Source organism: Streptomyces sp. NPDC004134 (assembly GCF_042874195.1).
Taxonomy (GTDB): Bacteria; Actinomycetota; Actinomycetes; order Streptomycetales; family Streptomycetaceae; genus Streptomyces.
On sequence record NZ_JBIAMS010000002.1, the window covers coordinates 115,344 to 171,287 of the forward strand.

At 74.3% G+C, this 55,944-nt stretch carries 51 protein-coding genes (2 of these 51 running past the window's edge); 23 read left to right on the forward strand and 28 right to left on the reverse strand.

Annotated features, from left to right (window positions below):
- Positions 1–1,500 carry the 5' end (the start) of a hydantoinase B/oxoprolinase family protein gene (locus ACFYVJ_RS03745; protein WP_388886306.1) on the reverse strand. It extends 2,145 nt beyond the left edge of the window, so 1,500 of the gene's 3,645 nt are visible here — the first part of the coding sequence; its start codon is at positions 1,498–1,500; its stop codon lies off the left edge, out of view.
- Positions 1,501–1,549: 49 nt separating this feature from the next.
- A complete protein-coding gene (locus tag ACFYVJ_RS03750) occupies positions 1,550–2,968 on the reverse strand; it encodes a HEAT repeat domain-containing protein (RefSeq protein ID WP_388886308.1) in 1,419 nt (472 codons plus the stop codon).
- Positions 2,969–3,256: 288 nt separating this feature from the next.
- Between ACFYVJ_RS03750 and ACFYVJ_RS03755 the strand changes: the two genes are divergently transcribed.
- Positions 3,257–4,702 carry a PP2C family protein-serine/threonine phosphatase gene (locus tag ACFYVJ_RS03755; RefSeq protein WP_388886310.1) on the forward strand — a complete coding sequence of 482 codons (1,446 nt, stop codon included), beginning with the start codon at positions 3,257–3,259 and terminating at the stop codon, positions 4,700–4,702.
- Between the two features lie 79 nt (positions 4,703–4,781).
- On the opposite strand, the gene ACFYVJ_RS03760 is transcribed toward ACFYVJ_RS03755, so the two are convergent.
- Positions 4,782–6,254: a hypothetical protein gene (locus tag ACFYVJ_RS03760; protein ID WP_388886312.1), complete on the reverse strand. Its 1,473-nt coding sequence runs from the start codon at positions 6,252–6,254 to the stop codon at positions 4,782–4,784.
- A gap of 310 nt (positions 6,255–6,564) precedes the next feature.
- Between ACFYVJ_RS03760 and ACFYVJ_RS03765 the strand changes: the two genes are divergently transcribed.
- Positions 6,565–7,686 (forward strand): aminoglycoside phosphotransferase family protein, encoded by a 1,122-nt coding sequence (locus ACFYVJ_RS03765; RefSeq protein WP_388886314.1) that lies wholly within the window; start codon positions 6,565–6,567, stop codon positions 7,684–7,686.
- Positions 7,687–7,955: 269 nt separating this feature from the next.
- On the forward strand, positions 7,956–9,842 hold the full coding sequence (locus ACFYVJ_RS03770) for an N-acetylmuramoyl-L-alanine amidase (RefSeq protein WP_388886316.1): 1,887 nt from the start codon (positions 7,956–7,958) through the stop codon (positions 9,840–9,842).
- Here ACFYVJ_RS03770 and ACFYVJ_RS03775 read toward each other — a convergent pair.
- Entirely contained in the window at positions 9,827–12,109 is a 2,283-nt protein-coding gene (locus tag ACFYVJ_RS03775) for a glycoside hydrolase N-terminal domain-containing protein (protein ID WP_388886318.1), read from the reverse strand. The genes ACFYVJ_RS03770 and ACFYVJ_RS03775 overlap by 16 nt on opposite strands.
- A 174-nt stretch (positions 12,110–12,283) precedes the next feature.
- A complete protein-coding gene (locus ACFYVJ_RS03780; RefSeq protein WP_388886320.1) occupies positions 12,284–12,787 on the reverse strand; it encodes a hypothetical protein in 504 nt (167 codons plus the stop codon).
- Positions 12,788–12,927: 140 nt separating this feature from the next.
- On the opposite strand from ACFYVJ_RS03780, the gene ACFYVJ_RS03785 reads away from it, so the two are divergent.
- Together ACFYVJ_RS03785 and ACFYVJ_RS03790 are read left to right on the forward strand one after the other, a co-directional pair.
- Positions 12,928–13,689 carry a maleylpyruvate isomerase family mycothiol-dependent enzyme gene (locus ACFYVJ_RS03785; RefSeq protein WP_388886322.1) on the forward strand — a complete coding sequence of 254 codons (762 nt, stop codon included), beginning with the start codon at positions 12,928–12,930 and terminating at the stop codon, positions 13,687–13,689.
- Between the two features lie 8 nt (positions 13,690–13,697).
- Positions 13,698–14,414, forward strand: coding sequence for a leucine-rich repeat domain-containing protein (locus ACFYVJ_RS03790; RefSeq protein ID WP_388886798.1), 717 nt, complete (start codon positions 13,698–13,700; stop codon positions 14,412–14,414).
- A gap of 73 nt (positions 14,415–14,487) precedes the next feature.
- On the opposite strand, the gene ACFYVJ_RS03795 is transcribed toward ACFYVJ_RS03790, so the two are convergent.
- Together ACFYVJ_RS03795 and ACFYVJ_RS03800 are read right to left on the reverse strand one after the other, a co-directional pair.
- On the reverse strand, positions 14,488–14,727 hold the full coding sequence (locus ACFYVJ_RS03795) for a DUF397 domain-containing protein (protein WP_027757485.1): 240 nt from the start codon (positions 14,725–14,727) through the stop codon (positions 14,488–14,490).
- A 116-nt stretch (positions 14,728–14,843) separates the two neighbouring features.
- On the reverse strand, positions 14,844–15,686 hold the full coding sequence (locus ACFYVJ_RS03800) for an endonuclease/exonuclease/phosphatase family protein (RefSeq protein WP_388886324.1): 843 nt from the start codon (positions 15,684–15,686) through the stop codon (positions 14,844–14,846).
- A gap of 82 nt (positions 15,687–15,768) precedes the next feature.
- On the opposite strand from ACFYVJ_RS03800, the gene ACFYVJ_RS03805 reads away from it, so the two are divergent.
- The 3 genes from ACFYVJ_RS03805 to ACFYVJ_RS03815 all read left to right on the forward strand — a co-directional run bounded on the left by ACFYVJ_RS03805 (position 15,769) and on the right by ACFYVJ_RS03815 (position 17,816).
- Positions 15,769–15,966, forward strand: coding sequence for a hypothetical protein (locus ACFYVJ_RS03805; RefSeq protein ID WP_388886326.1), 198 nt, complete (start codon positions 15,769–15,771; stop codon positions 15,964–15,966).
- 132 nt (positions 15,967–16,098) lie between these two features.
- Complete coding sequence (locus ACFYVJ_RS03810; protein WP_388886328.1) at positions 16,099–16,644, forward strand: SigE family RNA polymerase sigma factor; 546 nt, start codon at positions 16,099–16,101, stop codon at positions 16,642–16,644.
- Positions 16,641–17,816, forward strand: coding sequence for a hypothetical protein (locus ACFYVJ_RS03815; RefSeq protein WP_388886330.1), 1,176 nt, complete (start codon positions 16,641–16,643; stop codon positions 17,814–17,816). The genes ACFYVJ_RS03810 and ACFYVJ_RS03815 overlap by 4 nt, the downstream gene beginning before the upstream one ends.
- On the opposite strand, the gene ACFYVJ_RS03820 is transcribed toward ACFYVJ_RS03815, so the two are convergent.
- Entirely contained in the window at positions 17,803–18,999 is a 1,197-nt protein-coding gene (locus ACFYVJ_RS03820; RefSeq protein ID WP_388886331.1) for an MFS transporter, read from the reverse strand. The genes ACFYVJ_RS03815 and ACFYVJ_RS03820 overlap by 14 nt on opposite strands.
- A 265-nt stretch (positions 19,000–19,264) precedes the next feature.
- Here ACFYVJ_RS03820 and ACFYVJ_RS03825 point away from each other — a divergent pair, with 265 nt between their 5' ends.
- A complete protein-coding gene (locus ACFYVJ_RS03825) occupies positions 19,265–19,918 on the forward strand; it encodes a cytidylate kinase family protein (protein WP_388886333.1) in 654 nt (217 codons plus the stop codon).
- A 9-nt stretch (positions 19,919–19,927) separates the two neighbouring features.
- Positions 19,928–20,296 (forward strand): VOC family protein, encoded by a 369-nt coding sequence (locus tag ACFYVJ_RS03830; protein WP_388886335.1) that lies wholly within the window; start codon positions 19,928–19,930, stop codon positions 20,294–20,296.
- Between the two features lie 42 nt (positions 20,297–20,338).
- On the opposite strand, the gene ACFYVJ_RS03835 is transcribed toward ACFYVJ_RS03830, so the two are convergent.
- Positions 20,339–20,536 carry a DUF397 domain-containing protein gene (locus tag ACFYVJ_RS03835; RefSeq protein WP_388886337.1) on the reverse strand — a complete coding sequence of 66 codons (198 nt, stop codon included), beginning with the start codon at positions 20,534–20,536 and terminating at the stop codon, positions 20,339–20,341.
- Complete coding sequence (locus tag ACFYVJ_RS03840; RefSeq protein ID WP_388886338.1) at positions 20,508–21,389, reverse strand: helix-turn-helix domain-containing protein; 882 nt, start codon at positions 21,387–21,389, stop codon at positions 20,508–20,510. The genes ACFYVJ_RS03835 and ACFYVJ_RS03840 overlap by 29 nt, the downstream gene beginning before the upstream one ends.
- A 169-nt stretch (positions 21,390–21,558) precedes the next feature.
- Between ACFYVJ_RS03840 and ACFYVJ_RS03845 the strand changes: the two genes are divergently transcribed.
- Entirely contained in the window at positions 21,559–23,334 is a 1,776-nt protein-coding gene (locus ACFYVJ_RS03845; protein ID WP_388886339.1) for a serine hydrolase, read from the forward strand.
- Between the two features lie 76 nt (positions 23,335–23,410).
- Here ACFYVJ_RS03845 and ACFYVJ_RS03850 read toward each other — a convergent pair whose 3' ends face one another.
- The 4 genes from ACFYVJ_RS03850 to ACFYVJ_RS03865 all read right to left on the reverse strand — a co-directional run bounded on the left by ACFYVJ_RS03850 (position 23,411) and on the right by ACFYVJ_RS03865 (position 29,900).
- Positions 23,411–24,967 carry a phytoene desaturase family protein gene (locus ACFYVJ_RS03850; protein WP_388886341.1) on the reverse strand — a complete coding sequence of 519 codons (1,557 nt, stop codon included), beginning with the start codon at positions 24,965–24,967 and terminating at the stop codon, positions 23,411–23,413.
- Between the two features lie 359 nt (positions 24,968–25,326).
- On the reverse strand, positions 25,327–28,035 hold the full coding sequence (locus ACFYVJ_RS03855) for a tetratricopeptide repeat protein (protein ID WP_388886343.1): 2,709 nt from the start codon (positions 28,033–28,035) through the stop codon (positions 25,327–25,329).
- 41 nt (positions 28,036–28,076) lie between these two features.
- Positions 28,077–28,991 (reverse strand): oxygenase MpaB family protein, encoded by a 915-nt coding sequence (locus ACFYVJ_RS03860; RefSeq protein ID WP_388886345.1) that lies wholly within the window; start codon positions 28,989–28,991, stop codon positions 28,077–28,079.
- A gap of 123 nt (positions 28,992–29,114) precedes the next feature.
- On the reverse strand, positions 29,115–29,900 hold the full coding sequence (locus tag ACFYVJ_RS03865; RefSeq protein ID WP_388886346.1) for a class I SAM-dependent methyltransferase: 786 nt from the start codon (positions 29,898–29,900) through the stop codon (positions 29,115–29,117).
- A gap of 273 nt (positions 29,901–30,173) precedes the next feature.
- Here ACFYVJ_RS03865 and dhaK point away from each other — a divergent pair, with 273 nt between their 5' ends.
- From dhaK to ACFYVJ_RS03885, 4 genes are all read left to right on the forward strand, one after another.
- On the forward strand, positions 30,174–31,166 hold the full coding sequence (gene dhaK / locus ACFYVJ_RS03870; RefSeq protein ID WP_388886348.1) for a dihydroxyacetone kinase subunit DhaK: 993 nt from the start codon (positions 30,174–30,176) through the stop codon (positions 31,164–31,166).
- 88 nt (positions 31,167–31,254) lie between these two features.
- Positions 31,255–31,866, forward strand: a complete 612-nt coding sequence (gene dhaL / locus ACFYVJ_RS03875) for a dihydroxyacetone kinase subunit DhaL (protein ID WP_388886800.1) — start codon at positions 31,255–31,257, stop codon at positions 31,864–31,866.
- Complete coding sequence (locus ACFYVJ_RS03880; protein WP_388886350.1) at positions 31,859–32,263, forward strand: PTS-dependent dihydroxyacetone kinase phosphotransferase subunit DhaM; 405 nt, start codon at positions 31,859–31,861, stop codon at positions 32,261–32,263. The genes dhaL and ACFYVJ_RS03880 overlap by 8 nt, the downstream gene beginning before the upstream one ends.
- 179 nt (positions 32,264–32,442) lie before the next feature.
- On the forward strand, positions 32,443–33,471 hold the full coding sequence (locus ACFYVJ_RS03885; protein WP_388886351.1) for a 2-dehydropantoate 2-reductase: 1,029 nt from the start codon (positions 32,443–32,445) through the stop codon (positions 33,469–33,471).
- A gap of 90 nt (positions 33,472–33,561) precedes the next feature.
- On the opposite strand, the gene ACFYVJ_RS03890 is transcribed toward ACFYVJ_RS03885, so the two are convergent.
- From ACFYVJ_RS03890 to ACFYVJ_RS03900, 3 genes are read right to left on the reverse strand one after another with little or no spacing between them, the layout of a single operon-like run.
- The gene (locus ACFYVJ_RS03890; protein WP_388886353.1) at positions 33,562–34,050 is read right to left on the reverse strand and encodes an NUDIX domain-containing protein; all 489 of its coding nucleotides are present in this window, start codon (positions 34,048–34,050) and stop codon (positions 33,562–33,564) included.
- Between the two features lie 57 nt (positions 34,051–34,107).
- Positions 34,108–34,638 carry a hypothetical protein gene (locus ACFYVJ_RS03895; RefSeq protein ID WP_388886354.1) on the reverse strand — a complete coding sequence of 177 codons (531 nt, stop codon included), beginning with the start codon at positions 34,636–34,638 and terminating at the stop codon, positions 34,108–34,110.
- Positions 34,639–34,686: 48 nt separating this feature from the next.
- Positions 34,687–35,487 carry a glutamate racemase gene (locus ACFYVJ_RS03900; RefSeq protein WP_388886356.1) on the reverse strand — a complete coding sequence of 267 codons (801 nt, stop codon included), beginning with the start codon at positions 35,485–35,487 and terminating at the stop codon, positions 34,687–34,689.
- Between the two features lie 278 nt (positions 35,488–35,765).
- Between ACFYVJ_RS03900 and ACFYVJ_RS03905 the strand changes: the two genes are divergently transcribed.
- The 3 genes from ACFYVJ_RS03905 to ACFYVJ_RS03915 all read left to right on the forward strand — a co-directional run bounded on the left by ACFYVJ_RS03905 (position 35,766) and on the right by ACFYVJ_RS03915 (position 40,217).
- Positions 35,766–36,920: a glycosyltransferase gene (locus tag ACFYVJ_RS03905; protein ID WP_388886358.1), complete on the forward strand. Its 1,155-nt coding sequence runs from the start codon at positions 35,766–35,768 to the stop codon at positions 36,918–36,920.
- A 190-nt stretch (positions 36,921–37,110) separates the two neighbouring features.
- A complete protein-coding gene (locus ACFYVJ_RS03910) occupies positions 37,111–37,665 on the forward strand; it encodes a DUF6643 family protein (RefSeq protein WP_388886360.1) in 555 nt (184 codons plus the stop codon).
- A 98-nt stretch (positions 37,666–37,763) separates the two neighbouring features.
- On the forward strand, positions 37,764–40,217 hold the full coding sequence (locus ACFYVJ_RS03915; protein ID WP_388886361.1) for a right-handed parallel beta-helix repeat-containing protein: 2,454 nt from the start codon (positions 37,764–37,766) through the stop codon (positions 40,215–40,217).
- Here ACFYVJ_RS03915 and ACFYVJ_RS03920 read toward each other — a convergent pair.
- On the reverse strand, positions 40,187–42,676 hold the full coding sequence (locus ACFYVJ_RS03920; RefSeq protein WP_388886363.1) for a hypothetical protein: 2,490 nt from the start codon (positions 42,674–42,676) through the stop codon (positions 40,187–40,189). The two genes, ACFYVJ_RS03915 and ACFYVJ_RS03920, sit on opposite strands and share 31 nt — an antisense overlap.
- A gap of 202 nt (positions 42,677–42,878) precedes the next feature.
- Between ACFYVJ_RS03920 and ACFYVJ_RS03925 the strand changes: the two genes are divergently transcribed.
- Complete coding sequence (locus ACFYVJ_RS03925; protein WP_125933648.1) at positions 42,879–43,700, forward strand: DeoR/GlpR family DNA-binding transcription regulator; 822 nt, start codon at positions 42,879–42,881, stop codon at positions 43,698–43,700.
- 22 nt (positions 43,701–43,722) lie between these two features.
- Here the strand turns inward: ACFYVJ_RS03925 and ACFYVJ_RS03930 are convergent, their stop codons facing one another.
- Positions 43,723–44,865, reverse strand: coding sequence for a PLP-dependent cysteine synthase family protein (locus ACFYVJ_RS03930; RefSeq protein ID WP_388886365.1), 1,143 nt, complete (start codon positions 44,863–44,865; stop codon positions 43,723–43,725).
- A gap of 152 nt (positions 44,866–45,017) precedes the next feature.
- Between ACFYVJ_RS03930 and ACFYVJ_RS03935 the strand changes: the two genes are divergently transcribed.
- Positions 45,018–45,347, forward strand: a complete 330-nt coding sequence (locus ACFYVJ_RS03935; protein ID WP_388886367.1) for a hypothetical protein — start codon at positions 45,018–45,020, stop codon at positions 45,345–45,347.
- A gap of 63 nt (positions 45,348–45,410) precedes the next feature.
- Here ACFYVJ_RS03935 and ACFYVJ_RS03940 read toward each other — a convergent pair whose 3' ends face one another.
- The 3 genes from ACFYVJ_RS03940 to ACFYVJ_RS03950 are packed head-to-tail and all read right to left on the reverse strand — an operon-like array spanning position 45,411 to position 49,092.
- On the reverse strand, positions 45,411–47,966 hold the full coding sequence (locus ACFYVJ_RS03940; RefSeq protein WP_388886369.1) for an ABC transporter permease: 2,556 nt from the start codon (positions 47,964–47,966) through the stop codon (positions 45,411–45,413).
- Positions 47,963–48,784, reverse strand: coding sequence for an ABC transporter ATP-binding protein (locus tag ACFYVJ_RS03945; RefSeq protein ID WP_388886372.1), 822 nt, complete (start codon positions 48,782–48,784; stop codon positions 47,963–47,965). Before ACFYVJ_RS03945 ends, ACFYVJ_RS03940 begins: the two co-directional genes overlap by 4 nt.
- Complete coding sequence (locus tag ACFYVJ_RS03950) at positions 48,781–49,092, reverse strand: SHOCT domain-containing protein (protein WP_388886374.1); 312 nt, start codon at positions 49,090–49,092, stop codon at positions 48,781–48,783. The genes ACFYVJ_RS03945 and ACFYVJ_RS03950 overlap by 4 nt, the downstream gene beginning before the upstream one ends.
- A gap of 324 nt (positions 49,093–49,416) precedes the next feature.
- On the opposite strand from ACFYVJ_RS03950, the gene ACFYVJ_RS03955 reads away from it, so the two are divergent.
- Entirely contained in the window at positions 49,417–49,674 is a 258-nt protein-coding gene (locus tag ACFYVJ_RS03955; protein WP_326794596.1) for a hypothetical protein, read from the forward strand.
- Positions 49,675–49,746: 72 nt separating this feature from the next.
- On the opposite strand, the gene ACFYVJ_RS03960 is transcribed toward ACFYVJ_RS03955, so the two are convergent.
- From ACFYVJ_RS03960 to ACFYVJ_RS03975, 4 genes are all read right to left on the reverse strand, one after another.
- Complete coding sequence (locus tag ACFYVJ_RS03960) at positions 49,747–50,280, reverse strand: NUDIX domain-containing protein (RefSeq protein WP_078627975.1); 534 nt, start codon at positions 50,278–50,280, stop codon at positions 49,747–49,749.
- Between the two features lie 44 nt (positions 50,281–50,324).
- Positions 50,325–51,659: a transcriptional regulator gene (locus tag ACFYVJ_RS03965; protein ID WP_388886377.1), complete on the reverse strand. Its 1,335-nt coding sequence runs from the start codon at positions 51,657–51,659 to the stop codon at positions 50,325–50,327.
- Between the two features lie 335 nt (positions 51,660–51,994).
- Entirely contained in the window at positions 51,995–52,537 is a 543-nt protein-coding gene (locus ACFYVJ_RS03970; RefSeq protein ID WP_388886379.1) for a dihydrofolate reductase family protein, read from the reverse strand.
- Positions 52,538–52,637: 100 nt separating this feature from the next.
- Positions 52,638–53,864 carry an ROK family protein gene (locus ACFYVJ_RS03975; RefSeq protein WP_388886381.1) on the reverse strand — a complete coding sequence of 409 codons (1,227 nt, stop codon included), beginning with the start codon at positions 53,862–53,864 and terminating at the stop codon, positions 52,638–52,640.
- A 17-nt stretch (positions 53,865–53,881) separates the two neighbouring features.
- Here ACFYVJ_RS03975 and ACFYVJ_RS03980 point away from each other — a divergent pair, with 17 nt between their 5' ends.
- A complete protein-coding gene (locus tag ACFYVJ_RS03980; RefSeq protein WP_388886383.1) occupies positions 53,882–55,165 on the forward strand; it encodes an MFS transporter in 1,284 nt (427 codons plus the stop codon).
- Between the two features lie 30 nt (positions 55,166–55,195).
- On the opposite strand, the gene ACFYVJ_RS03985 is transcribed toward ACFYVJ_RS03980, so the two are convergent.
- Positions 55,196–55,591: a MarR family winged helix-turn-helix transcriptional regulator gene (locus tag ACFYVJ_RS03985; RefSeq protein ID WP_125933658.1), complete on the reverse strand. Its 396-nt coding sequence runs from the start codon at positions 55,589–55,591 to the stop codon at positions 55,196–55,198.
- Positions 55,592–55,679: 88 nt separating this feature from the next.
- Between ACFYVJ_RS03985 and ACFYVJ_RS03990 the strand changes: the two genes are divergently transcribed.
- Positions 55,680–55,925, forward strand: coding sequence for a DUF6332 family protein (locus ACFYVJ_RS03990; protein WP_326794602.1), 246 nt, complete (start codon positions 55,680–55,682; stop codon positions 55,923–55,925).
- On the opposite strand, the gene ACFYVJ_RS03995 is transcribed toward ACFYVJ_RS03990, so the two are convergent.
- A protein-coding gene (locus tag ACFYVJ_RS03995; RefSeq protein WP_388886385.1) for a tripartite tricarboxylate transporter permease crosses the window boundary here: on the reverse strand, positions 55,879–55,944 show its 3' end. The gene runs 1,449 nt beyond the window's last position; 66 of the gene's 1,515 nt are visible here — the last part of the coding sequence; its start codon lies beyond the right edge, outside the window; the stop codon is at positions 55,879–55,881. The two genes, ACFYVJ_RS03990 and ACFYVJ_RS03995, sit on opposite strands and share 47 nt — an antisense overlap.

Consider the following 55,944-nt stretch of genomic DNA (forward strand, 5'->3'; position numbering starts at 1 on the left):
GGCCTGCTCCCGCATCGCCGTCGCCGCGGCGACCCCGATGCCGTACGCGGAGAGCACGCCCGGGTGCGGCGGGACGACGACGGTGGAGATGCCGAGCACGTCGGCGACGGCGCAGGCGTGCTGGCCGCCGGCGCCACCGAAGCTGGTGAGCGCGTAGCGGGTGACGTCGTGGCCGCGCTGCACGGAGATCTTCTTGACCGCGTTGGCCATGTTGAGCACGGCGATGTCGAGGAACCCGGCCGCGACCTCCTCCGGCGAGCGCCGGTCGCCGGTGGCCGCGGCGGACGTCTCTGCCAGCTCCGTGAACGCCCGCCGCACCGCCTCGCCGTCGAGCGGCTGGTCGCCCCCGGGGCCGAAGACGGCGGGGAAGTGCCGCGGCTGGACGCGGCCGAGCATGACGTTGGCGTCGGTGACGGTCAGCGGCCCGCCGCGGCGGTAGCAGGCGGGCCCGGGGACGGCGCCCGCGGAGTCGGGGCCGACCCGGTAGCGACGGCCGTCGAAGTGCAGGACGGAGCCGCCGCCGGCGGCGACGGTGTGGATGCTGAGCATCGGCGCGCGCATCCGTACGCCCGCCACCCGGGTGTCGAAGTCGCGCTCGAACTCGCCCGCGTAGTGCGACACGTCGGTGGACGTGCCGCCCATGTCGAATCCGATGACGCGGTCGTGGCCGGCCTCCCCCGAGGAGCGGACCATGCCGACCACCCCGCCCGCGGGCCCGGAGAGCACGGCGTCCTTGCCGCGGAAGTGCGTGGCCTCGCGCAGGCCGCCGTTGGACTGCATGAACTGCAGCCGGATGCCGGGCAGTTCGCCGGCCACCCGGTCGACGTACCGGCGCAGGATCGGCGACAGGTAGGCGTCGACGACGGTCGTGTCGCCGCGCGGCACGAGCTTCATCAGCGGGCTGACCTCGTGCCCGCAACTGATCTGCGTGAAGCCGGCCCGGCGGGCCTCCTCGGCGACGGCCCGCTCGTGGTCCGCGTACCGGTAGCCGTGCACGAGGACGACGGCCGCGCTGCGGTACCCGTCGCGGTACGCGTCAGCCAGCGCCGCCCGCGCGGCATCGAGGTCCAGCGCGCGGACGACCTCGCCGTGGGCGCCGACGCGCTCGGGGACCTCGATCACCCGCTCGTACAGCGCCTCCGGCTTGAGGATGCGGCGCTCGAAGAGCCGCGGCCGGTTCTGGTACGCGATCCGCAGCGCGTCCCGGAACCCCTCGGTGACCACGAGGACCGTCGGCTCGCCCTTCCGTTCGAGCAGCGCGTTGGTGGCGACGGTGGTGCCCATCTTGACCACCTCGACACGCTCCGCGGGCACCGGCTCGTCGGGCCCGAGCCCGAGCAGCAGCCGCACGCCCGCGACGGCGGCGTCGTCGTGGGCGCCGTAGCGCCCGGGGTCGTGCGAGAGCAGCTTGCGGGCGACGAGGGTGCCGTCCGGTCGTCTGCCCACCACGTCGGTGAACGTGCCGCCGCGGTCGATCCAGAACTGCCAGCGCGCCGTCATGCCCTCATTGTCGCAGGGCGCGACCGTACGTGAAGGACGCGTGACCGGGTCAGCCGGCGGCGCCGTCCGGGGTGATGCGGGTGCGCACGGTGCTCTGCACGTCGCCGTCCTCCGCCGGGTCGGCGGCCAGGCTGCGCAGCCGGGCGACGACGCGGGCGTCGGCGGTCTCGGCGTGCCGGGCGCCGATCTCGCGGGTGGTGTCCTCGCAGTCCCACAGGCACTCGACGGCGAAGGAGGCGGGGAACGACGGATCGGTGGCGGCCAGCGCGCGGGCGGTGCCGCCGCGAAGCTGCGAGCTGCCCGTCTCGCGGTAGATGTGCCGCAGCACGGGCGCGGCGGAGGCGATCGCCAGCCGGCCCGCGCCGGCGACGAGATCGCACAACTCCGGCGCGTCCGGACCCCCGTCGCGCACGCGGCGCAGCAGCACGGCCCGTACGGCACGGGCGTCGCGCGCGGCGCCGCGGCGGGCGAGCATCACCCCGGCGGCGGTGCCGAGCGCGTCCTCGCGGCCCGCCCAGCGGCGGGCGGTGCCGAGGGCGGCGGTGGAGCACATCCGGCCGAAGGTGGCGAGCGCGGCCTCGGCGAGGATCTCGGAAGGCCCGCAGGCGGCGGCTTCGACGAGGTCGTACGTCTCGGGGTCGCCGGTCGCCGCGAGGTGCGCGACGGCGGCGGCGCGCGCGCCGTCGCCGCCGGCGCGGGCCGCGGCGAGCAGTTCCGGCCGGTCCTCGGGCCCCGCGACGGCGGCGAGGCAGCGGGCCGCGGCGGCGTGCCGGGGCTGCGCCGGGTACTGCTCCAGGCCGTCCTGCGACCACTGGAGGATCTCGGCCACGTTCCAGCCGGGCCGCGGGCCGCGGGAGCGGAGCTGGCGCTGCCAGCGGTCGAAGCTCTCCTGCTCCTGCGCCGCGCGCACCCGGGCGCCCAGCTCGGGGTCCTCGGCCCACAGCCGCCAGGGCCGGGGCTCGAACGCGCCGCGCATCTCCGCGGCCAGCTCGCGCTCGCCCTCGGGGGTGCGCGGGAAGCGGGCCAGCACGTGCGGGGCAAGGGCACGCAGCCCGGCGTCGTCGTCACGCAGCGCGAGCTCGTCGAGCGCCCACTGCCAGCAGCCGCCGGCGGCGGCGTAGCGGCGGAGGAGCTTCAGGGCGTCGTCGCGGCCGTACGAGGCGAGGTGGCCGAGGACGGAGAGGGTGAGCCCGGTGCGCTGCTCGTCGGGGCGCAGCACGTCGTCGGGGGCGAAGAGGTGGTCGGCGAGGGCGTCCACGGGGGCGTCCAGCTCCAGGCAGAGCCGGGCGTAATAGAGCGAGCGGTTCTCCACCTGCCAGTCGTGCCTGGGGTCGTCGATCACGCACTCGTACAGCGCCTGGAGGGCTTCTGCCCTCGGCGCGGCGAGTGCGTGCAGGGTCCCGTCGCCCCGGCCTCGCTGGAGGAGGCCGAGGAGGGTGCCGCTGGGCGCTATGGCTGGCTCGAACATGACGTCAGCATCCGGGGTGGTGGGACCGCTGGCAACGGAATTTTCCGCGGAACGGACAGACCGGGCCACCGACCGGCTGCCGGCTCCATTGCCGCGGCAGCTTACTGGAGAGCGGAGGGCGGGTGATAGTGCGGTGGTGAACCGGCCGGAGGGCATATGCCAAAAGCATCTGCTCGGGTCTCGCGAAACGCCTTACGCAGCGTCGTCGCCTGTGCCACAGTCGTAACGGCGAACCGCAGGCCGGCAACGACGCCGGAGCCCGGGCCGGAAGGTATCGGAGATCACGCCATGGCCGCCGCCTCACGACTCCCCCGCGCCGCGGGCCCGCACGCACCGCAGCAGCCCGAGCGCAGCGCGGTGGCCACGCTCCTCGGCCAGATCGCCCGGCTGCGCGGCAGCCTGGAGGCGGTGCGGCGGGAGACGATCGCCGCCGCGGGGGACGCCGAGGAGGCCGAGCTGCGCTGGCAGCGCGCACTGTGCGACCTCGCCGCGCGGCAGCTCGACAGCCTGACGGTCCAGCTCGGGCAGTTACGCGCGGGTCACCCGGTCGACGCGGACCGCGAGGAGGGCGCGGGGCCGGACGGGGTGTTCCCCGCGGACCCGCTGGACCGGCCGCAGCCCCGGGTCGGCAGCGCGGAGTGGCATCTGCTTTCGGACATCGTCGACTGGTCGGACGACCTCTTCGACATCTTCGGCAGGGACCCCGGCGACGGCCCGCTGTCACTGGACGAGCTGCCGTCCTGGTTCGACTCCGCCGACCAGCCGCGGCTCACCGCGATGGTCACGGACTGCCTGGTCGACGGCAAACCGATCGACGGCGAGTTCCGCATCCGCCGCCCGGACGGGACGCCCCGCACCCTGCACGTCGTCGGCGAGCCCGTCCTGGACGCCGGGGGTGCGACCGAGTCGATGTGGACGGTCGTACGCGACGTCACCGAGCTGCGCCGCAGCCGCCAGGCGGTACGGGAGTCGGAGTCCGCGCTCCAGCGCGAGCGGCACTTCGCGGCCGCCGAGCGGCGCATCGCACAGGAGCTGCACGAGTCGGTGCTGCCGCCGTGGCGCGGCGCGGTGCACCTGCCGGCCGGCGACCCGGCCGCCTTGACCGTGGCCGGACATCACTTTCCGGCCGCCGCCGACACCCCTGTCAGCGGTGTCTGGTACGACGCGCTGCCGCTGCCCGGCGGCCACACCCTCCTCGGCGTCGGCGACGTCGCCGGCCGCGGCGTCCCGGCCGCCGCCGGGATGACGATGCTCCTCGGCGCCCTGCGCGGTATGGCCCTCGGCGGTACGGATCCCGCCGCGCTCCTCGGCCGGGCAAACGAGCTGCTGGAGGTGTCGGCGCAGCCGGTGCTCGTCGGCACGGTCTGCTGCCGCTACGACCCGGCGGCGCGCACCCTGCGCTGGGCCCGCGCGGCACACGTCTCGCCGCTGCTCTTCCGCGCCGGCGCGGGCCGCCCCCTCACCGCTCCCGAAGGCGTGCTGCTCGGCGCCACGGCCGACACGTCGTACGCGCAGGTCAGCGAGCCGTTACAGGCCGGCGACCTGCTCCTGCTGCACACCGCGGGCCTCGGCGCCCGCAACCCGGAGCCGGCCCGCGAGCGGCTGCTCGCGCTCGCCCCCAGGTTCGCCGCCGCACCCGGTGCGCCGGACTGCCTGCGCACCGTCGTCGAGGAGTTCGGCGGCGGACGCCGGGGGGACGACGCCTGCGTGCTCGTGGCCAAGGTGACGGGCTGAGCCACCGCGCCCCGGCGGCCCGGCCCGTCACTCCCCACCCGTCCCCGTACGACGGCTCCGGCAACGCCGGAGGCCGCCGTCAAATGGGGCTCGTGCGCCCCTTCGGCGCCCTGGCCAGCGTGTCCTTCATCTCCTCGCGGAGCGCCTTGACCACCGGATCGTCCGAGAACGGCGCGGTCAGCCGGTACGTCTCCCGTAACCGGTCCCAGGTGCGGTGCGAGGAGTTCTCGCCGATGCGCTCCAGCGCGAGCCGGGCGTAGTCCTCGCCCCGGTCCGGGTCGTCGGCGAGGAAGCCCGCCGCGGCCAGGGACACGTAGTCGAGGATCTGGGAGCGCTGGCGCCCGTCCGGCCGCTTGGCCAGCGCCAGTTCGCCGTGCTCGCGGGCGCGGAGCGCGGCGGACGGGTCGTGTTCGGCGAGCGTGCGGTAGGCCAGGGCCTGCATGCCGTGCAGGTCGGCCTCGTCGAAGAGCTGCATCCAGGTGGGCGCCGCCTCGTCTTCGCGGTCGGCGGTGAACAGGTCCTCCGCCTCGCCCAGCGTGCGCTGCACCGCCCCCGTGCGGCCCTTCGCCGCCTGTGCCCACGCCTCGATGGTGTGGAGCATGGAGCGCGTACGCGGGTGAGTCCCGGCCCCCGTCCCGGACTTGGCCAGTCCGATCAGCTCCAGCGCGTCGTCCGGCCGGCCCAGGTGGATCATCTGGCGGGCGGCGCGCGACAGCGCCTCCGCGGCGCGCGGCCGGTCGCCGCCCTCGCGCGCGGCGTGCGCGGCGATGACGAAGTACCGCTGGGCGGTGGGCTCCAGGCCCACGTCGTGCGACATCCAGCCGGCCAGCACGGCGAGGTTCGCGGCGACGCCCCACAGCCGGCTCTGCAGCGGCTCCGGGTGCCGGTACGCGAGCATGCCGCCGACCTCGTTGAGCTGCCCGACGACGGCCTTGCGCTGCAGGCCGCCGCCGCGCTCGGCGTCCCACGCACGGAACACCTCGACGGAACGTTCCAGCGCGTCGACTTCCTGAGCGCCGACCGGCGTCGCCTCGTATCTGCCGTAGCGTGCGGGCTGGACGGTAAGGGGGCCGCTCCCGGCGGCGGTGCCCGGGGCGGCGGGGTCGGAGTGCAGCCACTCGTGCAGGGAACTGGTCAGGGCGGAGCCGGCCGCGAGCGCCGTTCCCGCGCCCACCAGGCCGCGTCGATTGAGCATGAGGTCCATTCCCGTGAATTCGGTGAGGACCTCGGCCGTCCGCTCGGGTGCCCAGGGCAGTGCGTCATCGGACTGCCGCCTGACCCGCCCGGGCCCTCCGGCCCGCTCGAACCCGAGATCCTCGGTGGTCACGACACGGCCGAGTCGCTCGGTGAACAGGACCGCCAGCACCTTGGGCACCGGCTCGCGCGGGATCTCACCCGTCTCGATCCAGCGCCGTACCCGCGAGGTGTCGGTCGAGAGCTGGGGGTGGCCGGTGGCCGCCGCCTGCCGATTGACCAGCCTCGCCAGCTCGCCCTTCGACCAGCCGGTCATCCCGAACAGGTCGGCGAGCCTGGTGTTGGGTCCCTTGCTCACGTCAAGCCCCCAGGGTCTCGGCTCACTTGACAGTATCGACGGGCCGAAGGCCCGGCGAGCATTCGCCAGGGTTCGCCAGGGTGCGCCAGATGGTGTGCCACCCGTATAGCGGTGTGGGCTATGACTGCGCCAACCGGCCCCGGAGATCGGGGCACATGCCAGCCGCATCGCCCATCCGCATATCCCGGGCCCAGCGGCCGGGGACCGGACCCCCAGCCGGTCACCCGGACGAATGACCAGGGAGGGTACGGCAGCGGACGGTGGCCCGCGGCGCGCAACCGGCCCGTGCCTGAAGGGATCTGTCTCGCCCATGTACGCAGCATCGGCATCCGTGTCCGCACCCGTCCGTACGGTACGCCCCCCGGCCCCGCACAGGACCGCGGCCGGCGGCGCGCCGTTCCTCGACCCGGGCCGCGCACCGGCCGCCGGCGCACGCCTGCGACAGCTTCCCGCCACCGCACGCCGTCCCGTCAGCGGGCGGCTCGACCTGACCGGCCCGCACGGCGCGCTCCTGCGCGCCGCCGTCGACTCCGTGCACCGCGTCGTCCCCGACTTCCACCCCGTGCAGGTGCTGCGCCGCAGCAGCCGCACGGTGCTGCTGGTCGGCTCCACCGGACGGACCACGGCGGTGGCGAAGTGCCTGGTCGACCAGTCGGCCGCGCGGGTGGAGAAGCTGCAGCAGGAAATAGCTGCCTACCGTACGTTCGTCCGGGCCCGGCCCCCCGTGCGGGTGCCGCGGCTCATCGCCGCCGACCCGGAGAGCTGCACGCTCGTCATCGAGCGCACCCCCGGCCGCGCGGCCGCGCTACAGCGGCACCCGCTGGAGGTCCCGCCGCACGCCGACGTGCGCGCGACGCTCGCCGCGCTGGTACGGATCGGGATGTGGCGGCCGCCCGCCGGGGCGTTCGGCGCGCCGCTGGACTACGGCACCCAGCTCGGCCGGTTCCACGAGCTGGGCCTGCTGACCGACCGCGACATGGGCGACCTGCAGACGCTGCTGCACGGCATCGGCCCGGGGCACCTGCAGTTCTGCCACGGCGACGCGCTGCTCTCGAACGTGCTGCTGTCCCCCGCGGGCCCGGTCCTCGTGGACTGGGAGCAGGCCGGCTGGTACCTCCCGGGGTACGACCTGGCGACGCTCTGGGCCGTGCTGGGCGAGGGTTCGCCCGCGCGGAGGCAGATCAGCCAGCTCGCTCAGGCAGGCGGAACGGTTCACCGGGACGGGTTCCTGGTCAACCTGATGCTGGTGCTGGTGCGGGAGGTCCGTACGTACGAGGCCGCCGTGCAGCGGGCGATGAAGGACCCGGCGCCGCCGGTCGGCGTGCACAGCGGGATGAGCGCCGGGGAGGAGCACCGGCTGCTGCTGCGCCGGCTCCACGACGACGTGCAGATGGCGCGCCGCGCGGTGCGGGCGGCGGTCGGAACACGGTGAGCCCGGCGGGGTGGCGCCGCCGTGACAGCGCCACCCCGCCCTCTCGCCCCGCGCCCCGCGGTCCGCGGTTGGTGGTTCGTGGTTCGTGGTTCGTGGTTCGTGGTTGGTGGTTCGTGGTTCGTGGTTCGTGGTTCGTGGTCCTACGGTCCCGCGGACGCGGTCCCGCGCAATGGCCTGACGTGCGGCGACTCGCCATTCAAATGATTGACGGTCTGTCAGTCTGCCGATAGTGCTGGGTGATCATTCGCCCACGCACCTCGGAGGACCCCGTGCCAGGACGCCTCGCGCGCTGCGCCGCCGCCACCGCCGTCCTCCTGCCGCTGCTCGCCGCGGGCTCGCCCGCGGCGGGCAGTCCGCGTACCGGGACCGGTGCGCTCCAGGAGTCGTTCGCGGCGGCCGCGCGCCAGTACGGGGTGCCGGAGAGCGTGCTGCTGGGGGTGGCGTACCTGGAGTCGCGCTGGGACGCTCACGACGGGGCGCCGAGCGTGGCCGGCGGCTACGGGCCGATGCATCTGACGGACCTCCGCGCCGCGACGGGCGAGGGCGGCGGGCGGGGTACGCAGACGGTGCAGCGCGCGGCGCGGCTGTCGGGGATCCCGGCGGCCCGGCTGCGGAGCGACCCCGGCGCCAACGTGCGCGGCGGCGCGGCGCTGCTCGCCGGCCACGGCCGCCGGCTGGGCGCGGCGCGCACCGACGGTGCGGCCGGGTGGTATCCGGCGGTCGCGGCGTACGCGCAGGCCAGGGACGCGGCGACGGCGCGGGTGTTCGCGGACGAGGTGTACGCGGTGCTGCGCGCGGGTGTGCGCCGCACGACCGACTCCGGCGAGACCGTCACGCTCCCGGCGGACACCACGGTCCGTGCCGCCGCCCGTACCGCGGCCGCCCCCGCCGCCCACCGGGCCGCCCCCGCCGGGGCCGAGTGCCCCCGCGAGCTGGCCTGCGAATGGCTGCCCGCGCCGTACGAGGTCTACGGCGGCAAGGACGGCAAGCCCGACTACGGCAACCACGACAAGGCGCGCCGCCCCCACGACCAGCGCGTCCGCTACATCGTCGTGCACGACACCGAGGGCGGCTACGACGGTTCCGTCCAGGCCGTGCAGGACCCCGAGTTCGTCTCCTGGCACTACACCCTGCGCTCCTCCGACGGCCACGTCGCCCAGCACGTACGCACCGGGGACGTCGCCTGGCACGCGGGCAACTGGCAGGTCAACGCGCAGTCCATCGGCCTGGAGCACGAGGCGCGGCTGACCGACCCGGACGCCTGGTTCACGGAGGCGATGTACCGCTCGTCGGCGCGGCTGGTGCGTTATCTGGCGCAGGAGTACGACGTGCCGCTGAACCGGCACCACGTCATCGGCCACGACAACGTGCCCGCCCCCGACCCGGAGCACGTCCCGGACATGCACACCGACCCCGGCCCGTACTGGGACTGGGCGCACTACTTCGACCTGCTCGGCGCCCCGCTGGAGCCGGCCGCGCGGACCGACGGCGGCATCGTGACGATCCGCCCCGACTACGCCGCCCACCGCCCCGCGTACACCGCCTGCGCGAAGGACGCCGCCGCCCCGTGCCCGCCGCACGGCTCCGGCGCCGTCCGCCTCCGTACCCGCCCCGCCGCCGGCGCCCCGCCGGTCGCCGACCCCGGGCTGCACGGTGCCGCCCCCGCCTCCACGGGCGTCAACGACACCGGGGCCCGCGCCTCGACGGGTCAGCAGTTCGCGGTCGCCGGCCGCCGCGGGGACTGGACGGCGATCTGGTACCTGGGCCGCAAGGCGTGGTTCCACAACCCCGCCGCCGCCCCCACGGCCATCCCCGACGACGGCGCCACCCTCACCCCGCGCCCGGGCGCGGGCCCGGTCCGGGTGTACGGGCGCGCGCTGCCCGAGGCGTCGGCGTACCCCGAGGGCGTCGAGCCGCAGGAGCCCCGGCCGCTGCCGTACGAACTGCGCCCGGGGCAGCGCTACGTCGTCGGCGACACCATGCCCGGCGAGCACTTCCACGCCCCCGGCCTCACGGACGAGACCGGCGCCGCGAGCCGCGTGATCCGGGGCCGCACCGTGTGGCACCAGATCCAGGTGGGCCACCGGATCGGGTACGTGAAGGCGGCGGACGTGACCGTGGTGCGGCCCCGGAGCGGCGGTCAGCCGAACGTGTAGCTGCGCCCCGCGCGCGCGTTGACGACCTCCTCCCCGCCGGGGAGGAGGTCGCTGCGCAGGGTGAGCCGCTGCGTCCGGCGGGCGTGCAGCACGATGCGGGTCGCCCGGCCTTCGTCCCAGGTGATGTCGAGGGTGGCGCCGCCGCGGGCGCGCAGGCCGCGTACGGAGCCCGAGGGCCAGGCGCCCGGGAGGGCGGGGAGCACCTCGATGGGGCCGTGCTGGCTTTGCAGCAGCATTTCGGCGATGCCCGAGGTGGCGCCGAAGTTGCCGTCGATCTGGAACGGCGGGTGGGTGTCCCAGAGGTTCGGCAGCGTCGAGGACTTGAGTTGTTCGCTCAGCATCTTGTGCGCGTGGTCGCCGTCCGTGAGCCGGGCCCAGAAGTTGATCTTCCAGGCTTTGCTCCAGCCCGTACCGCCGTCACCGCGCGCGGTGAGCGACACCTTCGCCGCCTCCGCCCACTGACTGCCCACCTCGATCTGCCGCCCGGGATGCAGGGCGAAGAGGTGGGAGACGTGCCGGTGGTCGTTGTTCTGGTCGTCCAGATCCGCCTTCCACTCCTGCAACTGCCCCCAGGACCCGATCCGCAGCCCCGGGTCCAGGTCCCGCAGCGCCTGCTCCAGCCGGCCGCGGAACGCCCGGTCGTCGCCCAGGGTGCGGGCGGCTTCGAGCGTGGAGGTGAGGAGGTCGTACACGATCTGCTGCGACATCGACGCCCCGGCCGTGAAGTCGCCCTGCTCGGGCGAGTAGCTGGGGGTGACGACCAGTTTGCCGTCGCGCGGGTCGGTGCGCAGGTTCGCCAGCCAGAACTCTGCCGCTTCCTTCATCACCGGGTACGCGGTCTTGCGCAGGTAGTCCGTCGAGCCGTCGAAGCGGTAGTGCTCGTACATCTGCTGCGTCAGCCAGGCCGCGGCCTCCGGGAACCAGAACGAGGTGGCCCAGTCGTGCACGCCCGTGAAGCCGTACGGGTTGGTCTCGTTGTGCACCACCCACCCGTCGCTGCCGAACAGTTCCTGCGCGCTGACCCGGCCGGGGGCGCGCAGGGCCTCGACGAACTCGTCGTACGGAATGGTGGTCTCGGCGAGGTTGGTGCTCTCGGCGGGCCAGTAGTTCATCTGCAGGTTGATGTTGACGTGGTAGTCGGCGCTCCACGGCGGGTTGGTGACGTTGTTCCACACGCCCTGCAGATTCGCCGGCGTCGACCCGGGCCGCGACGAGGCGATGAGCAGGTAGCGCCCGTACTGGAAGAACAGCGCCTCCAGCGCCCGGTCGGCCGCCGAGCCGCTGCCGTACCCCGCCAGCAGCGCGTTCGTCGGCACGTCCGGCACCTGCCCGCCGACGTCGAGCGCGACCCGGTCGAACAGCCCGCCGTGGTCGGCGACATGGCGCCGCACCAGCTTGGCGTACGGGGAGCGGGCCGCCCGGTCGACGGCGCGCGTGACCCGCTCGTGCGGGTCGGCGGCGCGGTAGTCGGGGAAGGTGTCGGCGTAGTCGGTCCCGGCGGCCAGCACGAACCAGGCCGCGTCGGCGCCGGTCACGGTCAGCGTGCCGTCCCCGGCCGTGACCTCGCCGCCCTCGGTGACCAGGCGGATCTGTGTCTCGAAGACCAGCCCGTTGTCCTTCAGCGCGCCGCGGATCGTCAGCCGGTCGCCGCTCGCGGTGGCGGTGTAGTCGTTGCGCGGCGAGGTGTAGCGCAGGGTGAACCCCACCCGCCCCGGGCGGTCCGCGCTCAGCCGGCCCACGGCCACCCCGTCCGGGTACGAGACGAAGAACTCCCGCAGGTGGCGGGCCCCCTCGTGCTCGTACGCGACGGTGGCCACCGCCCGCCGCAGGTCGAGCCCGCGGCGGTAGGAGGCGTCCGGGGCGCCGGGGGCGGCGGCCAGGTCGAGCCTGAGGTGGCCGAGCACCTGGTACGCGCCGAAGCCGTGCTTGGGCTGGCCCAGCTCCGCGGCGATGGTCTCGGGGCTGAGCCGCCCCTCGGCGTCGATCCGGTCCTGCACCGCCTCCAGCGCACCCGGCCGCGGCTGCGTCCAGTTGCCGAAGTCGTAGCCGGGCGAGCCGGGGCCGCCGGTCCACAGGGTCTTCTCGTTGAGGGTGAGTTGCTCGGAGCCGAGCGTGCCGAACACGCCGACGCCCAGGGCCCCGTTGCCCAACGGCAGCGATTCGCGCTCCCAGTCGGCGGCGGGCTTGTCGTACCAGAGGCTCAATTCATCGGAGGAATCAATGGACTCGGAAGCGAACGCCTCTCCAGAGAAGACGGCCGGTCCCATGGCTATTGCGCCTGCGGCGCCGATAGCGGACTTGACAGTGGTTCTTCGTGAGATCCCCTCAGTCATGACGCGTCACGCTAGAGGTCCGATGACTGCATGACAAGACATCGCGCAGTGCCGGACGTTGCCGGTGGGAGTGGTGAGGCGGGGAGGGAGCGGGGCCGGGGGCGGATTTCAGCCCTGCTGGAACAGCTCCGCGGGCAGCGGCTTGAGCAGCGCGTACAGGTCCTCGGAGATCGGCCGGTCCCACGCGGCGATGGTGACGAGCACGTGGTCACTGCGGTCGAACTGCACGCACGAGACTCGGCCCTCGGAGAGCTTCAGCCGGCGCACGATCAGCAGATTGTCGCCCTGCATCACGGGCGCGTCCTCGACCTCCGTGACGGTCACCGGCTCCTCGTGCTCCAGCGCCAGCAGCAGTTGCGCCACCTCGAAGGGCGGCTGGCCCTCGGGCACGTCGCGCGCGGGCGAGCCCTCGGGCAGGTTCCCGATGATCATCGCGGGGCCGCGGCCGCCGAACAGGTCGTACCGCAGGAAGACGCCCTGGCAGCTCCCGTCGGGCCCGGGCAGCAGGCCGGCACCGAGGTCGCCGGGCCAGTCGCCCGGGTCCATGGCCAGGACGTCGAAGTCCGGGCCCGCGGGCTTGGCGGCGCTGCTGCGGCGGCGGAGAAATGCCATGCACCAATCGTACGGGTCCCGCGGCACCGCCGGCCGCCGGGGCGGCCTCCGCCGCGTGGCCGATCCGGCATTGCCGGAAGAGGCGTACGCCCGCTGCTACGCGAGTAGTGTCTCCCCGTCGACGACAGAGGAGGGGTCGGATGGCGGAAGCCGGGGGCTTGCTGCGGGGACCGGAGGTGTGGGCGTACGTGCTGGACGGGCACGAACGGCTGCGCATCGCGCTGGCAGAGCTCACCGAAGGAAAAGAGCGCGGAACGTCCAGACTGCCGGGCTGGACACGCGCACACGTGCTGTCGCACATCGAAGGCATCTGCCGGGCGCTCACGCGCCAGGCGCGGTACGCCGTGAAAGGCGAGCTGATCGAGGTGTACGACGGCGGCCGGCCGGCCCGCGACGCGGGCATCGAGGCCGGTGCGGTACGAAGCGCCGCGGAGTTGACCGCGGCGGTCACGGCCGCCCTGGCGGAGGCGGAGGCCGTCTGGGGGTCGGTGGGAGACGCGGACTGGGACCGCCCGGTGCGCTATCGCGACGGCGACCTGCTGGGCGCCCTGCACTGCTGGTGGCGGGAGCTGGAGGTGCACACCGCGGACGCGAAACTGGAGACCTGCTCGGCGGCCTGGCCGCGCGAGCTGTGCCTGCACCTCTTCGACTTCCTCGCGCCGCGCGTGCCCGCGGGGCTGACACTGGTCGAATCGGACGGTCCTGTGCGGCACACGTTCGGCGCCGCGGCCGCCGTTGGTCCCCATGGTTCCGGCGGCGCGGCCGGTTCCTTCGGTGACGACTCGGCCGGTCGCGCCCCGGTGGTCAGGGGCCGGCTCACGGACCTCGCCTCGTGGCTCGCGGGCCGCCAGCCGCACCAGCGGCTCGACGGCCGGCTGCCCGAACTGGGGCCCTGGCCGTGACCCGTGTCGTGAACCTGTGGCGGGCCGGCCTCAGCGCCGTACCGCCACAGGTGTGGCAGGAGACGGACGCCGAAGTGCTCGTCCTGGCCGAGAACGCGCTGACGCGCGTGCCGGACGACATCGCCGCCCTGACCCGGCTGCACACCCTGGACCTCGGGCACAACGCACTCGTGTCCGTGCCCGAGGCCATCGGGTACCTGCCGGCCCTCACCGGCTGCCTGTACCTCCACCACAACCACCTGACCGTGCTCCCCGCCGCGCTCGGCAACCTGCACGCGCTGAGTTACCTGAACGTCGGCTCGAACCCGCTGCGCGCCCTGCCCGACGAGGTGGGCGACATGGCCGGCCTGGTGGAGCTGCGCGCGCAGGAGTGCGGGACGAGCGGGCTGGCCCTCCTGCCGGAGTCGATCGGCCGGCTGTCCGCCCTGCGCGAGCTGTGGCTGCGCGGCAACGCGCTCAGTTGGCTGCCCGACTCCATGGCGGGTCTCGGCGAGCTGAGCGAGCTGGAGTTGCGCGAGAACGCGCTGCCCGAGGTGCCCGACGTGCTGGCGGAGCTGCCGATGCTGCGCCGCCTGGATCTGCGGGCCAACAAGATCCGCGACCTCCCGCCGTGGGTGGCGCACATGCCCGCGCTGGAAAAGCTGGATCTGCGCTGGAACGACGTCGAAGGCACCGAAGCCCCGCTCGTCGCGCTGCGCGAGCGGGGCTGCGTCGTGCTGGTGTGACGGACGGGACCGCCGGCGTGACGGACGGGTCGGGCCACGCCGGCGGTCCCGGATCCGGCATCCGGGGCGGGCGTCAGGTCAGGTCGAACTCGCCGTCACGGGCGCCGAGGACGAAGGCACGCCACTCCCCCGGGGTGAAGATCAGCGCGGGACCTTCCGGATTCCGCCCGTCGCGCATGGCGATGTACCCCTCCACGAACGCGATCTCGACGTCCCCTACCCCCTGGCTGCTCGACTGCCACGTGGCGCCTGTCAGATCGAGCTGCGGTTTCCCGCTGCCCGCCGCCGGCTGCTGAGTGGTGCTGTTGGCCACGTCCTGCTCCTCCCAGTGAGCGTCGTCCGCAGTCAGGGTATCCACGTCGGCGGGCGAGGGAACAGGCCACGATAGAGGGACCGGGAAAGGTGGTAGAGGCCGCCGGATCGCGGGGTTCAGCCGAGGGGTCCGTCGGCCTCGGTGGCCAGGTCCGCGACGACCGCGAAGTGGTCCGACGGCCACACCCCGTCGACGGGCCCGTCCCCCGCCCGCCGCACGTTCCGCACGTGCCCCTCCCCCACCGGACCGAGCCGGCCCACCAGCACGTAGTCGATCCGCGTGTGCCACTCCAGGGTCCGCGCCGCGTACGGGTTGACGAGGTCCCAGGTCGCGCCGACCGCGGTCGGATGGGCGTAGCGCCAGGCGTCGAGGAGGACCTGCCCACGGACGGCGGGCGCGGTCTTCGTGCCGCAGAGCAGCCGCATCTCGTCGGAGTCGGGCTCGGCGTTGAAGTCGCCGGTCACCACCGGCGGGAAGTCGCCGTCCCCGCGCCGCTCGTGCACGAACCGGGCCAGCGCCGACACCTGCGCGCAGCGGGTGGCGGAGGCGTACGGATAGGAGATCAGGTGGGTGGTGAAGAACGGCACCGTCACGCCCGCGGGCGCGGCGATGCGCGCGTACAGCGCCTGCTGCCCGTCCGGTTCCTCCTCGCCCGCGGGCAGCACGGCGGTCTCCTGCCCGGTGATCGGCCAGCGGGACAGGACGGCGTTGCCGACGTCGACCGTGGGGTCGTCGATGCGCCGCTGCCAGCGGCCGGGTTCGGGTGACGGCGCCCAGGCCCAGTGCATGCCCAGCTCGCCGGCGAGCCACCCGGCGAGGTTGTCGCCGTCCCGGTCCCAGACCTCCTGCAGCCCGACGATGTCGGGGCGTTCGTCGCGGAGGATCTCCAGGATGGCCTTGCTCCGCTCCTGCCACGGCCCGAAGCGCCACCAGAGATTCCAGGTCATGACGCGGATCATGCGTTCGTATCCCAACCACGGGCCGACTTTGCGATCAGAGGCTATCTCTACGAGCCCGGAATGATGTGCGAGGGTCGCGGGGATGGAGCTGATCGGGCGGGGACGGGACGCGGACGTGTACGCGCTGGTCGGCGGCCGGGTGCTCAGGCGCTACCGCGCGGGCGGGCCGGAGAAGGCGGCCGAACGTGATCTCACCGCGGGCGGTCCGTACGTCGTCGACTGGTGCAACGCGTCCGCGGGCGAGCCGGCGTGCGCGGACGCACGGCGGCGGAGGAGCTGAACGGCGCGGCGTCGCGGAAGAACCGCCCTGGTGCGAACTTTTTCGACGGGCCCGGCATAGCGGGGCGGTCCAGCACGCGTCCAAGGAGGTGACAGGCGACCACGGGCCGAGGACGACCGAACACGGGGAACCATGAATGATGAGGAAGAGCGCCGCTTCCGCGAGTTCGTCGCGGCGCGCTCGCCCGCGCTAATGCGTACGGCGACCCTCCTGACCGGCGGCGACGTCCACGCCGCCGAGGATCTGCTGCAGACCGCGCTGGCGAAGGCGGCGGCTCGGTGGGGCAGGTTGGAGAGTCCCGAGGCGTATCTGCGGCAGGTGCTCTACCGGCAGCAGGTGAGCCTGTGGCGGCTGTTACGCACGCGCCGCGAGACCACGGTGGCCGAACTCCCCGATGCCGTGCGCGAGGACCCTTCCGACGCCGCGGAACTGAGGATCCAGATACGCCGGGCGCTGGCCCGGCTCACCCCACACCAGCGCGCCATGCTGGTCCTCCGCTACTTCGAGGACTCCCCCGAGAAAGAGGTGGCCGAGCTGCTCGGCTGCTCGGTGGGCACGGTCCGCAGCACGACGCACCGGGCACTGGCCAAACTGCGCAAGCTGGTGCCCGAGCTGGACCCCGGCGCCGGCTCCCGCGGCCCCGAATTCGGCAACTCACCCTCGGAGGTGTGGAAATGAACGCTGACCGGCTGCTGCAGGACACCCTGCGCGAGTGGGCCGAGGAGACACCTCCCCCGCCCGGCCCGGACCTGGCGCACCGGGCCCTGCTGCGGCGCCGCCGGCGCCGGGTGACCGCGGTGACCGTGACGGCCGCCACCTTCGTGCTGCTGGTGGGCGGAGTCACGGTGCCGGTGCTGGCGGAGCTCGACCGGTCGGGCCACCCCGAGCCGGGGCGGATGATCGGCGACGACGTGTCCGCGTACCCGCGCGAGTCCCCGCCGCGCCATCTGATCGCCGCCGGGGACGTCGCGGTGTCCGCGTACCAGGCGGACCGGAGCACCGTGGAGGAGAACGGGGTCGAGCGGACCACGTACACCTGGTACCTGCACGACCCCGGGACGCAGCAGTACGAGAAGACGCGCTGGGGCTGGCTGGACGTCGCCCCCGGGATGCGGCAGGCAGCCGTGCTGGAAAAGACGCTGCCCGCGTCCCGGGTGGGAATCCTCGATCTGGACACCGGGAAGGTGACGAAGTGGATCCCGCTCCAGCACGAGGCAGGCGGGGTGCAGTGGTCGCCGGACGGAAAGCGGCTGGTGGTGACCGCGTACCGCGGATACCCGGATGTCGAGACCGGTGACCTCGATCGGTACGCGTCCCATGCGAGGACCGGCTATTACCTCGTCGACGTCGACTCGGGCCGGAAGGAATACCGTCCGATGAACGTCGATATGGAAGGGAAGTCCGTCGGGCTCGGCCGTATGGACGTGCGGTGGAGCCGGGACGGCACCTCGCTGAGGGTTCTGGGAGCGCCGGGCGGCGCCATCGTGACCTGGTACGACCTGGAAGGCCGGGCAAGAGCGAAGGCCCCGCCGTACGAGGGCCTGGACCAGGCGCCGGCCGGCGTGTCACCGGACGGCCGCTACTCCACGGTGGGCGACGCCTGGACGGCGGCCGTGAAGGAGACACGGACCGGCCGGACGGTCCCCGGGTCGAGCGGGAGCATGATCCTCGCGTGGGCCGGCAGCGGGCGCCTGGTGCGCTGGGAGTGCTCGCCGGATCGGAACTGCACGCGGGGCACCGGCGAGCGGCTGATCCTGACCGACCCCGCGGGACGCGACAAGATCCCGCTCACGGGCCCCCGGTACGAGAACACCCCCCAGGAATGGGAACCGCTGATCACCCGGCGCTGAGCGGATCGCCCCTGAGTCCTTCGCGCAGTCGTGCGAACGGCACGGCCGGGGCGAGCGCGAGAACGATCACGCCCCCGAGGAAAAGAGCCAGCCATGCACCGGAACGGTCGATGACGATTCCTGCTCCTGCGGACGCCAGGGAGGCACCGAGGTTGAGGGAGGTGTTGATCCAGGTCGACCCCTCCGTCCGGCTCCTTTCCGGAACGATGGTGTCGGCGACGAGGTATCCGGTGATGAGGGACGGCGAGACGAAGAGGCCGACGACCGCGAGGCCGGCGGCGAACAGCCCCAGCGTGTCCATTTGCGACGCGAGGACCGCGGCGAACCCCATCGAGAGGCACAGGGCGAACAGTCGTGGCCCGAGTCCCGACGTGAACTTCATCTGTCCGTAGACGAGTCCTCCCAGGGCGCTGCCACCCGCGAAGGCCGCCAGCAGCCAGCCCGCGACCGTCACCGCATCATGTTCGGCGGCCACTGCCGGTGCGGCGATCTCGGCGACGCCGAGCACGCCGCCGACTCCCAGGAGGACGACGAGCACCCGCGCGAAACCCGGCTGGTTCAGCGGGCGGTCCTCTCGCGCGGCTCCCCCACGTGTGCCGCGAAGCGCACCCGAAGACGCGCTGGACGTCATGGCGACGGTGCCGATGGTGACCGCCACCGCGGTCACCCAGAGGCCGGTGCCGGGAGAAGTGGCCACGATGATCGCGGTAATGACCACGGGGCCACCGACGAAGAGGAGTTCTTCGCACACTGCGTCGACACTGAATGCTTTCGTCCGGTCGCCCTCCGTCGTCGTGAGCGACGCCCAGATCGTTCGCATCGCCGCACCCAGCGGTGGCGTCGTCAGGCCGACGACTGCGCTGAGCACGAGAAACCAGCCGGCCGCGACTCCCTCCGCGCCCGAGAGGAGCGCGAGAGCGGCGTACCCCACGGCCTGGGCCGTCGCCATCGCGTTGAGCACGATGCGCTGCCCGAACCGATCGACGCCCCGGGCGCGCCAGGGCGCGGCGATGACGTTCGCGATTCCGAACACCGCTGTCGCGAAGCCGGCTTGTGTGTAGGAACCCGTACTTTGCTCGACGGCAAAGAGGAGGGCGAGCCCGCACATGGCCAGAGCGGACCGGCCGATCAATGCGGGGATGAAGGCGCGGAGCGCGCCAGGAAGCAGAAGCACTGCAAACACGAGGGATCTCCGGTGATGCGCGACCGGCGTCGAGGCGCGGTCGCGGAAGTCTGACGGTTGCCGAAGTCCGGAGGCGTGCGAAGGAGCACCCTCAACGGATCAGAACCTGGGCGGGAGTGACCCAGGACCGTCAGATGAACATCACGATGAACACCCGCGGAGGCTATCAGGCCGCGGCCGCCGCATCAGGGCTGCGGACGCGCGCGTGATGCTAGACAGGGACACTGTGAGAGAGCCAGCAGGGAACCGAGGAACCCGGGGTGAGTTGATCAGTCGGCTGGCCGGGGCGGTCAGGTCCGTCGCGACCGTGCATCCGCTGCGGGTTGCCATCGACGGGCCGCCCGCCGCCGGCAAGACCACGCTTGCCGACGAACTCGCCGCCGTCCTACGCGAGCAGGGCCGCCACGTCATCCGCGCGACCATCGACGACTTCCTCGTCCCCCGCGCCCAGCGCTACCGGCGTGGCCGGTACTCCGCCGAAGGCTGCTACTTCGACGCCCACGATCGCGCGGCGCTGTGCAGGGTCCTGCTCGATCCGCTGGGCCCGGGCGGAGACCGCAGGTTCCGGCACGCGGTCTACGACAGCGATACCGATACGGCGTCGTCCCCGCCGCCGATGACCGCCCCCGCGGACGCCGTCCTGCTCTTCGACGGCGTCTTCCTCCTGCGCCCGGAACTCCTCGACCGATGGGACCTGCGCATCTTCGTGTCCGTCCCCTTCGAGGAGACGGTCGTTCGCGCCCGGGTACGAGGTACGGCGCCGGCCGGGTCCGCCGCCGACATCGAACGGTCCTGGCGCGACCGCTACATCCCCGCCCAGCAGCTCTACTTCGCCACCGCCCGCCCCACCGACCACGCCGACATCGTCGTGCACAACGCCCAGCTCCAACGGCCGACCTGGGAGTACCGCGGCTTGTAAGGTCGCGGGATGACGCGCAGTTTGCAGTGCATCGTGCTGGACTGTCCGCGGCCCCGGGAACTCGCCGCGTTCTACCAAGCCCTTCTCGGCGGGGAAGTCGACCGAGCGGACCCGCGGTGGTCCCTCGATGACGACTGGTCGACATTGCACCTGCCCGACGGCGGGGTGCTGGGCTTCCAGCGGGCCCACGACCACCGCCCACCCCGGTGGCCGGACCCGGCCTACCCGCAGCAGATGCACCTGGACATCGCCGTTGACGACATGGCAGCGGCCGAGCGCGACGCGCTGGCCAACGGCGCGAAGGTCCTGCGGGACGAGGGCGATTGGGGCGTGTACGAGGATCCGGCCGGGCATCCGTTCTGCCTCGTACCGGAGTGAGAGCGCGCCGGGCGGATGGCCCGGGAGCCACCCGCCTCGTTCTCAGACGTCGCCGAACTCGCCGGTCTTGACGGCGGACACGAACGCGGTCCAGCCGTCGGGGGTGAAGGCGAGCTGTGGGCCCTGGGGGTCCTTGCTGTCGCGGACGCGCAGACGGTCGGGGTGGCCGTCGTGGACCTCGACGCAGTTACCGCCGTCGCCGCCACTGTGGCTACTCTTGCGCCAGTCTCGGGTGGTCATCCAGCTCCTTCGCCGCGGATTCGATCCGCTCCAGGGAGGCTTTGCACGGCCAGGCTTCGACCAACAGCCGTGCGTAGACCTCCTCATGGTGAGCCACGACCACGGGCTCGTCCAGGAGCCTTCCGCTCGACAAACCCTCCACGTATGCCATGGGAGGCTCATCCATGCAGGTGAGGAGGCGGAGTGGACCGGTCAGCGCCGCGTGGCCGCCGATCGCATACGGCACGACGTGTACGCGCACACGGTGGTTGCGGACCAGGTTCACCAGATGCCGCAATTGCGCGGCCATCACGGGCCCGCCCCCGACCGGTCGGTGGAGTACGGATTCGTCGAACAGGACCTCGTACTCGGGAGTCCTGTGGTTGTCGAGGATCCGTGCACGCGCAAGGCGAGCCCGCACCAAATGGTCCAACTCGTCTTCCGGCCGCACCGGGTGCGACGCCCGGAACACCGCCCTCGCGTACTTCTCCGTCTGGAGCAGCCCCGGCACCAGTAACGCCGAGAACTCCCTGATCCGTACCGCCCGCTGCTCCGCGTCGTACGCCTCCGCGAAGTGGTTCGCGATGCCCGCCGGCCTCGCGTCGTTGCATCGCCTGGCGAAGAACCCGTTCGTCTCCAGCACCCGGTCCGCCAGTTCGGCGATCTCCGGCTGCATCCGCCGGCGGCCCACCTCCATGTGGCCCACCATGGAGGTGCTGACGAAGAGCATGTCGGCGAGTTGCTTCGTGCTGAGTCCGGCGGCCTCCCGGTAGTAGCGGAGTTCGTCGCCGAAGAATGCGCGGGTGGAGTGGGACGGATCCTGCCGTACCCACTGTTCGTCGGAGTTCGCCACCACCGGTACCTCCTGTGTCATCGGTCGACAACCGACAGTAGTCAGCACAGATGGCCCGGTACTCCCAATAGTCCATTTGCCGCGCCTACAACCGTCGTTGTGCGCCGGATCTTGACAGGCAGGACCCCCTGGCAGAAAGTTTCACCGTTCCCGCGCGTTCGGAAGGATTCTTTCAGGAGGGGTTGGGATCATGACGGGTCAGTTGGGCAGGCGGCGCTTCGCCGCCGGTGTCGTTGCTACTGGAGGTGCGCTCTTCGTGGTCCCCGGTTCCACCGGACTCCCCGCTCACGCCGCAGAGGCATCGTCCGGTGCGCCCACGTTGCGGCGCGGCAGCGCCGCCCGGGCCGGGCTGCTGGAGCCGCATCTGCGGCAACTCGTCGCCGATGCCGAGACGTTCCTCGGGCCCTCGCCGAAGTATCCGTGGTACGCGGGGGCCGTCATTCTCGCCGGGCGGGGGCGGACGGTCGCGCTGGAACGGGCGATCGGGAAGGCCGTGCGCTACGAGCGGTACGACCAGGCGACCGACACGGGGATCGAGCTGCCGCCGGAGCAGCAGGTCGACATGTCGATGGACACCGTCTTCGACCTCGCTTCCGTTTCCAAGCTCTTCACCTCCCTCCTCGCCGTGCAGCAGATCGAGCGCGGTGCTCTCACGCTCGAAGCGTCCGTGGCCTCCTATCTCCCCGAGTTCGGCGCCGCGGGCAAGCAGGACGTCACCATCCTGCAACTGCTGACCCACACCTCCGGGTTCACCTCCTGGATCCCGCTGTACGCCGAGCCGACCTGGGAGGCCAAGCTCGCCCGGCTGTGGCGGGAGGCGCCGGTGAACCCGCCGGGGACCAAGTACCTGTACTCCGACCTCAACCTGATCAGCCTCCAGCTCGTACTGGAGAAGATCACGGGCAAGACCCTCGACCGCCTCCTCGCCGACGAGATCACCGGCCCCCTCGGCCTGGACCACACGCGCTACAACCCGCCCGCCTCCTGGCTCCCCCGCGTCGCAGCCACCGAGGACGCGCGCAAGCCGTGGTCGGGGCTGGACCGCGGGATGGTGCGGGGGGAGGTGCACGACGAGAACGCGTACTCCTTCGGCGGGGTCGCCGGGCACGCCGGGCTCTTCTCCACCGCGTGGGACCTGGCGATCCTCTGCCGGACCCTGCTCAACGGCGGGGTGTACGGGCGGACGCGGATCCTGGAGCGGGAGTCGGTGGAGCTGATGTTCACCGACTTCAACACCGACTTCCCGGGTGACGAGCACGGGCTCGGCTTCGAGCTGTACCAGCACTGGTTCATGGGCGCCATGGCCACCCCGGAGTCCGCCGGGCACACCGGCTTCACCGGCACGGCGCTGGTCATCGACCCGACGACCGACACCTTCCTCGTCCTCCTCGGCAACTCCGTCCATCCGGTACGCAGTTGGCGCAGCGGCAGCGCGCCGCGGGTGGCGGCGGGGACGAACCTGGCGCGTGCGGTGGCCGTACGGCCGGAGGACGGGCGCACGGCGTGGTTCAGCGGGACGGCGAATCAGAAGACGTCGACGCTGACGCTTCCCGAGGTGACGGTGCGGGACGCGGCGGCGGCGCTGGAGTTCGCGCTGTGGTGGGACACCGAGCCGCAGTGGGACAAGGTGTACCTGGAGGCGTCGGCGGACGACGGCGGGAGCTGGGAACCGGTGCCGTTCACGACCCGCCGCCCGCGGGGCGGGGGTGTGCGGGAGCACGCGGAGGGCACGGCGGACGGGTGGTCCGGGCGGGTGTGGCACCGGGCGTCGGCCGGGTTGGGCGCGTGGCGCGGGCGGCCGGTGCGGCTGCGGTGGCGGTATGTGACGGACCGGCAGTACGTGGGCCGCGGGGTGTACGTGGACGACGTACGGGTCACGGACGGGCGCCGGGTGCTCTTCGACGACGGGCGGCGCGGGGACGCGGAGCGGGTGGAGCCGGACGGCTGGACCGCCTCGGGGGACTGAGGGCAGGCGGGGACGCGGGGGCCGCTTCGCGGCGGCCCCCGCGCCCGGCGCGTACCGCATCGAACGCGCCCCCGCGCTATCTGCCCAGCGCCGCCATCGCCGCGTTGTGGCCGGGGATCCCGCTCACTCCCCCGCCCCGCACCGCGCCCGCCCCGCACAGCAGCACGTTCGCGTGCTGTGTCTCCACGCCCCAGCGGCCCGTCTCCTCCGTCGCGTACGGGAACGCCAGCTCGCGGTGGAAGATGTTGCCGCCCGGGAGCCGCAGGTCGCGCTCCAGGTCGAGCGGGGTCTTCGCCTCGATGCAGGGGCGGCCCTCGGCGTCGGTGGCGAGGCAGTCGGCCAAGGGCTCGGCGAGGTGGGCGTCGAGCTGGGCGAGGGTGGCGCGCAGCAGCTCGTCGCGGGTGGCGTCGTTGTCGGCGGCGAAGAGGCGGGCGGGGGTGTGGAGGCCGAAGAGGGTGAGGGTCTGGTAGCCGTCGCGGACCAGGTCGTCGGCGAGGATCGACGGGTCGGTCAGGGAGTGGCAGTAGATCTCGGACGGCGGCGCCTGCGGCAGCCCGCCGGCGGCCGCTTCCCGGTAGGCGGTTTCCAGGTCCGCGTAGCCCTCGGCGACGTGGAACGTACCGGCGAACGCCTGCCGGGGATCCACGCTCTCGTCGCGCAGCCGCGGGAGGCGCCGCAGCAGCATGTTCACCTTGAGCTGCGCGCCCTCGGGGGCGGGGTGCGGCGGGTCGTCGCCGAGGAGTTCGGCGAGGGCGGCGGGTGAGGCGCCGACGAGCACGGTGCGCGCGGCGACGGTCCCTTCCCCGTCCGCGTTCCGGTACGTGACCTCCGCCCGCTCTCCGTCCGTATACAGGGCGACCGCCTCGTGCCCGGTGGCGATCTCGGCGCCCGACGCGCCCGCGGCGGTCGCGAGGGCGTCGGTGAAGGCGCCCATGCCGCCGACGGGGACGTCCCAGTCGCCGGTGCCGCCGCCGATGACGTGGTAGAGGAAGCAGCGGTTCTGGGCGAGGGACGGGTCGTGGGCGGAGGCGAAGGTGCCGATGAGCCCGTCGGTGAGCACGACGCCGCGCACGAGGTCGTCGGCGAAGGTCTCCTCCACGGTCTCGCCCAGCGGCCGTTCGAAGAGCGCGCGCCAGGCGTCGTCGTCGCCGATGCGGGCGCGCAGTTCGCCGCGGGTGGGCAGGGGCTCGGTGAGGGTGGGGAAGACGCGCCGGGCGACGTCCTGCGTCATGCCGTAGAACCGCTGCCAGGCGTCGAACTCGTGGTCCCCGCCGGTCAGGGCGGCGAAGGACTCCCGGGTGACGGCACCGGCGCCGGTCTCGACCAGGAGCCCGGTGGGGCGGCCGGCGCGGACGGCGGGGGTGTAGGAGGAGACGGCGCGCTTGCGCACGGCGAAGCCGAGCCCGAGGTCGTCGACGATGGCGCGGGGCAGGAGGCTGACGAGGTACGAGTAGCGCGACAGCCGGGCGTCGACGCCGGGGAACGTACGGGCGGAGACGGCGGCACCGCCGGTGTGGTCCAGACGCTCCAGCACGAGCACGGACCGCCCGGCGCGGGCGAGGTATGCGGCGGCGACGAGCCCGTTGTGGCCGCCGCCGACGACGACGGCGTCGTAGCTGCTACGGAGGGACATGGCTCTTGGTAACACGGAAGATCGCGGCGGGCCAGAGGGACACGGGGCGCCCTGCGGTCGGCGACCGGGGGGGGGGGGTGGGGGTGCAGGGGTCGTGCGGTGGAGAGAGGGGCGAGGCTCGGTGCCCGCCGGACCTTGGCGCGGGAGGGTGAGCGGCCGGCGGTGCCAGGGAACGGGGCCGGACGTGCGCCGGCCGGGCCGCATACGACCCGTGCGTGACGCCGGGGGGCCGGGCGGATGGAGCGGCGAGGACCGCCGGGGTGGAGGCGCCGCAGGCCGTCGGCACTCGCACGTGCCCCGCGCACGGGACGCACGGCCGGGCTGCCCCGGCGCCGGGGCGCCGGGCCGCCGGGTCCCTCTCAGCCCGACGCGCGGCGGGACGCTGCCAGGCGGTAGACCTCCGCCGCCTCTCCGGTACGGCCCAGTTGCTCCAGGCAGTGGGCCTCGTCGTGGCGGCTCGACAGGGTCTCCGAGTGGGCCGCGCCCAGGGTGCGTTCGCGGGCGCGGGCGACCTCGCGGTGGACCGTCAGCGCCTCCGCCCAGCGGTTCAGCCAGCCCAGCGCGACGGCGATCTCGCGGCGGCCCGCGAGGGTGTCCGCGTGTTCGGGGCCGAGGGCCCGTTCGCGTACCGCTGTGACCTCGCGGGCCTCCGTCAGGGCCTCCTGCCAGCGGCCGAGGCGGCCGAGGGTGACGCAGCGGATGTGGCGGGCGCGGAGCGTCTCGGGGTGGCGGGTGCCGAGGGTCTGGGTGCGGTCGGCGATGAGGGTCTCGTAGTGGTCGAGGGCTTCCTCGTGCCGGCCGAGGCGGCCCAGGCAGATGCCCGCCTCGTAGCGCGCGGCCTGGGTCTCGGGGTGATCGCGGCCGAGGGTGGTGGCGCGGGCGGCGGCGACCTCGCGGTACGTCGCGAGGGCCTGCTCCCAGTGGCCGAGGCTGCCGAGCGCGTGGCCGACCTCGTAGCGGGTGACGAGGGTGTCGGGGTGGTCGGCGCCGAGCACGCGGGTGCGGACGGCGGTGACCTCGCTGGCGACGCGGTAGGACTCCTCGTAGCGGCCGAGGCGGCTGAGGGTGTACGCGAGGTTGTGGCGGCAGCGCAGGGTGTCGGGGTGTTCGTAGCCCATGGTCCGCTCGCGGTCCGCGAGCACGCCGCCGTAGACCTCCAGCGCCTCGGCGTGCCGGCCGAGTTGGCCGAGGGCGTACGCGGTCTCCTGCCGGACGGCGAGCGTGTCGACGTGCTCCCGGCCCAGCCGCCGCTCCCGGCCCGCGGCGGCGGTCCTGAACTCCTCCAGCGCCTCGGCGGTGCGGCCCAGCCGGGCGAGGCACAGGCCGGTCTGGTGGCGGGAGGCGAGCGTGTCGGGGTGGTCGCCGCCGAGCGCGGCCCCGCGTTCGGCGCCGAGGGCGCGGTGGGCGGCGGCGGCTTCCTCCCAGCGGCCGAGGCGGGCGAGGCTGACGGCCGCGTCGTGGCGCCCGGCGAAGGCGTCGAGGACGTGCTGGGGGGTGGCGGGCCGGCCGGGCTGGGTGGTGGGGGGCGCGTAGGGGTGCGGCGGGTGGGTGGAGTGGGGCGGGGTGTGGGAGGAGGGGGGCGCGTGGGAGAAGGGGTGATGCCCGGTGGGGGCACCGGAGTTGTCGGGGAGGGGCCCGTGCACGCTCGGGACGCCGCCGGAGCCGTACGCCCCGGCGGAGCCGTGACCGCCACCGGGCGTGTGTGCGCCGGGGCCGGGCCCGGCGTCGGGGGCGCCTCCCGGGCGGTGCGGACCGCCGGGGCCGGAGCCGTACGGCGAGGGTGGGCCGGGGGCGTAGGCGGTGGCCGGGCCCGGCGTGCCGCCGGCCGGGCCGTAGGTGCCGTTCGTGGGGATGCCCGGGCCCGTGCCCCGTTCCGGCCACGTGGGCGGGGGCGTGCCGTTCGTCGGGGGCCAGGTGCGTAGCAGCGCGTCCTCCGGGCGGCCGTGCGCCGGGGTCGTGCGGAGCGCGCGTACCGAGCGGGCGCCGGCCGTGAGCCCCGCCGTCCACGCCGGCAACCCGGCCGCACCACTCCCCTGGCTCCCCCGGCTCTCCCGGCTCTCCCTCGAAGCCGCCCCGCTCTCCCGGGCCTGGCCGACCTCCCCGCTCTCCCGGTGGCTGCCGTGCTCCCGGCTCCCCCAGCCCTCCCCGCTCTCCCGGCCTCCTCCACTGCCCTGCCCCGCGCCGTTGCCCCGGCCCGCGGCCTCCGCCGCGGCGCGGCTTCCCCGCAGCCGCGTCGACAAGTCGCCCGCGTCCGTCGGCCGGTCCTCCGGCGCCTTCGCCAGCAGGTCCAGGACCACCCGCTCCAGCGGCTCGGGGATCTCCGGGCGGTGCGTGCGCAGCGGCTCCGGCGGGGTGTCGCGGTGGCCGACGAGGATCGCCCAGGCGTCGTCCATGTCGAACGGCGGGACGCCGGTGGCGAGTTCGTACAGCACGCAGCCCAGCGAGTACAGGTCGCTGCGGTGGTCGATGCCCCCGCCGCCGGAGATCTGCTCCGGCGACATGTAGTGCGGCGTGCCCATCGCCATGCCCCCCGCGCCGGTGAGGCGCGAGGTGAAGCCGATGTCGTGCGCGAGGCGCGCGATGCCGAAGTCGAGGATCTTCACCGTGCCGTCGCCGAGGCGCATGATGTTCGCGGGCTTCAGGTCCCGGTGCACCACGCCCTGGTCATGGGTGTACGCGAGCGCCGCCGCGACCTGCTCCGCGATGTCGATGATCTCCTCGACCGGCAGCGGCCGGTGCCCGCCCGCCTCCAGCAACTGGCTGAGGTTGCGGCCCTGCAGCAGCTCCATGACGAGGTACAGCACGCCCTCGTCCTCGCCGAAGTCGTGCACGACGGTGACGCCGCGGTGCTGGAGCAGCGCCGCGACGCGGGCCTCGCGGCGGAAGCGCTCCTGTATCGCCGTGGAGAGCGGGTGCCCCTGCCGGTGCTGGCCCGCGGGCTTCAGGCACTTGACGGCCACGCGGCGGCCCAGGGACTCGTCGCGGGCCTGCCAGACCTCGCCCATGCCGCCGCGGCCGAGGAGTTCGAGCAGCCGGTAGCGGCCCTGGATCAGCCTGGTCTCCGCCATCTCCCCCTGCCGCCCCCGCTGTCGCTGCCGCCGCCTCGTCGTCACTCGTGGCTGTTACCCGTGGCCTTATCCCCCGACTCGTCCAGTATGGCTGCCGTTCGTACGAGCGTGGAAGGCGAGGGCCGCGATGTGGGACCGAGGCGGTCCATGGCTTTCAGTATGTTTCGCGGCGGCAGCCGCCAGCGCAGCCCGGCGGGGACGGCGCGCAGCAGCGCGGCCGTCGCGCGCAGCCTGCGGTCGACCACGGCGGGCGGGGGCGCGGGGCGGCCGTACAGCTCGTGCGCGATCGGCGGCAGCGTGGCGTACGCCAGGCCGGCGACCCGGCGCCAGAGCAGGCGGCGGGCGGGGACGAGGAGCGCGTTGACGGGCGGGCGGCGCAGGAAGTCGTCGACGTCGGCTGCCTCGGGGGTGGCGGCCAGTTCGGGGGCCACGCCGGCGAAGTACGCGGCGAGCGCGGCGGTGTCGCCGGGGACGGCGGCCGGGTCGAGGCCGACGAGGCGGGCGGCGGTGCGCTGTTCGCGTAGATAGGCGTCGGCGTACGCGTCGGGGATCGTCAGGCCGGAGCGGCGGGCTACGTCGAGGTAGGAGCCGACCTCGGCGCAGTGCACCCAGAGCAGCAGCGCGGGCTCGTCCACGCGGTAGCCCTCGCCGGTGGCGGGGTCGACGGCGCGCAGCCGGCGGTGGATGCCGCGGACGCGCGCGCCGGCGCGTTCGGCGGCGGGGGCGGCGGCGTAGGTGACGGTGCCGACGAAGGCGGCGGTGCGCATGAGCCGGCCCCAGGCGTCGGCGCGGAAGTCGGAGTTCTGCATGACGCCGCGGACGGCGCGCGGGTGCAGCGCCTGGAGGTAGAGCGCGCGGACCCCGGCGATCCACATCACCGGGTCGCTGTGCAACTGCCAGGTCACGGACGCGGGCCCGAACAGCCCCGGATCCGGCTCCCCTGCGGGCACGCCCATACGGACCCCTCCCCACCGGCGCGCGGGCGCCCGCCGTGCGCCGGGTCCATTGTCACCCGCCGGGCGCGCACGCCGGAGGCCGGGTTCCGGCCCGGTTCGTACGGACGGAAGGGGCGTCCGGGGTCAGGAGCCGGCCGGGAGGCGTACGCGGATCTTGGACTGGCCGTGCGGCAGCTTCTCCCAGTCCGCCATGAACTCCGCCCGCAGCCCGTGCTTCTCGGCCAGCGCCACCAGCGTCTCGGTGCGGTAGTAGAAGTCCTCCCGCAGCACGTGGTGTTCCTCGGTCTCCGTCCGGTCGAAGGTGAAGTCGAACCAGCCGTCGGGGCGCAGCACCCGGCCGACGTGCGCGAGGCACTCGTCGATGACGGGCGGCGGGGAGTGCGAGAAGACGCTGTGCGCGTGGACGACGCGGAAGTGCGCGGCCGGGAGGAAGGCGAAGGTCAGGTCGCGCACGGGCGTCAGACGCGGCAGCTTGTCCTGCAACTCGTGCCGCACGACGGTGTCCTGCGCGGCGAAGAGGATGTCCGGGGAGATGTCGAGGCCGTAGTAGCGCCCGCGCTCCAGGTAGTCGATGAAGCGCCAGCCGGCCCGCAGGTTCCCGCAGCCGATCTCCAGCATCCGGTCGCCCGGCCGCAGCCCGTGCTCCACGAGGTAGTCGAACTGCATCTTGCCGAGCGCCAGCCAGCGGTCGTGCGACTTGCTGCCCACGGCCGCCTCCGGGTCGGCGGCGGAGTCGGAGCGCATCACGGCGCGGTAGTACGCGACGTGGTCGCGGGGGTGGCGCAGCCGCAGCCAGGCGTCGCGGCCGGCGCGGGCGAGGTAGCGGGGGACGCGGTCCGGGTGGCGGGCGGCGTAGCGGACGCGGTGGGTGAGCGTTGTCCGGTTTGCTGTCAGGTTCTTCCGCGGCAAGGTGCACCCCTGGTGAATTGCGGTGGAACGAGCGTGGGACGGGTGAGGGACGTGAGTCGTACGGGCCGGACGGTGGCCGCAGAGTCTAGGTGCCGAACACGCATGCGCAAGCGGGCCGCACCGACGAGCGTCCGTTCGGGCGACGGCCGCCAAACCTCCCGTACGGGTGTACCTCCGACGCCCGCCCAGGGAGTGACCGGGACCGCCGCTGCCGTGATACTGGGCAAGCCAGAGCCGATCGTCACCCGGGCGCGAACGCCACCGGAGGTACCCATGCGAATGCTCATCAACGTGCCGGAGACCGTGGTGCCGGACGCCCTGCGCGGCATGGCCGCCGCCCACCCCGACCTGACGGTCGACGTCGAGAACCGGGTGGTGGTGCGGCGGGACGCACCCGTCACCGACAAGGTCGGCCTGGTCTCCGGCGGCGGCTCCGGGCACGAGCCGTTGCACGCCGGCTTCGTCGGCCCCGGGATGCTGGACGCGGCGTGCGCCGGCGAGATCTTCACCTCGCCCGTCCCCGACCAGATGACGCGCGCCGCGGCGGCCGTGGACGCCGGCCGGGGCGTGCTGTTCATCGTGAAGAACTACACCGGCGACGTGCTGAACTTCGACATGGCCGCCGACCTCGCCCAGGACGAGGGCATCCAGGTCACCAAGGTGCTCGTGGACGACGACGTGGCGGTGACCGACAGCCTCTACACGGCGGGCCGGCGCGGCGTCGGCGCGACGCTGTTCGTCGAGAAGATCGCCGGGGCGGCGGCCGACGAGGGGGCGCCGCTGGAGCGGGTGGAGGCACTGGCCCGCAAGGTCGTGGAGTCCTCGCGCAGCTTCGGCATCGCGCTGAGCGCGGTCACGACGCCGGCCAAGGGCAGCCCCACGTTCGACCTGCCGGACGGCGAGCTGGAGCTGGGCATCGGCATCCACGGCGAACCGGGCCGCGAGCGGCGGCCGATGATGACGTCGCACGAGATCGCGGACGTGACGGTGGACGCGGTGCTGGAGGACCTGCGGCCCTCGGGCCCGGTGCTGGCCCTGGTCAACGGCATGGGCGCGACCCCGCTGATCGAGCTGTACGGCTTCAACGCGGAGGTGCAGCGGGCGCTGACCGAGCGGGGCGTGTCGGTGGCCCGTACGCTCGTCGGGAACTATGTGACGTCGCTGGACATGGCGGGGGTCTCGCTGACGCTGTGCCAGGCGGACGAGGAGCTGCTGCGGCTCTGGGACGCGCCGGTGCGGACGCCGGGGCTGCGCTGGGGGATGTGAGGTCCTGCGGTACGGGGCCCGTACTCCGGTTCCGTGGCGGCAGGTCCGACGGAGTGTGCAGATGCAGGTACGAGAAGGGATGCGGCACGTGCTCGACGCGGAATTCTTCCGCCGCTGGATGCTCACCACGGCGGCGGCCGTCGACCGGGAGGCCGACCGCCTCACGGACCTCGACTCGGCGATCGGCGACGCCGACCACGGCGCCAACCTGAAGCGCGGCTTCACCGCCGTGCGCGCGGCGCTGGCGGAGGAGCCGCCGCAGACGCCGGGTGCGGTGCTGGTCCTCTCCGGGCGGCAGTTGATCTCGAAGGTCGGCGGCGCCTCGGGCCCGCTGTACGGCACGCTGCTGCGCGCCACCGGCAAGGCACTCGGCGAGGACGCCGAGGTCACGGACGCGGCACTGCGCGCGGCGCTGGACGAGGGGGTGGGCGCGGTCGCCAAGCTCGGCGGCGCGGCGCCCGGCGACAAGACGATGCTCGACGCGCTGACTCCCGCCGTGGCGGCACTCGCTGATGGCTACGGCGCGGCGCGCGCGGCGGCCGACAAGGGCGCGGAGGACACCATTCCGCTGCGGGCCCGCAAGGGCCGGGCCTCGTACCTCGGCGAGCGCAGCATCGGCCACCAGGATCCGGGCGCGACGTCGTCGGCGCTGCTGGTCGGCGCGCTGGCCGACACGGCGGAGGCGGTGTCCGGTGGCTGAGGGCCCGCTGGTCGGCCTCGTGCTGGTCTCGCACAGCGCCGCTGTCGCCGAGTCGGTGGCCGGGATGGCGGTGGCGCTGGCGGGTGTGGACACGGTGGCCGTCGAGCACGCGGGCGGCACGGCGGACGGCGGCTTCGGCACGGACGCGGACCGCATCGCGGCGGCGGCGCGGGCGGCGGACCGGGGCGCGGGCGTCGGGCTGCTGGTCGACCTGGGCAGCGCGGTGCTGACGGTGAAGTCGCTGGTGGAGGACGAGGAGTTGCCGGCCGGAGCGCGGCTGCTGGACGCGCCGTTCGTGGAGGGCGCGGTGGCGGCGGTGGTCACCGCGTCGACGGGGGCGGACCTGGACGCGGTGGAGGCGGCGGCGCAGGAGGCGTACGCGTACCGCAAGGTCTGAGCGGGCCCGCGCGGCCCGTGGGGTGGCCGGGGCGGGCGTGTGCCCGGGGGATCCGTCGGCGGTGGTCCGGATGGGAGCGCTCGCGGCGGGGAAGGCAGTCGGAGGTACGGGCGGCGCCGGCGTGCGCCGCGGGGTCGGCGTGCGCGCGGAGGCGCCGCCGGGAACGAAGGGGCGGGAACGTGAAGATAGCCGTGTTCGGCGCGGGCAGCATCGGCTGCCATCTCGGCGGCATGCTGGCGGAGGTGGCCGACGTGACCTTAGTCGGCCGGCCGGCGGCGATGGACGTACTGCGCTCCCGCGGCCTGCTGCTGACCGGCGGCGGGCGGGCGGACCGCCGCGTCGCACCGGCCGAGATACGCCTGGCGACCGGGCCGCAGGCCGCCGCGGGGGCGGACTACGTCCTGGTCACCGTGAAGTCCGCGGCCACCGCCCAGGCCGCCGAGGAACTGGCCGGGCACCTGGCCCCCGGCGCGGCGGTGGTCAGCTTCCAGAACGGGCTGCGCAACCCGGCGGTGCTGAGCCAGGGGCTGCCGGGGCGGGCGGTGGTCACGGGGATGGTCCCGTACAACGTGGTGCAGGCGGCCCCCGGCGTGTTCCACCAGGGCACGGCGGGCGTGCTGATGGTCGACGGGGGCGAGCGCTCGGCGCCGCTGGTGGTGGCGATGGCGCAGGCGGGGCTGGAGATCGAGCAGCGCGACGACATGCCCGACGTACAGCACGCGAAGCTGCTGATGAACCTCAACAACGCGATCAACGCGCTGTCCGGGCTGCCGCTGCGGGAGCAGTTGGGGCAGCGCGCGTACCGCGCCTGCCTGGCGCTCTGCCAGCGTGAGGCGCTGGCCGCCTTCCGCGCGGCGAACCTGGCCCCCGCCCGGCTGAGCCCGGTGCCCCCCGGCCTCATGCCGCTGGTGCTGCGCCTGCCGGACTGGCTCTTCCGCCGACTGGCGGCGGCGACGCTGCGCGTGGACGAGCAGGCCCGCTCGTCGATGTGGGACGACCTCCAGCGGGGCCGCCCCACGGAGATAGACACGCTGCAGGGCGAGGTGATGGTGCTGGCGGCGCGCCACGGCATGCGGGCACCGGCGAACGCGCGGCTGGCGGAGCTGGTCCTGGAGGCGGAGGCCGCCAAGGCGGGCGAGCGGCGCCAGTGGGGCGGCGCGGAACTGCTGGCGGAGCTTGCGGCGGTGACGGGGGGCGCGGAGGGCTGAGGGCGCCGCCGAGGCGGCGCGGGGGGCCGGCAGAGCGGCTCGGGGGACGCCGGGGGCTGACAGGGCGGCTGAGGGGGCGTGGGCCGCGTGCTACGCGCCCGGTGTCGCCGCCGCCTCCGCGAACCACGTCGGGCCGTCCGCGAGCGCCAGCCGGATCCGGTGGCGGGCGAAGTCCTCCAGGTCCGCCGGCAGCGCGTCCGGGGCGAACCAGCCGACCTCCAGTCCCTCGTCGTCGTTCACCCGGGCCTCGCCGCCCATCGCGCGGCAGCGCAGCGTGATGTCCATGAACTGGCACTTGTCCCCGTTCGGGTACTGGATCGGGTCCAGCCCCTCCACCCCCACGACGCGCTCCACCGTGCACACGACGCCCGTCTCCTCGCGCACCTCGCGGACCGCCGTCTGCGCCGGCTGCTCACCCGGCTCCGGGATGCCGCCGACGATCGACCAGCGGCCCGTGTCGGCGCGCCGGTGGAGCAGCACCCGGCCGTCGTCGACGACGACGGCGCTGATGCCGGGGAGGAAGAGCAGTTGCTGGCCGGCGGTCGCGCGCAGCTCGCGGATGAAGTCGGGTGTCGCCATGGTCGTAAGCGTAAACGGGCTCGGCGGGCGACTGGAAAACGCTGTGTGACCGGCGGACTACGCCTCGGCGGTGCCGCCGGTGAGGGGGTGGCGCAGGCGGTCGCGGATGGCGCGTACGGCCTCTTCCGCGTTGTCCACGGTGATCGTGAAGTCGTGGTCGTTCGCGAGGCGCAGCACCAGGCCCTCGCCGCGGCGCACGACCACGGCGGTGCCCTTGCCGGGGCGCCAGCGGTAGCCCCAGCCGCCCCAGTGGCGGGGCGTGACGCTGGGCTCGAAGTCGGCGGCGAGCACGTCGGCCAGCGGGATGCGGCGGCGAGGCAGCCCGAAGTGGCCGCAGCGGATCTCCAGGGCGTGGTCGTCGACGCTGACCGCCACGTGCACGAAGGCGAGGGTGCCGGCCAGGACGAGGAGTCCCGCGGCGATGCAGCCGACGACGGACATGACCAGCGGGGCGAGCCCGCCGGTCCAGGGCGCGGCGACGGCCAGCTCGATGCCGAGGGCCATACAGGCAGCGCCGATCAGGGCGAGAAGCCACTGCACACGGCTCGTGGCCCGCCCGGTCCACACACGGGGGCGGTCGTCCTTCATGCCTCCGAGGGTACGCCAGCCGGGCGGCGGCGGCAGGGTGGCCGACGCCTATCCGGGTACGGCCCCGGAGCGGGCCGGGGCGCCGGCCAGCAGCCGCCCCTCCGCGTACCCGAGGGCGGCGGGCGGCAGAGCGCCGGGGCGGCCGGAGAGGAGGACGGTGAGGTCGCCGGAGGGCGCCGCGGCGGGGTCGGGGGCGGCGCCGAGACGGCGCAGCACCTGCCCGGCGACGGCGCCGGCGGAGCCGTACAGCGCGGGAGCCGGCGCGGCGGGCTGCCGGACGGCGGCGCGGATGCGTTCGCCGACGAGCTCGTAGTGGGTGCAGCCGAGGACGACGGCGGTGACGTCGCGGGGGGTGCGGGCGGCGGCCGCGGCGATGGCGGCGTCGACGGCGGCCTCGTCGCCGTGCTCGACGGCGTCGGCGAGGCCGGGGCAGGGCACCTCGGTGGCGGCGACACCGCCGGCGAAGTCGCGGATCAGCCGGCGCTGGTAGGCGCTGCCGGTGGTGGCGGGCGTCGCCCAGACGGCGAGCGGACCGCCGCCGGCGGCGGCGGGCTTCACGGCGGGCACGGTGCCGATGACGGGGAGTGCGGGCTCCAGCTCGGCGCGGAGCGCGGGCAGGGCGTGCACGGAGGCGGTGTTGCAGGCGACGACGAGCGCGTCGGGCCCGTACGCGACGGCGGCCCGCGCACACGCGAGCACCCGCTCCCCCAGGTCCCCGGGCTCCCGGGGACCCCAGGGCATGCCGTCGGGGTCGGAGGACAGCACGAGCCCGACGTCGGGCCGCAACCGCCGCACGGCGGCGGCGGCGGGCAGAAGCCCGAGCCCGGAATCCACAAGCGCGATCTTCACGCCGGTCACTGTAGTGCCTCCGGCCGGACGGCGTAGCGGGCCGATCCGCGCCCGCGGCGACGCGTCGACCCTGGCAAGGGCGGGGGACCGCATTGCCCCGAGGCGGGCAGAGTAGGGGACTGGGACGATCCGCCACGGCAGCGGCACGCGGCCTGGGCCCGGGAGCCGGATGGCGATTGGTCTTCCCCCGCGGTGAACCGCTCCCGAACCGACGCCCGCCCGCCGCGACCCGCCCCGTGGTGCTCGCCCGGCGGCGGGTGGAGCGGGAGACTCGGGGGGTGACTCTTCTGGCGTGGATCGCCGTGTTCTCGCTCGTGGCCTGGGGCTGGTTGCTGCTCGGGCAGGGGCTCTTCTGGCGGACCGACGTGCGGTTGCCGCTGCGGCCGCCGCCCGCGCAGTGGCCCTCCGTGGCGGTCGTCGTGCCCGCGCGGGACGAGGCCGCCGTGCTGCCCGACAGCCTGCCGTCGCTGCTGGCGCAGGCGTATCCCGGAGAAGCCCGGGTGTTCCTCGTCGACGACGGCAGCACCGACGGCACCGCCGAGACCGCCCGCGCGCTCGCCGAGAAAGCCGGGGACCGTGCCCTTCCGCTCACCGTCTCCTCCCCCGGTGAGCCTCCCGGGGGGTGGACCGGGAAGCTCTGGGCGCTGCGGCACGGGATCGAGCAGGCGTACCGGGCCGACGCCGAGTACCTGCTGCTCACCGACGCCGACATCGCCCACCGGCCCGAGAGCCTGCGGGAGTTGGTCGCCGCCGCCGAGGCCGGCGGGTACGACCTCGTGTCGCAGATGGCCAGGCTGCGTACCGCCACCGGCTGGGAGCGGCTGGTCGTGCCGGCGTTCGTGTACTTCTTCGCCCAGCTCTACCCGTTCCGCTGGGTCAACCGCGCCGGCGGCAGGACCGCCGCCGCGGCCGGCGGCTGCGTGCTGCTGAAGGCCGACGCCGCCCGCCGGGCGGGGATCCCCGAGGCGGTGCGCGGGGCGCTCATCGACGACGTGTCCGTGGCGCGGGAGGTCAAGCGCACCGGCGGGCGGATCTGGCTGGGGCTCGCCGAGCGGGTCGACAGCGTGCGGCCGTACCCGCGTCTCGCCGAGCTGTGGGGGATGGTCTCGCGCAGCGCGTACGCCCAACTCCGGCACAGCCCGCTGCTGCTGGCCGCCGCCGTGGGCGGGCTCGCGCTGGTGTACCTCGTGCCGCCGTTCGCGGTGGCCGCCGGGCTGCTGGGCGGCGCGCCCGGGGTCGCCGTCGCGGGGGCGCTCGCGTGGGCGGTGATGGCGGGGACGTACCTGCCCGTGCTGCGGTATTACGGACAGCCGCCGTGGGCCGCCGCGCTCCTTCCGTTCACGGCCGGGCTGTATCTGCTCATGACGGTCGATTCGGCCGTACGGCACCACCGCGGCAAGGGCGCCGCCTGGAAGGGGCGTACGTATGCGTGAACGGACGCGTACGTACGCACGAGTAGCTCAACTCCCCCCGTCCACCTGCTCTTTACAGAATCTGAACACATCGAGAAGCCTGATTTACCCGTGTTGACACGCATTGATAAGGGTCGGTCACTTGGAACCCGCAAAACAACCCTCTTATCGGTCTCCCCAACGACCACATCGTGGGCTTAACTTATGGGGTATGACCTCCCCCCGCCCGTACGGCAGTGGCTACTATGCCGCGCCTGCTTTCCCCGACACCCCGATCTACGACAGTCTGGTCGAAGAGCGGGGTACCCCCCAGATCGCCCCGATCCGGGTCCCTTCGTACGACTCCGGCCCCCACCTGCCGGCCCTGCCCGCGCCCCGCGCCGCCCTGCCGCCCGCCCCGGTGCCGGCGCCGGCCCCCGCTCCCGCGCCGCACCCCCACCAGCAGCACGGGACGCACCTTGCGCACGCCCCGCAGCCGACGGTGTACGGCCACCAGCCTGCCCCCCAGCCGGCCCCGCCGCAGCCGTTCGTCCCGCAGCAGACCGCGCAGCCGGCCCGCTGGGACCAGGGGTACGAGCAGCAGCGCCCCCAGCCGCAACAGCCGCGCCCGCAACAGCAGTCGGCGCCCCCCGGGTACGAGGCGATGCGCCCCGTCGCCCCGCGGCCGGCGCCGCCGCAGCCGGCCCAGCCCGCCCGGCCGGCGTCCCCGCAGACGTACGCGGATCAGTACGCCAGGCCGTACTACCAGGACGGACAGCGCTACTGAGCACCGGCCGGCCCTGAACAGTGGCCGGCCGACCTCGCCGCGCGCGCTACGGTGGTGCCTCAGCCAAGCCGACGCACGAGGTGGGGGCAGAGCAGGACATGGCACAGGGCTCCGTCCAGGTCACGCACACCGGCTCCGTAAGGACCGGTCGATGGCGCCGGCGCACCGGGGAGTACGGGTCGCTCGCGGCGGCCCTGGAGGCCGCGGGCGACGGCGACGTGCTGTCGCTGGCCCCGGGCACGTACCGGGAGAACGTCGTGCTGGAGCGGGCGGTGACGCTGCGCGGCCCGGGCGGCGCGGTCGGCTCCGTCCGCATCGCGCCGGCCGACGGCGTGGCGCTGACGGTCCGGGCGTCCGCGGTGGTCGAGGGGCTGCACGTCGAGGGGGAGGACGCGGCGGTTCCGGCGGTGCTCGTCGAGTCGGGCCGACCGGAGCTGACCGGGCTGCGAGTCGTCACCCGCTCCGCCGCGGGCATAGAGATCCGCGGCGACGCCCGGCCCACGGTCCGCCGCTGCGCCGTCGACAACCCGGCAGGCACGGGGGTCACGTTCGCCGACGGGTCCGGGGGTGTGCTGGAGGGCTGCGAGGTGCTGGCCGCCGGGCGCAGCGGCGTCGCGGTGCGCGGCGGTTCGAGCGCGCACCTGTCGCAGTGCCGCATCCACCACGCGGGCGGCGCCGGGCTGCTGCTGACCGGCGAGGGCAGCACGGTCGAGGCGGTGGGCTGCGAGGTCTACGAGATCAAGGGCGCCGGCGTGCAGTTGACGTCCCGCGCCTCCGGGGAGCTGACGGACTGCACGGTGCACCGCACGTCGGGGGACGGCATCTCGCTCGACACCGAGGCCGTCGTCAAGCTCACCGACTGCGAGGTCCACGACGTCCCGGAGAACGCCGTGGACCTGCGCTCGCGCGCGCAGGCGAAGCTGGCGCGGGTCACGGTCCGCCGGTTCGGGCGCAACGGCCTGTCGGTGTGGGACGCGGGCACGCGCGCCGAGGCGGCGCAGTGCGAGGTCCACGACAGCACCGGCGACTATCCCGCGGTGTGGGTGAGCGACGGCGCCGCCGCGTCGTTCACGTCCTGCCGGGTGCACGACGTGCCGGACGCGCTCGTCGTGCTCGACCGCGGCTCGGCGGTCGAGGCGAGCGACACCGACCTCGCGCAGATCCGCGGCACGGCGGTGTCGGTGAGCGACGGCGCCACGGTCGCGCTGGAGCAGTGCCGGATCCGGGACGCGGCGACCGGCGCGTGGTTCCGCGACCACGGCAGCGGCGGCACGGTGCGGGACACCACGGTCGACTCGGTCGCGTCGGGGATCATCGTCACCAAGGGCGCCGACCCGGCCGTGGAGGGCTGCACGATCACCTCGCCCACGGAAGCAGGGGTGTTCGTCTCGGCCGCGGGGCGCGGTTCGTTCACCGGATGCCGCGTCACCGGCAGCCTCGGGTACGGCTTCCACGTCATCGACGGCTGCCGTTCGACCCTGACCCGCTGCCGTACGGAGCGCTGTGCGCGCGGCGGCTACGAGTTCGCGGACGCCGGCCCGTCCGCCCCCGAGGGCTCCGGCGGCGGGCCCGTCGTGGAGGACTGCACGAGCGACGAGAGCGCGGAGATGGCGAGCGCCCGCCCGACCGTGCCCGCCGCCCGCACCGAGCCGGAACCCGACGGCCTGCTGGGCGCGTTCGCGCCGCAGCAGGCGGGCGCGGCGGGTGCCGTACGGCCGGCCGCCGAGGCGCAGCCCGCGGCCCGGCCCGCCCGGGAGGTGCTGGCGGAGCTGGACGCGCTGGTCGGGCTGGAGAACGTCAAGCGCGAGGTGCGGGCGCTGACCGACATGATCGAGGTCGGCCGGCGGCGCCGGCAGGCGGGGCTCAAGGCCGCCTCGGTCCGCCGCCATCTGGTCTTCACCGGCTCCCCCGGCACCGGCAAGACGACGGTGGCGCGGATGTACGGCGAGATCCTGTCGTCCCTGGGCGTGCTGGAGCGCGGGCACCTGGTGGAGGTCTCCCGGGTCGACCTGGTCGGCGAGCACATCGGCTCGACGGCGATCCGCACCCAGCAGGCGTTCGAACGCGCCCACGGCGGCGTGCTGTTCATCGACGAGGCGTACGCCCTGGCGCCCGAGGACTCCGGCCGCGACTTCGGCCGCGAGGCCATCGACACGCTCGTGAAGCTGATGGAGGACCACCGCGAGTCGGTCGTGGTGATCGCCGCCGGCTACACCACGGAGATGGAGCGGTTCCTCGCCGTCAACCCCGGGGTGGCCTCGCGCTTCTCCCGCACCATCACCTTCGGCGACTACACCGCTGAGGAACTGCTGCGGATAGTCACGCAGCAGGCCGAGGAGCACGAGTACCGCCTCGGTGACGGTACGGACGAGGCGCTGCTGAAGTACTTCACCGTGATCCCCAAGGGCGCCGGCTTCGGCAACGGACGTACCGCCCGGCAGACGTTCGAGGCGATGGTGGAGCGGCACGCCGGCCGCGTGGCCGGGCTTCCGGACCCCACGACCGACGAGCTGACGCTCCTCTACGCGGACGACATCCCCGTTCTGCCCTGAGCCGCCGCGCCGTCCGCGGTCTCCGCGGCCGGCTCCCCCGCGGGCCGCGGCACCTGCCGCGGCCACTCCTCCGCGGGTGCGGCGGGGGCGACGGAAATGCGGGCGATCAACTCGGCGCGCTCGACGGCGAAGGCCGGGTCGGCCTGGTAGTCCGAGTGCGCGTTGATCGCGGCGGGCAGCGGGTGTTCCGCGGTGCGCTCGAAGGCCAGCGGGTCCTTGAGCGGCTTGCGGTCGACGTCGCTCGGCCGCCCGTCCGGCGGCGTGGGCCGCACCGGGCCGCCGATGGGGTCGGTGAGCCGCCACAGGTTGCGCCAGGCGTGCGTCTGGTCGTCGAGTTCCGCCAGCGCCCGGTCGCCGAAGTACGCCGGAAACCAGCGCCCGTAGAGCCGGCGCAGCGGTGACCCGTACGTCAGCAGCGCGACCCGGCCGCGGATGTCGGGGTCGAGCTGCCAGACCGCGGCGGCGGCGAGCACGCTGCCCTGGGAGTGCCCGGAGATGACGAGGCAGCCGCCGGTGCGGGTGGTCCAGGTGCTGGTCCGCCAGGCGAGGTCGGGCACGGCGCGCTCGGCATAGCAGGGGGGCGCGAAGGGGTGGGCGGCGCGCGGCCAGAAGGTTCCGACGTCCCACAGGATGCCGACCGTACGGCGCGACTTGGGATCCCGGTACGCCTGCCGGCCCATGGCCAGCAGCAGGATGACCCCGGCGCCCATCATCCAGGAGCCGAGCGCCTGTCCGGTCTGGGCCAGCCCCGGCAGCGGTCCCGGGGCACCGTCGGCAGCCTTGCCCGGGACCTCGCCGGTGAGCCAGGCGCCGAGGACGGCGGCCGCGCCGAGGACCAGGGTGGCGAGGGCCGCGGCGCCGAGCGCGGGCGGCGCGTCGTCGGTGAGCCGGGCGCGGGCGATGGCGCCTGCGATGCGGCCGGTGCGCGGGTCGTTGTCCTCGGTGTAGCGGTGCTCGGTGGGGTAGAGCCCGGCGACCTCGGTGGCGATCCGGCGGCGCAGCACCCACATCCGCCAGCCGCCGGCCAGCGCCAGCAGCAGCACGAGCAGGGCGATCAGGGGTATCGCCGTGGCCTGCCAGGAGAGGACCACGGGCGGGCCCGCGAGCGGGCCGTTCTCGCCGGGGGTGGCGCCGCGGTCCAGCCAGTCCGCGACGCGCTGGGCGACGCCGCCGGAGAAGACCCCGGCGACGGCGCTGGCCAGCAGCGCCACGCAGGCGCCGCCGAGGCCGCGCAGCGCGGGCGGCTCGCCGGTGGCGCGGCGCTGGAGCGCCCAGCCGGTGACCGCGAGCCCGGCGGCGAGCACGCCCTGCGCCACGGCGAGGCCGCCGAAGACCGAGGTGCCGGGCAGCCGTCCGGTGGAGACCCAGTCGGGCCGGGACCAGGCGGTGTGCACGAGCACGGCCACCAGCAGCGCGAGCGCGGCGAGGGGCAGGGCCCGTACGGCGCGGCGGTCCTCGCCCATGTCCGGCTCCGCCTCCGTACGGCCCGAGCGGCACACCAGGGCGACGACGGCGACCCAGCCGGCGGCGGTCAGGGCGCCGAGGACCCAGCCGGTGGCCCGCAGCCCGCCACCGGTGCCGTCGTCGGCCTGGACGGTGACGGCGACGAGCGCGGAGGCGACGGCGAGCAGCCCGGTGGCGGTGTGCGCGGCGCGCAGCCGGGCCACCAGGCGGCGCCCGTACCAGAAGCCGGGCAGGGACAGCGCGGGCTGCTCGGCCGCGGTGCCGGGGGCGGCCGCGCGCGGCGAGGGCTTGGCGGACTCGTAGATGCTCCAGGTGCGCCGCGACAGCCACCACAGCAGCGCCGTCAGCAGCACGGGCACCAGCGCGGCCAGCGCGAGCCGCCGTCCCGGCCCGCCGAACCAGCCGCCGGACTCCGCGGACATGAAGCCGAGCCACGACTTGTCCGCGACGCAGTGCGCGCTGCCCGCGCACTGCCAGGCCAGCAGGTCGAGCGTCACCTCGCCGGCGGCCAGCACGAGCTGCACGGTGAGCGTGAGCGCGAAGATGCGCACGAGGATGTCGTACGCCCGGTGTGCTCCGTGCCGCGCCGGGGCGGCGGGGCGCATCCAGTGCGCGAGGTTGGCGATCATGAAAGGGAGGAGGACGAGCCACAGCGCGCGGGCGCCGTTGCCCGAGGTCAGGTTCGACCAGCAGTACGCCTCCTGCACCGGCTCCGTACCGGATCCGCCGCCTTCGCCGCGCTGCTCACCCGCGGCCTCTCCCGCGCGCTCCCCCGCGCGCTCCTCCGCCCGCACGTCGTCCCTGCGGCGGTGGATGCCGGCCGTGCGGTCGCCGGTGACCAGCTCCGTGCGCGGGTCCCCCAGCATCTCCTCCGGGGTGGCCCCGCCGACCCCGTGGACCAGCAGCTCCAGCGACGGCTGCGCGGCCGCGCCTTCGGGTCCGTCCGTCCTGCCCGGCGATGTGCGCCCCTTGGCGCTCAGCGCTTCCGGCTGCATGCCTCTCGCCCCCCGTACCGTCCTGCGGTCACTACCGGTGTCCAGCATCCCGGGATCGCCCGTCCGGTGCAGCTTCCCGCGCGGGAGGCGAAGCAGAATCGTGACGCGGGGGTCCCCCGGTGGCCGAACACCCGCCGCCGGGTGTCGTACCCGCATGGGAGGATGACCCGGACAAGCGACCCCGGGACGAAGGGCGGACGGCGTGAGCGACAACCAGAACCTGCTCGCGGAGCAGCGCCGGGCCCTCATCCTGGACGAGGTCCGGCGCCGCGGCGGGGTGCGGGTGAACGAGCTGACGCGCCGGCTGAACGTCTCGGACATGACCATCAGGCGCGACCTCGACGCGCTCGCGCGCCAGGGGGTCGTGGAGAAGGTGCACGGCGGGGCGGTGCCGCTGGCCGAGGCGAGCACGCACGAGCCGGGCTTCGAGGCCAAGTCCTCCCGGGAGACGGGTGCGAAAGAGGAGATCGCCCGCGCGGCGGCGCAGATGGTGGCGCCGGGCGCGGCCATCGCGCTCTCCGGCGGGACGACGACGTTCGCGCTGGCGCGGCACCTGGTGGAGGTCCCGGACCTCACGGTGGTGACCAACTCGGTACGCGTGGCCGACGTGTTCTACGCGGCCCAGCAGCCGGGGGCGCGCGGCGCGACGGTGGTGCTGACGGGCGGGGTGCGGACGCCGTCGGACTCGCTGGTCGGCCCGGTCACCGACCAGGCCATCCGCACGCTCCACTTCGACGTGCTGTTCATCGGTGTGCACGGGATATCGGTGCAGGCGGGCCTCTCGACGCCGAACCTGGCCGAGGCGGAGACGAACCGGCATCTGGTGCGGGCGGCGCGGCGCGTCGTGGTGGTCGCGGACCACACCAAGTGGGGCACCGTGGGCCTGAGTTCGTTCGCCTCGCTGGACGCGGTGGACGCGCTGGTGACGGACCCGGGGGTGCGTCCCGAGGCGCGGGCGGAGATGGCGGAGCACCTGCCGGAGGTCGTGGTCGCGGGCGAGCCGCAGGAGCCTGCGGAGGGCTGACCGGCGGGGCGCCGCGCGTTCCTCAGCAGGTCCAGCGGCCGGTGGCGAGGAAGGCGTCGAGGTGCGCGGCGTACGGGCCGGTGTCGAGGCCCTGCCCGGCGAGCCAGTCGTCGGAGTAGTACTTGTCGAGGTAGCGGTCGCCCGGGTCGCAGATCAGGGTGACGACGCTGCCCGTGCTGCCCTCCGCGACCATCTCCCCGACGATCCGCAGCGCGCTCCACAGCCCGGTGCCCGTCGAGCCGCCCGCGCGGCGGCCGATGGCCCGTTCCAGGGCCCGTACGGCGGCAACGGTTGCCGCGTCGGGGACCTTCATCATCCGGTCGATGGCCGCGGGCAGGAAGCTGGGCTCCATGCGGGGGCGGCCGATGCCCTCGATGCGTGAGCCGCGGTCGATGGTGACGTCCGGGTCGCCGCTCTCCCAGCCGGCGAAGAAGCACGAGTTCTCCGGGTCGGCGACGCAGACGCGGGTGTCGTACTGGAGGTAGCGCACGTAGCGGGCGATGGTGGCCGACGTGCCGCCGGTGCCCGCGGTGGCGACGATCCAGGCGGGCTCGGGGAAGCGCTCCAGCCGGAGCTGGGTGTAGATCGACTCGGCGATGTTGTTGTTGCCGCGCCAGTCCGTCGCCCGCTCGGCGTAGGTGAACTGGTCCATGTAGTGGCCGCCGGTCTCCTCGGCGAGCCGGGCCGACACCTCGTACACCGTCCGCGGGTCGTCCACCAGATGGCAGGTGCCGCCGTGGAACTCGATGAGGCGGGTCTTCTCGCTGCTGGTGGTGCGCGGCATCACGGCGATGAAGGGGACGCCGATGAGGTCGGCGAAGTACGCCTCCGAGACGGCGGTGGAGCCGGACGACGCCTCGATGACGGGCTTGCCGGGGCGGATCCAGCCGTTGCAGAGCCCGTAGAGGAAGAGGGAGCGCGCGAGGCGGTGCTTGAGACTGCCGGTGGGGTGGGTGGACTCGTCCTTGAGGTACAGGTCGATGCCCCAGCGCTCGGGCAGCGGGAAGCGGAGCAGATGGGTGTCCGCGGTGCGGTTGGCGTCGGCCTGCACCTTGCGCACGGCCTCCTTGAGCCAGGCGCGGGCGGCGGGGTCGCTGCGGTCGACGTCGAGCGTGGGGAGGGCGCCGCCGGGCGCGGCGGCCGGGGGCTGTGCGCTGGCGGTCACCACCCGATCATATGCGGGGCCTCTGGCCACCTCGGCCGGTCGTGGGCACACTGGCAGGAGTGCTGGTGCCGCCTCCTTGTCGCGGGGCGGTGCCGCCCATGCGCGCTCATCGCTCCAGGGGGAGCGCTGTGGGGGAGCCGAGGAGGGTCGGCGTGGCGGAGACGGAGTACACGGCTCGCGGGGTACGGATAGGGCGCTGGTTGCGCTCACTGACCCGGGCCGGACAGGTGCATATCAAGGACGGCCGGCTGGAGTTGCTGACCAGCTACGGCACCCAGATCGACAGCGCCCCGGTCGAGGAGGTGCGCGCGGCCCGCCCGTGGTTCGGCCGCGGCGACCGGGCGGTGGCGTCGGTCGGCGGCAGGCAGTACGTCCTGACGCTGACAGGCGAGAAGGGCAAGCACGAGGAGTCGGGCGAGAAGGCGGCGGGCCGCTTCCTGGAAGCGGTACGCACCGCCCGCGGCAGAACGGACTTCGGCTGAAGTGACGACGGCCCGTCCCGCTCCTGGGGGAGCCGGACGGGCCGTGCCGGGTGTCTGCGCCGGTCACTCCGTGGCTATCGCGCCCAGGACGTCCAGCTTTGCCGCCCGGCGGGACGGGCGCCAGGCTGCCAGGGCGCCTGCGGTGAGGCCGACCAGGGCCACGATCGCCAACTGCACCGGCGGCACCGTGAACACCCCGTCGCCGGAGGAGTCCGTGGCCTTCGTCATGGCCCAGCCGAGGAACGCGCCGAGTGTCAGGCCGCCCGCCGTACCGAAGGCGGCGACGAGCACCGACTCCCAGCGGACCATCGCCCGGAGCTGCGCCCTGGTCTGGCCGACGGCGCGGAGCAGGCCCAGTTCGCGGGTCCGCTCGTGCACGGCGAGGGTCAGGGTGTTGGCGATGCCCAGCAGCGCGATGAGCACGGCGAGCGCCAGCAGCGCGTACACCAGCGTCAGCATCATGTCGACGCCGGCCGCCGAGGACTCGGCGAACTCGGCGCGCGTCTGCACCTCCGGGTTGCCGTACCGTTCGGCGACCTTCTCCACCGCAGCCTTGCCGTCCGCCTCGGCCACGCCGCCCTTGAAGGCGACCGCGACCAGCGAGTCGGAGTCCTGCATGCGGTGCGGCTCCCACGCCTCGCGGGTGAGGACGTAGTCCCCGGCCAGGTCCGCCTGGTCGTAGACGGCCCGTACGGTGAACGCCTGCTTCTCGCCGTCGGTGAAGGCGAACCGCGCGGTGCTGCCGACCCGCCAGCCGTGGTCGTCCGCCTCGCTCTCGGAGACCGCGACACCGTCCGTGCCCAGGTCATTCAGGCTGCCCCGGACCGTGCCGAGGTCGAGCACGTCGCCCATCCGCCCGGGATCCGTGACCGTCAGCGCCCGCCCGTCGCCGTCGACCCGGGCCACGCCGGTGCCCAGGCCGAGCGCGTGCTCCACCTCGGGCAGCTCCGCGACCGCCGGGGCGACCTTGGGGCTCAGCGCGCCGCTCTCCGGCCCGAACGCCGGCACCCGCACCGCCACGTCGCCGGCGAAGGCGCGCGAGACGGTCTGGTCCATCGTCGACTTCAGCGAGGCGCCGAAGACCGTGAACAGCGACACCACGGCGACGCCGATCATCAGCGCGGTCGCCGTCGCCGCCGTGCGCTTCGGGCTGCGCAGCGCGTTGCGGCGGGCCAGGCGGCCGTTCATGCGGCGCAGCGGGGCGCCGAGGATCCGTACGGCGTACGAGGACGCCACCGGGCCCAGCACCACGAACGCCGCGAGCGTGACGACCGCGCCGAGGACCGTCAGCATCACCGACGGGCCGGAGGACGCCCCGTACACCGTCAGCACGGCGCCCGCGGCGGTGAGCACGCCGCCGGCGAGGGCGCGTACCCGGGAGGAGCCCGAGTCGTCCACGGCCGTCTCGCGCAGCGCCGCCAGCGGCGACGTGCGCCCGGCGCGCACCGCGGGCGCCAGCGCGGAGGCCAGGCACACCACGACGCCGGTGGCGAACGGCAGCGCGAGCGACAGCCCGCTGATCACCAAGTCGCCGTCGGGGAACGGGAATCCGACCGCCGGGAAGAGCGCCTGGAGCCCGGCCGCGATCCCCACGCCGCCGGCGAGCCCGACGAGCGAGGCGAGCACGGCGACGGCCAGGGCCTCGGCCATGGTCTGGGCGACGACCTGGCGCCGGGTGGCGCCGAGCGCCCGCAGCAGGGCGTTGTCGCGGGTGCGCTGGGCGACGACGATCGCGAAGGTGTTGTAGATGCTGAACGTCGCGACCAGCATGGCCACGCCCGCGAAGCCGAGCAGTCCCGCGGTGAAGCCGCTGAGGAACTGGCCCGCGATCTGGTCCTGGTTCTCCTCGGTGACCTCCTGCCCGGTGACGGCCTCGATGCCGTCGGGCAGCGCCGGGGACAGTGACTCGACCAGCCCGGCCTGGCTCTCCCCCGGGCCCGCGCGGACCTGGATGCTGGTGGCCCGGCCGGGCTCGGCGGTCAGGTACTTCTCCGCGTCGGCCCGGGTCAGCGCCGTGAAGCTGGTCTGCCCCATGGCGTCCTCGCCGCCGAAGGTGGAGATGCCGACGATCGTCACCTCGAGCGGGTCGGGCGTGCGCACGGTCGTGCTGTCGCCGATGCCCAGTCCCGCGTCCTTCGCGGCGCCCCGGTTGATCACCGCCTCACCGGAGCGCTCGGGCGCGCGGCCCTCGTCGATCTGGTACGAGTTCAGCTCCTCGTCGGCGATCCAGTTGCCGGCCAGGGTCGGAGGGCCCCCGCCGCCCACCGGCTCGCCGTCCTTGTCGAGGAGTTGCCCCGGGCCCTCGATGCGGGGCTCGGCCGCGGCGACGCCCGGCATCCGCGCGATCTCGTCCGCCAGTTCCGCGGGGACGGTCCTGCGGGTGCCGAACGACTCGCCGGGGGTGGTGATCATGTCGTCGCCGCGCACCACCGCGTCCGTACCGCTGGTGGCGCGGCCGAACATGGCGTCGAAGCTGGATCTGAGGGTGTCCCCCATGACGAGGGTGCCCCCGAGGAACGCGACGCCGAGGAGCACGGCGAAGAACGTGCCGGCGAACCGCCGCTTGTGCGTGCGCAGTCCGGCCATGCTCAGCCGGAGCGACGCGCGGGTGCCGCTCATGACGGGCTCTTCCTCTCCGAAGTGGTGTCCAGGGAGCGTGCCGTACGGGGGCTCTCGCCCACGAAGCGCTGCATGCGGTCCAGTACGCGGTCCGCGGTGGGCGCGGCCATGCGGTCGACGAGGCGGCCGTCGGCGAGGAAGACCACCTCGTCGGCGTAGGCCGCGGCGACCGGGTCGTGGGTGACCATGACGACGGTGCGGCCCAGTTCGCGCACGGTGTCGGCGAGCAGGCCCAGGACCTCGGCGCCGGAGCGCGAGTCGAGGTTGCCGGTGGGCTCGTCGGCGAAGACGACGTCGGGGCGGCCGGCGAAGGCGCGGGCCACGGCGACGCGCTGCTGCTGGCCGCCGGACAGCTCGGCGGGCCGGTGGTGCAGCCGGTCGCGCAGGCCGACCACGTCGATCAGCGAGTCGATCCACGCCGGGTCGCCGCGGCGGCCCGCGAGGTCCATCGGCAGCGTGACGTTCTCCGCGACGGTCAGCGTCGGCAGCAGGTTGAACGCCTGGAAGACGAAGCCGATCCGGTCGCGGCGCAGCATCGTCAGCCGCTTGTCGTCGAGGGCGCCCAGCTCGGTGTCGCCGATGAAGGCGGCCCCCGCGGTGAGCGTGTCGAGGCCGGCCGCGCAGTGCATCAGGGTGGACTTCCCGGACCCCGAGGGGCCCATGATGGCCGTGAACCGCCCGGCCGGGAAGGCGACACCGACGCCGTCGAGCGCCCGGACCTCGGTGTCGCCACTGCCGTAGACCTTGACCGCGTCGACGACGCGGGCGGCCGCGCCGGTGCGTACGGGGGCGGTGGTCGCGGAGGTCGCGGAGGTCATGCCGCACCGCCCTTGGTCTCGCCGCGGCGGCCGAACTCCTCGTTCAGCACGGACAGCCGGCGCCAGTACTCGTCCTCGTCGATCTCACCGGCCGCGAAGCGCCGGCCGAGGACGGCGATCGGCGACTGCTCGCCGTAGCCGGGGCCGCCGGGGCCGCCGCGGAACCGCTGCCACGGGGCGCCGCGGCCGCGCCAGACGACGCGGCGGACGAAGAAGAACAGGCCGCCGAGGACCAGTGCCCACATGAGCGGGAAGAGCAGGATCCAGGGTCCGGGTCCGCCGTCGTTCCAGTGCGCCAGGGTGTTCATCGTTCTCAACTCCTCGATGGTTTCTGTGGTGCCGACACCATCGAGACTCCCGCCGGGAGGGGGTCCGGGTCGTCGTACGGCCAGCGGCACCTGGCCTGCTCCCGGCGGAGTATGCGGGCGGTCTCCGGCTGCTTCCGGCCGCGGTCCGCGGGGGGGGGCGTGAGCCGGTTCGTACGCCGGCGGCCGTCACCGTGCGTGACTTATTCACACGGGGTGCGCTGGGGGCACGTGCATATGCACCCTCCACACGCTGCCGCGCGCCCCCCTGGTAGCGCTTCCATGGAAGCGGACACGGGGCACGGACGGGACAAAGGAGAGCAGACCGTGGCCACCGAAACCGACACGAGTGCGGTCGTGTCCGAGCTCGCCGAGATCCGGCGCTCCCTCGACGTGGGCCTGGCCCGCATCGACGGCCGGCTCGCACTGCTGTCGCAGCGCAGTCAGCAGATGGAGCGGGAGATCGACGAGCTGACGGCACGCGTCACCTCGCTTGAGCACTCGCGCTGGCCACTGCCGTCGATCGCCGCGCTGACCGGCGCGGCGGCGATGGTGCTGGCCTTATGGCAGGCCCTGGGCCGCTGAGCGGCGCACACGGCCATCGAGCACCGGCCGCCGGTCCCGCAGTGGCGGGGCCGGCGGGCGGGTGCGCGCGGGTCAGGCGCCGAGGCGGAGGTGATGGAGCATCAGCAGCGCCGCGGCCATGTTCGCGGCGGGCACCTCCCCGCGGCCGACCATGTCGGGGACCCCCTTCAGGGGCACCCACTCGCGTCTGTCGGACTCGAAGTCGTCCTCGGGGTCGCCGATCTGCACCGCCTCCGTGGCGTAGTACATGAGGTGCCGGGCGTCCGTCAGGCCGTTGGACGGCTCGACGGTCATCAGGTGCGTGAGCGGGCCGGGCCGCCAGCCGGTCTCCTCCTCCATCTCGCGGGCGGCGGCGGCCTCGGGGTCCTCCCCGTCCTCCACCACCCCGGCGGCCAGTTCCCATCCGTAGACGTCGGTGATGAAACGGTGCCGCCAGAGCAGCAGCACCTCGTTCGCCTCGTTGACCGCGGTCGCCACGGCGACGGGTCGCAGGCGGATCAGGTAGTGGTCAAGGTGGCGCCCGTCCGGGAGTTCCACGTCGGCCAGGTTGACGCGGAACCAGCGGTTTTCGTACACGGTGTGCTCCCTGAGATTCCTCCATCGCACGTAGTCCCCCTTGTCGCCGTCCAGTGGCGGTGACGGCCCCCGCCTCAGAGCGGAACGCGCAACGCTGCGTCGATCAGCTCTGCCGCCTCGGCGGTCCCCCCTCCGCCGGTCTCGGTCAGATGGCGACGGACCGCGCGCAACCTGTCCCGCAGCCGCTGCGACTCCATCCCTCTGGCCGCTTGTGCCATTTCCAGCGCCGCCTGCGCCGCCTCCTCGGCGTCCCCCTGCCGCAGTTCGACGTGGCTCAGAATCGCCAGCCGGTGCACCCGCCCCCGGTCGTGAGCGGGCCGGTGCACGGCGGTCGCCGCCTGTTCGCGGGCGGCGCGCAGGTCCCCGATGCGTAAGAGCGCCTCGGCGACCTGCACGTTGACCAGACCCGGCTGGACGTAGTCCGTCTCGGCCGGCTCCTGGCGTGCGCTGATCCGCCCGGCGGCGGACTCGGCGCGACGGATGCAGTCCAGGGCGCCCGAGCGGTCGCCGAGGAAGGCGTACGCCTTGGCCTGCATCGCGTACAGATCGGCCGCCAGGGCGGGGCTGACGTCCTGGTCGGCGGCCCGCAGCGCGGCCTCCGCGAACGCGACCGCCTGGCGGTACTCCCTGAGGAACAGCGACTGGTTGACGAGCATGGCGATGACGTACGCGCCGAAGCCGCGGTCCCCGCTTGCCTTGGCCAGCCGCAGCGCCTGGTGGAAGTAGCGCTGGGAGAGGCCGAGGGCGTCCGAGTCGTACGCGCAGATGCCCGCGACGGCGACGAGGCCGCCGGTGGCCCGGTGCAGCCGGCGGCCGAGGTCGTCGCCGTACGAGCCGCGGAGCAGCGGCGCCGCCTCGGAGTTGAGGAAGCGCACGACGCGGGCGCGGGTCGCCATGCCGCCGGCCTTGCGGTACATCTGCTCGTAGTGGGCGCGGGCGGCCTTGAGGGTGGTGACGTCGGCCTCGCTGACGTGCACGGGTCCGGTACGGGAGACGTCGCCGTCCTCCGGCGGGTTCTCCCACTCCCACACCGGGATGACGGCGGGGGTGCCGGTGAGCGCGCGGGCGCTGACGACGTGCGGGTGCTGCTGCTCGTCGGAGCGCCACAGGGCGGTGGCGCGCTCGACGAAGCGGGCGAGCGGCGCGGCGGCCGAGGGGCCGCCGGCGGCGCCGAAGCCGATGTCGTCCAGCGTGACCGGGCGGTCGAGCCGTTCGGCAAGCACTTCGCAGATGACGTCGGGCACCTGGCCGCGTGGTCGCTGGCCCTTGAGCCAGCGGGCCACGGCGGTGTGCTCGTAGCGCAGCCGCAGTCCGCGGGCCGCGCCGGCCCGGTTGACGTGCGCGGCGAGCCCGGCGTGGGAGATCCCGGCTTCGTCGAGTGCCGCGTCGAGCAGGGTGTTGGGCTCCATGTGCCCTCCTGCGAGCAGGGTGTTCGCCAGCGTAACCGAGGGACTTTCACACGGGGTGTGAAGTGCGCGCCCGCAGTCGTGGCGTGTGCGCCCTCCCGGTGGCCACGGGTGGCGAGTTGACTGTGCGGCATCGGGTCCGCTCGCTTCCCCGCAGCCTGGCGGCGGTTCCGTAGCCGCCCCGCCCGGCCGTGCCGGACCCGGCACCTGGCCGGCCGGGCGGGCGGCAACCCCCCACCGGCGCGGGCGCCGCGGACCGGACGGCGGTCCGGCCCGCGGCAGCCCGCGACCGGGGCGAGGGGGGCGTACGGGTGCGGTGCGCCCGGTCGTACGGGCGCTCAGCCGAGGACGCGCAGCCAGATCCCCGTGGTGTGCGGCATCGCGGAGACCTGCACCTGCTCCAGCCGGACCCGGGCGCCGCCGGGGTGGTCGAAGAGCCGGACGCCGTCGCCGAGCAGCACCGGCGCGGTGAACACCAGCACCTCGTCCAGCAGACCCGCCTCGATGCACTGGCGGGCGACGTCGGCGCCGATGACGTTCACGTACCGGTCGCCTGCCGCGGCCTTCGCGGCGGCGACGGCGGTGTCGAGGTCGCCGGCGAAGGTGACGCCGGGGACGGGCTCGGTCGGCGGGTGGTGGGTGAGCACGAACTGCTGCCCCTCCCAGCCGCCGCCGAACGCCTCGCCCTCGGCCTCGGTGCCGGCGTTCGGGTCGTCGCCGCGGAAGCTGCGGGCGCCCGAGAGGATCGAGCCGACCTGCGGGATCAGCCCGGCGACCGTGGGGTTGGCCCCGAGGTGGTCGGCGAGCCAGGACATGTCGCCGCCGGGTCCTGCGATGAATCCGTCGAGCGACATGGTGGCCGAGTAGAGCAGTTTTGCCATGGGTGCCTTGCCTCCGGTGATCTGCGGACTACGTCCAAGGATGTGACCAGGGCGGGGCGCGAAAGTCATCGCCACGCGGCGGGGCGGCCCCGCCCCGCGCTCACCCCGCCAGGACGCCGAAGGGGTCGTCGAGCACCGGCTGCCAGGCGAGTTCGGCCGCGCCGACCAGGCTGTTGTGGTCGAGCGTGCACTCCAGCACCGGGACGCCGCCGCTGCGGCCCCACAAGCTGCGGTCCGCCACCCGCGCGCGCAGCCGCTCGGGGGCGGCGGCCAGCAGGACCTGGTGCAGGCCGCCGAGGATGATGCGGTCGGGGTTGAGGATGTTGACGAGGCCCGCGAGGCCGAGCCCGAGGCGGTCCACGACCAGTTCGACGGCGGCGGCGACCGCCGGGTCCGCGTACTCGTCGCGTACCAGCTCGCGGGCCTGCTGGAGCAGCGAGACCTCGGGGCCCGGCGCGCGGCCGGCGGCCGTCAGCAGCGCCAGCGGGTCGGTCTCGACGTCCAGGCAGCCGCGGCTGCCGCAGTGGCAGGGCAGGCCCTCGTCGGGGTTGACGGTCAGGTGGCCGACCTCCAGCGCCAGCCCGGCGCTGCCGGTGTGCAGCCGCCCGTCGAGGACGAGCGCCCCGCCGACGCCGCGGTGCCCGGTGGCGACGCACAGCAGGTGCGCGGAGCCGCGCCCCGCGCCGTGGCGGTGCTCCGCCAGGGCGGCGAGGTTGACGTCGTTGCCGGTGAACGCCCGCGGGGCGGCGGCGAAGTCGATGCCGGAGGCGGTCAGGCAGTCGTGGAAGATGCGGCGCACGGGCGCGCCCGCGGGCCAGGCGAGGTGCAGCGGGTTGAGCGCTTCGCCGTCCGGTTCCGCGACCGCGGACGGCACGGCCAGGCCGGCGCCCACGCAGGTCCGCCCGGTGGCGCGGAGCAGCTTGGCGCCCTCCTCGACGACGGCGGCGAGTACGTGCGCGGGGTCGGCCGGGACCGTACCGCAGCCGGGGGCGGTGGCGACGATGCGGCCGCCGAGCCCGACGAGCGCGGCCCGGAAGCCGTCCGCGTGCACCTGCGCGGCGAGCACGACGGGGCCCCGGGGGTTGACGGACAGGCCGTGCGAGGGCCGGCCCTGGTGCCCGGCGGCGGCGGGCCGGGAGTCCACGGTGATCAGGCCGAGCGCCGCCAGCTCAGCCGCGACGGCACCCGCGGTGGCGCGGGTCACCCCCAGTTCCGCGGTGAGCACGGCGCGGGTGGGCGCCCGGCCGGTGTGGACGAGCTCCAGCGCGGGGCCGAGCGCGCTCCGGCCCCTCTCGGGTCGCGCGGGCCTTGTACGAGTCGGCGTCACGCTTCTATTCTGTCTTTGTGCCGACGCTAAACAAAATACGGGCGGCGCTCCCCCGGTCACTGCGCGGCACCGGCGTGCCCCGCGGCCCCGCCGGAGCCCGGCTCGCCCGCCTCCGTACCGTCCTGACCGTCTTCTTCGCCCTCGACGGCTTCGTCTTCGCCGGCTGGGTCGTCCGGATCCCGGACATCAAGGACCAGACCGGCGCCTCGCCCAGCGCGCTGGGCCTCGCACTGCTCGGCGTGTCCGCGGGCGGGGTGGCGACCATGGTGCTCACCGGCGGGCTCATCCGCCGCTACGGCGCGCACGCCGTGACCGTGGGCACGGCGGCGCTGCTGTCGGCGGGCGTGGTGCTGCCGCCGCTGACCCGCTCCGCGCTCGCGCTCGGCCTCGTCCTGGTGGTCTTCGGCGCCGCGTTCGGCTCCATCAGCGTCGCGATGAACAGCGCGGCCGTCGACCTGGTGGCCGCCCTGCGGCGGCCCGTGATGCCCGGCTTCCACGCGGCGTTCAGCCTCGGCGGAATGCTCGGCGCCGGGCTCGGCGCGCTCGTCGCGGGGCACCTCTCCCCCACCCGGCACCTGCTGCTCCTCGCGCTGCTCGGGCTCGCGGTCACCGCCTTCGCCGGGCCCGCGCTCCTCGCCCTCCCGGCCCCGAAGCGGCCGCCCGCGCCCGAGGTCGCCGACGGCCAGAACCCAGCCGGGGCGGGCAGCGAGGCGGCCGCCGCGGAGCGGCCCGCCGGGCGCACCCGGCTGCTCGTCGCCGTGCTCGGGCTCGTCGCGCTGTGCACCGCGTACGGCGAGGGCGCCATGGCCGACTGGAGCGCGCTGCACCTCAAGGAGTCCCTGGACGCCGGGCCAGGACTGGCCGCAGCCGGCTACTCCGTCTTCGCCCTCGCCATGACCGCGGGCCGGCTCTCCGGCACCGCGCTGCTGCTGCGGCTCGGCCAGAACCGCGCCCTGGTCGCCGGCGGCGCCACCGCCTGCGTCGGCATGCTGCTCGGCTCCTTCTCCCCGTACGTCTGGGGCGCCCTGGCCGGCTTCGCCCTCACCGGGCTCGGCCTGGCCAACATATTCCCCATAGCCATCGGCCGCGCCGGCGAACTGGCGGGCCCGAACGGCGTCGCCGCCGCGTCCACCCTCGGCTACGGCGGCATGCTCCTCGGGCCGCCGGCGATCGGCTTCCTCGCCGACTGGTTCTCGCTGCGCGCCGCGCTGAGCACGGTGGCGCTGCTCGCCGGGGCGGCGGCGCTCATCGCGTACGCGATGCAGGCCGTGCAGAACGGCGGGCGCCCGCGGGGGACGTGAGGAGCCGGGCCCGGGAGCCGGGCCGGCAGGTCATCTGATGCCGACGGTACGGGCGAGCACCGCCCGCTGCACCGGCAGCGCTTCGGCGTGCAGCCTGCGGCCCGCGTCGGTGACGCACACCTGCACGCCTCTGCGGTCCTCGGGGCACATGCCGCGGGTCACCAGACCGTGCTTCTCCAGCCGGCCGACGAGGCGGGACAGCGCACTCTGGCTCAGGTGCACCCGGTCCGCCAGCTCCTGCACCCGCAGGCTCGCCCTGTCACCCGAGTTCGCCATGCCGAGGAGCACGTCCAGCACCTCGAAGTCGCTGGCCCCGATGCCGTATCGATGCAGCTCACGGTCCAGTTCGCCCACCGCCCGCGCGTGCACCGCGCGGATCTCCCGCCATTGAGAAACGACCGCGCCTTCGGCGCTCCCCGTTGCCATGGCATGGCACCGTACCAGCCCGTGAGCGGGATGTGACGGCCGGTGTGCAACGGATTGAACACGGCGCTTCGGGGTTAGAGTTCGGAGTATGAGGGGGCTGGAAATGCGGGGACCGAGGACGCAGAGCCAACGGGACGCCCTGACCGTCGAGATCGTGTACGCGGCCGTCACGGCCGCGCTGCTCGCGGGTGCGGTGTTCCTCGCGGTCGCCGCGCCCGCGCTGTTCTTCGACGCGGTGCGCGGCGACGCAAGGGTGGGGGTGCTGACGGCCGCGAAGGCGGCCGGGGCTACGGCGTTCGTGATCCGCGTCGCGCTCGTGCTGCGTCGCTGGTGACCAGCCGCCTGACCAGGGG

Coding starts and splice junctions, on each gene's coding strand:
- ACFYVJ_RS03750 (WP_388886308.1), bottom strand. CDS start 2,968: ATGTTCGAGCCAGCCATAGCGCCCAGCGGCACCCTCCTCGGCCTCCTC.
- ACFYVJ_RS03755 (WP_388886310.1), top strand. CDS start 3,257: ATGGCCGCCGCCTCACGACTCCCCCGCGCCGCGGGCCCGCACGCACCG.
- ACFYVJ_RS03765 (WP_388886314.1), top strand. CDS start 6,565: ATGTACGCAGCATCGGCATCCGTGTCCGCACCCGTCCGTACGGTACGC.
- ACFYVJ_RS03775 (WP_388886318.1), bottom strand. CDS start 12,109: ATGGGACCGGCCGTCTTCTCTGGAGAGGCGTTCGCTTCCGAGTCCATT.
- ACFYVJ_RS03780 (WP_388886320.1), bottom strand. CDS start 12,787: ATGGCATTTCTCCGCCGCCGCAGCAGCGCCGCCAAGCCCGCGGGCCCG.
- ACFYVJ_RS03785 (WP_388886322.1), top strand. CDS start 12,928: ATGGCGGAAGCCGGGGGCTTGCTGCGGGGACCGGAGGTGTGGGCGTAC.
- ACFYVJ_RS03800 (WP_388886324.1), bottom strand. CDS start 15,686: ATGATCCGCGTCATGACCTGGAATCTCTGGTGGCGCTTCGGGCCGTGG.
- ACFYVJ_RS03805 (WP_388886326.1), top strand. CDS start 15,769: ATGGAGCTGATCGGGCGGGGACGGGACGCGGACGTGTACGCGCTGGTC.
- ACFYVJ_RS03810 (WP_388886328.1), top strand. CDS start 16,099: ATGAATGATGAGGAAGAGCGCCGCTTCCGCGAGTTCGTCGCGGCGCGC.
- ACFYVJ_RS03815 (WP_388886330.1), top strand. CDS start 16,641: ATGAACGCTGACCGGCTGCTGCAGGACACCCTGCGCGAGTGGGCCGAG.
- ACFYVJ_RS03830 (WP_388886335.1), top strand. CDS start 19,928: ATGACGCGCAGTTTGCAGTGCATCGTGCTGGACTGTCCGCGGCCCCGG.
- ACFYVJ_RS03835 (WP_388886337.1), bottom strand. CDS start 20,536: ATGACCACCCGAGACTGGCGCAAGAGTAGCCACAGTGGCGGCGACGGC.
- ACFYVJ_RS03840 (WP_388886338.1), bottom strand. CDS start 21,389: ATGACACAGGAGGTACCGGTGGTGGCGAACTCCGACGAACAGTGGGTA.
- ACFYVJ_RS03845 (WP_388886339.1), top strand. CDS start 21,559: ATGACGGGTCAGTTGGGCAGGCGGCGCTTCGCCGCCGGTGTCGTTGCT.
- ACFYVJ_RS03850 (WP_388886341.1), bottom strand. CDS start 24,967: ATGTCCCTCCGTAGCAGCTACGACGCCGTCGTCGTCGGCGGCGGCCAC.
- ACFYVJ_RS03855 (WP_388886343.1), bottom strand. CDS start 28,035: ATGGCGGAGACCAGGCTGATCCAGGGCCGCTACCGGCTGCTCGAACTC.
- ACFYVJ_RS03860 (WP_388886345.1), bottom strand. CDS start 28,991: ATGGGCGTGCCCGCAGGGGAGCCGGATCCGGGGCTGTTCGGGCCCGCG.
- dhaK (WP_388886348.1), top strand. CDS start 30,174: ATGCGAATGCTCATCAACGTGCCGGAGACCGTGGTGCCGGACGCCCTG.
- ACFYVJ_RS03890 (WP_388886353.1), bottom strand. CDS start 34,050: ATGGCGACACCCGACTTCATCCGCGAGCTGCGCGCGACCGCCGGCCAG.
- ACFYVJ_RS03895 (WP_388886354.1), bottom strand. CDS start 34,638: ATGAAGGACGACCGCCCCCGTGTGTGGACCGGGCGGGCCACGAGCCGT.
- ACFYVJ_RS03910 (WP_388886360.1), top strand. CDS start 37,111: ATGACCTCCCCCCGCCCGTACGGCAGTGGCTACTATGCCGCGCCTGCT.
- ACFYVJ_RS03915 (WP_388886361.1), top strand. CDS start 37,764: ATGGCACAGGGCTCCGTCCAGGTCACGCACACCGGCTCCGTAAGGACC.
- ACFYVJ_RS03920 (WP_388886363.1), bottom strand. CDS start 42,676: ATGCAGCCGGAAGCGCTGAGCGCCAAGGGGCGCACATCGCCGGGCAGG.
- ACFYVJ_RS03940 (WP_388886369.1), bottom strand. CDS start 47,966: ATGAGCGGCACCCGCGCGTCGCTCCGGCTGAGCATGGCCGGACTGCGC.
- ACFYVJ_RS03945 (WP_388886372.1), bottom strand. CDS start 48,784: ATGACCTCCGCGACCTCCGCGACCACCGCCCCCGTACGCACCGGCGCG.
- ACFYVJ_RS03950 (WP_388886374.1), bottom strand. CDS start 49,092: ATGAACACCCTGGCGCACTGGAACGACGGCGGACCCGGACCCTGGATC.
- ACFYVJ_RS03965 (WP_388886377.1), bottom strand. CDS start 51,659: ATGGAGCCCAACACCCTGCTCGACGCGGCACTCGACGAAGCCGGGATC.
- ACFYVJ_RS03970 (WP_388886379.1), bottom strand. CDS start 52,537: ATGGCAAAACTGCTCTACTCGGCCACCATGTCGCTCGACGGATTCATC.
- ACFYVJ_RS03985 (WP_125933658.1), bottom strand. CDS start 55,591: ATGGCAACGGGGAGCGCCGAAGGCGCGGTCGTTTCTCAATGGCGGGAG.
- ACFYVJ_RS03990 (WP_326794602.1), top strand. CDS start 55,680: ATGAGGGGGCTGGAAATGCGGGGACCGAGGACGCAGAGCCAACGGGAC.